Source organism: Streptomyces sp. NPDC005496 (assembly GCF_042872045.1).
In the GTDB taxonomy this organism is placed as follows: domain Bacteria; phylum Actinomycetota; class Actinomycetes; order Streptomycetales; family Streptomycetaceae; genus Streptomyces.
Genome location: NZ_JBIAJQ010000004.1, coordinates 54,698 through 110,917, shown reverse-complemented (window position 1 = coordinate 110,917; position 56,220 = coordinate 54,698). Strand labels below are relative to the sequence as shown.

49 protein-coding genes and 2 pseudogenes (2 of these 51 only partly in view) are annotated in these 56,220 nt (G+C 72.7%); 24 read left to right on the top strand and 27 right to left on the bottom strand.

Annotation, left to right across the window (positions count from 1 at the left end):
• On the bottom strand, positions 1-728 hold the 5' portion of the coding sequence (locus tag ACFYQQ_RS12990) for a PP2C family protein-serine/threonine phosphatase (RefSeq protein ID WP_355790189.1). 454 nt of this gene lie to the left of the window's left edge; 728 of the gene's 1,182 nt are visible here — the first part of the coding sequence; the start codon lies at positions 726-728; its stop codon lies off the left edge, out of view.
• A gap of 229 nt (positions 729-957) precedes the next feature.
• Here ACFYQQ_RS12990 and ACFYQQ_RS12985 point away from each other — a divergent pair, with 229 nt between their 5' ends.
• The 4 genes from ACFYQQ_RS12985 (at position 958) to ACFYQQ_RS12970 (ending at position 5,268) form a co-directional block, all read left to right on the top strand.
• The gene (locus ACFYQQ_RS12985; protein WP_355790186.1) at positions 958-1,446 is read left to right on the top strand and encodes a DUF5709 domain-containing protein; all 489 of its coding nucleotides are present in this window, start codon (positions 958-960) and stop codon (positions 1,444-1,446) included.
• A 41-nt stretch (positions 1,447-1,487) separates the two neighbouring features.
• Positions 1,488-2,048: a 2Fe-2S iron-sulfur cluster-binding protein gene (locus ACFYQQ_RS12980; RefSeq protein ID WP_356164094.1), complete on the top strand. Its 561-nt coding sequence runs from the start codon at positions 1,488-1,490 to the stop codon at positions 2,046-2,048.
• Complete coding sequence (locus ACFYQQ_RS12975) at positions 2,045-3,037, top strand: xanthine dehydrogenase family protein subunit M (protein WP_355788701.1); 993 nt, start codon at positions 2,045-2,047, stop codon at positions 3,035-3,037. The genes ACFYQQ_RS12980 and ACFYQQ_RS12975 overlap by 4 nt, the downstream gene beginning before the upstream one ends.
• Before the next feature lie 104 nt (positions 3,038-3,141).
• Entirely contained in the window at positions 3,142-5,268 is a 2,127-nt protein-coding gene (locus ACFYQQ_RS12970) for a xanthine dehydrogenase family protein molybdopterin-binding subunit (protein ID WP_388904487.1), read from the top strand.
• A gap of 237 nt (positions 5,269-5,505) precedes the next feature.
• On the opposite strand, the gene ACFYQQ_RS12965 is transcribed toward ACFYQQ_RS12970, so the two are convergent.
• Together ACFYQQ_RS12965 and ACFYQQ_RS12960 are read right to left on the bottom strand one after the other, a co-directional pair.
• Positions 5,506-6,687, bottom strand: a complete 1,182-nt coding sequence (locus ACFYQQ_RS12965) for a hypothetical protein (protein ID WP_388904485.1) — start codon at positions 6,685-6,687, stop codon at positions 5,506-5,508.
• 171 nt (positions 6,688-6,858) lie between these two features.
• Positions 6,859-7,770, bottom strand: a complete 912-nt coding sequence (locus ACFYQQ_RS12960; protein ID WP_388904483.1) for a LysR family transcriptional regulator ArgP — start codon at positions 7,768-7,770, stop codon at positions 6,859-6,861.
• A gap of 66 nt (positions 7,771-7,836) precedes the next feature.
• Here ACFYQQ_RS12960 and ACFYQQ_RS12955 point away from each other — a divergent pair, with 66 nt between their 5' ends.
• Positions 7,837-8,448 (top strand): LysE family transporter, encoded by a 612-nt coding sequence (locus tag ACFYQQ_RS12955; protein ID WP_356243521.1) that lies wholly within the window; start codon positions 7,837-7,839, stop codon positions 8,446-8,448.
• Here the strand turns inward: ACFYQQ_RS12955 and ACFYQQ_RS12950 are convergent.
• A pseudogene (locus ACFYQQ_RS12950) lies at positions 8,398-9,342 on the bottom strand (DMT family transporter); the annotation flags it as partial. The gene ACFYQQ_RS12955 and the pseudogene ACFYQQ_RS12950 overlap by 51 nt on opposite strands.
• Before the next feature lie 102 nt (positions 9,343-9,444).
• On the opposite strand from ACFYQQ_RS12950, the gene ACFYQQ_RS12945 reads away from it, so the two are divergent.
• Together ACFYQQ_RS12945 and ACFYQQ_RS12940 are read left to right on the top strand one after the other, a co-directional pair.
• Positions 9,445-10,074, top strand: a complete 630-nt coding sequence (locus ACFYQQ_RS12945; protein WP_356164084.1) for a TetR/AcrR family transcriptional regulator — start codon at positions 9,445-9,447, stop codon at positions 10,072-10,074.
• Positions 10,075-10,148: 74 nt separating this feature from the next.
• Positions 10,149-11,489: an MFS transporter gene (locus ACFYQQ_RS12940; protein WP_388904480.1), complete on the top strand. Its 1,341-nt coding sequence runs from the start codon at positions 10,149-10,151 to the stop codon at positions 11,487-11,489.
• Positions 11,490-11,518: 29 nt separating this feature from the next.
• Here the strand turns inward: ACFYQQ_RS12940 and ACFYQQ_RS12935 are convergent, their stop codons facing one another.
• The gene (locus ACFYQQ_RS12935) at positions 11,519-12,487 is read right to left on the bottom strand and encodes an ATP-dependent DNA ligase (protein ID WP_355794511.1); all 969 of its coding nucleotides are present in this window, start codon (positions 12,485-12,487) and stop codon (positions 11,519-11,521) included.
• 72 nt (positions 12,488-12,559) lie between these two features.
• A pseudogene (locus tag ACFYQQ_RS12930) lies at positions 12,560-13,416 on the bottom strand (Gfo/Idh/MocA family protein).
• Between the two features lie 198 nt (positions 13,417-13,614).
• Here ACFYQQ_RS12930 and ACFYQQ_RS12925 point away from each other — a divergent pair.
• Complete coding sequence (locus ACFYQQ_RS12925) at positions 13,615-14,403, top strand: PIG-L deacetylase family protein (RefSeq protein WP_356164076.1); 789 nt, start codon at positions 13,615-13,617, stop codon at positions 14,401-14,403.
• 133 nt (positions 14,404-14,536) lie between these two features.
• A complete protein-coding gene (locus tag ACFYQQ_RS12920) occupies positions 14,537-15,958 on the top strand; it encodes a M1 family metallopeptidase (RefSeq protein ID WP_388904477.1) in 1,422 nt (473 codons plus the stop codon).
• A gap of 25 nt (positions 15,959-15,983) precedes the next feature.
• Here the strand turns inward: ACFYQQ_RS12920 and glgB are convergent, their stop codons facing one another.
• From glgB to ACFYQQ_RS12895, 5 genes are all read right to left on the bottom strand, one after another.
• Positions 15,984-18,281: a 1,4-alpha-glucan branching enzyme gene (gene glgB / locus ACFYQQ_RS12915; protein WP_388904475.1), complete on the bottom strand. Its 2,298-nt coding sequence runs from the start codon at positions 18,279-18,281 to the stop codon at positions 15,984-15,986.
• Positions 18,282-18,335: 54 nt separating this feature from the next.
• Positions 18,336-19,727, bottom strand: coding sequence for a phosphotransferase (locus ACFYQQ_RS12910; RefSeq protein ID WP_356243534.1), 1,392 nt, complete (start codon positions 19,725-19,727; stop codon positions 18,336-18,338).
• Positions 19,728-19,755: 28 nt separating this feature from the next.
• Positions 19,756-21,474, bottom strand: coding sequence for a maltose alpha-D-glucosyltransferase (gene treS, locus ACFYQQ_RS12905; RefSeq protein ID WP_388904473.1), 1,719 nt, complete (start codon positions 21,472-21,474; stop codon positions 19,756-19,758).
• Entirely contained in the window at positions 21,471-23,528 is a 2,058-nt protein-coding gene (locus ACFYQQ_RS12900) for an alpha-1,4-glucan--maltose-1-phosphate maltosyltransferase (protein ID WP_388904471.1), read from the bottom strand. The genes treS and ACFYQQ_RS12900 overlap by 4 nt, the downstream gene beginning before the upstream one ends.
• A 90-nt stretch (positions 23,529-23,618) precedes the next feature.
• Positions 23,619-23,909, bottom strand: a complete 291-nt coding sequence (locus ACFYQQ_RS12895; RefSeq protein WP_355793953.1) for a DUF5133 domain-containing protein — start codon at positions 23,907-23,909, stop codon at positions 23,619-23,621.
• A gap of 309 nt (positions 23,910-24,218) precedes the next feature.
• Between ACFYQQ_RS12895 and ACFYQQ_RS12890 the strand changes: the two genes are divergently transcribed.
• Both ACFYQQ_RS12890 and ACFYQQ_RS12885 read left to right on the top strand, forming a co-directional pair.
• Positions 24,219-24,794 (top strand): pep a2, encoded by a 576-nt coding sequence (locus ACFYQQ_RS12890; protein ID WP_355793954.1) that lies wholly within the window; start codon positions 24,219-24,221, stop codon positions 24,792-24,794.
• Between the two features lie 240 nt (positions 24,795-25,034).
• Positions 25,035-26,021, top strand: coding sequence for an aldo/keto reductase (locus tag ACFYQQ_RS12885; RefSeq protein WP_388904468.1), 987 nt, complete (start codon positions 25,035-25,037; stop codon positions 26,019-26,021).
• 61 nt (positions 26,022-26,082) lie between these two features.
• Here the strand turns inward: ACFYQQ_RS12885 and ACFYQQ_RS12880 are convergent, their stop codons facing one another.
• Entirely contained in the window at positions 26,083-28,632 is a 2,550-nt protein-coding gene (locus tag ACFYQQ_RS12880) for a SpoIIE family protein phosphatase (RefSeq protein WP_356175221.1), read from the bottom strand.
• A gap of 143 nt (positions 28,633-28,775) precedes the next feature.
• Complete coding sequence (locus ACFYQQ_RS12875) at positions 28,776-30,494, bottom strand: phospholipid carrier-dependent glycosyltransferase (RefSeq protein WP_388904465.1); 1,719 nt, start codon at positions 30,492-30,494, stop codon at positions 28,776-28,778.
• Positions 30,495-30,815: 321 nt separating this feature from the next.
• Between ACFYQQ_RS12875 and ACFYQQ_RS12870 the strand changes: the two genes are divergently transcribed.
• Together ACFYQQ_RS12870 and ACFYQQ_RS12865 are read left to right on the top strand one after the other, a co-directional pair.
• Positions 30,816-33,416: an ATP-binding protein gene (locus tag ACFYQQ_RS12870; RefSeq protein ID WP_388904463.1), complete on the top strand. Its 2,601-nt coding sequence runs from the start codon at positions 30,816-30,818 to the stop codon at positions 33,414-33,416.
• 146 nt (positions 33,417-33,562) lie between these two features.
• Complete coding sequence (locus ACFYQQ_RS12865) at positions 33,563-34,951, top strand: FAD-binding oxidoreductase (protein WP_388904461.1); 1,389 nt, start codon at positions 33,563-33,565, stop codon at positions 34,949-34,951.
• A 334-nt stretch (positions 34,952-35,285) separates the two neighbouring features.
• On the opposite strand, the gene ACFYQQ_RS12860 is transcribed toward ACFYQQ_RS12865, so the two are convergent.
• Positions 35,286-37,190, bottom strand: coding sequence for an AMP-dependent synthetase/ligase (locus tag ACFYQQ_RS12860; RefSeq protein ID WP_355786505.1), 1,905 nt, complete (start codon positions 37,188-37,190; stop codon positions 35,286-35,288).
• Positions 37,191-37,351: 161 nt separating this feature from the next.
• Positions 37,352-38,188, bottom strand: a complete 837-nt coding sequence (locus ACFYQQ_RS12855; RefSeq protein ID WP_355786508.1) for a hypothetical protein — start codon at positions 38,186-38,188, stop codon at positions 37,352-37,354.
• Positions 38,189-38,305: 117 nt separating this feature from the next.
• Here ACFYQQ_RS12855 and ACFYQQ_RS12850 point away from each other — a divergent pair, with 117 nt between their 5' ends.
• From ACFYQQ_RS12850 to ACFYQQ_RS12825, 6 genes are all read left to right on the top strand, one after another.
• Entirely contained in the window at positions 38,306-38,785 is a 480-nt protein-coding gene (locus tag ACFYQQ_RS12850; RefSeq protein ID WP_355786511.1) for a hypothetical protein, read from the top strand.
• A 530-nt stretch (positions 38,786-39,315) separates the two neighbouring features.
• Entirely contained in the window at positions 39,316-39,966 is a 651-nt protein-coding gene (locus tag ACFYQQ_RS12845; RefSeq protein WP_355786514.1) for a DUF4360 domain-containing protein, read from the top strand.
• A 195-nt stretch (positions 39,967-40,161) separates the two neighbouring features.
• Positions 40,162-40,335, top strand: a complete 174-nt coding sequence (locus tag ACFYQQ_RS12840; protein ID WP_355786516.1) for a CsbD family protein — start codon at positions 40,162-40,164, stop codon at positions 40,333-40,335.
• A gap of 210 nt (positions 40,336-40,545) precedes the next feature.
• Positions 40,546-40,995, top strand: a complete 450-nt coding sequence (locus ACFYQQ_RS12835; RefSeq protein WP_355786519.1) for an ATP-binding protein — start codon at positions 40,546-40,548, stop codon at positions 40,993-40,995.
• Between the two features lie 520 nt (positions 40,996-41,515).
• Positions 41,516-42,379: a SigB/SigF/SigG family RNA polymerase sigma factor gene (locus tag ACFYQQ_RS12830; RefSeq protein WP_356244016.1), complete on the top strand. Its 864-nt coding sequence runs from the start codon at positions 41,516-41,518 to the stop codon at positions 42,377-42,379.
• Positions 42,380-42,468: 89 nt separating this feature from the next.
• Positions 42,469-42,798, top strand: a complete 330-nt coding sequence (locus ACFYQQ_RS12825) for a DUF5133 domain-containing protein (RefSeq protein ID WP_356244019.1) — start codon at positions 42,469-42,471, stop codon at positions 42,796-42,798.
• A gap of 110 nt (positions 42,799-42,908) precedes the next feature.
• Here the strand turns inward: ACFYQQ_RS12825 and ACFYQQ_RS12820 are convergent, their stop codons facing one another.
• Positions 42,909-43,400: a hemerythrin domain-containing protein gene (locus ACFYQQ_RS12820; protein WP_356175242.1), complete on the bottom strand. Its 492-nt coding sequence runs from the start codon at positions 43,398-43,400 to the stop codon at positions 42,909-42,911.
• A 158-nt stretch (positions 43,401-43,558) separates the two neighbouring features.
• Between ACFYQQ_RS12820 and ACFYQQ_RS12815 the strand changes: the two genes are divergently transcribed.
• Together ACFYQQ_RS12815 and ACFYQQ_RS12810 are read left to right on the top strand one after the other, a co-directional pair.
• The gene (locus ACFYQQ_RS12815; protein ID WP_355795744.1) at positions 43,559-44,068 is read left to right on the top strand and encodes a DUF6328 family protein; all 510 of its coding nucleotides are present in this window, start codon (positions 43,559-43,561) and stop codon (positions 44,066-44,068) included.
• A 146-nt stretch (positions 44,069-44,214) separates the two neighbouring features.
• The gene (locus tag ACFYQQ_RS12810; protein WP_356175246.1) at positions 44,215-44,562 is read left to right on the top strand and encodes a PRC-barrel domain containing protein; all 348 of its coding nucleotides are present in this window, start codon (positions 44,215-44,217) and stop codon (positions 44,560-44,562) included.
• A gap of 48 nt (positions 44,563-44,610) precedes the next feature.
• Here the strand turns inward: ACFYQQ_RS12810 and ACFYQQ_RS12805 are convergent, their stop codons facing one another.
• The 3 genes from ACFYQQ_RS12805 to ACFYQQ_RS12795 all read right to left on the bottom strand — a co-directional run bounded on the left by ACFYQQ_RS12805 (position 44,611) and on the right by ACFYQQ_RS12795 (position 46,070).
• Positions 44,611-45,006, bottom strand: coding sequence for a hypothetical protein (locus tag ACFYQQ_RS12805; RefSeq protein WP_356175247.1), 396 nt, complete (start codon positions 45,004-45,006; stop codon positions 44,611-44,613).
• A 204-nt stretch (positions 45,007-45,210) separates the two neighbouring features.
• On the bottom strand, positions 45,211-45,645 hold the full coding sequence (locus tag ACFYQQ_RS12800) for an ATP-binding protein (RefSeq protein WP_355783116.1): 435 nt from the start codon (positions 45,643-45,645) through the stop codon (positions 45,211-45,213).
• Between the two features lie 164 nt (positions 45,646-45,809).
• Complete coding sequence (locus ACFYQQ_RS12795) at positions 45,810-46,070, bottom strand: WhiB family transcriptional regulator (protein WP_356244022.1); 261 nt, start codon at positions 46,068-46,070, stop codon at positions 45,810-45,812.
• A 258-nt stretch (positions 46,071-46,328) separates the two neighbouring features.
• On the opposite strand from ACFYQQ_RS12795, the gene ACFYQQ_RS12790 reads away from it, so the two are divergent.
• Both ACFYQQ_RS12790 and ACFYQQ_RS12785 read left to right on the top strand, forming a co-directional pair.
• Entirely contained in the window at positions 46,329-47,045 is a 717-nt protein-coding gene (locus ACFYQQ_RS12790; RefSeq protein ID WP_356244024.1) for a GAF and ANTAR domain-containing protein, read from the top strand.
• Positions 47,046-47,142: 97 nt separating this feature from the next.
• Entirely contained in the window at positions 47,143-47,430 is a 288-nt protein-coding gene (locus ACFYQQ_RS12785) for a DUF4190 domain-containing protein (RefSeq protein ID WP_355795144.1), read from the top strand.
• An 81-nt stretch (positions 47,431-47,511) separates the two neighbouring features.
• Here the strand turns inward: ACFYQQ_RS12785 and ACFYQQ_RS12780 are convergent, their stop codons facing one another.
• The 6 genes from ACFYQQ_RS12780 to ACFYQQ_RS12755 all read right to left on the bottom strand — a co-directional run bounded on the left by ACFYQQ_RS12780 (position 47,512) and on the right by ACFYQQ_RS12755 (position 53,361).
• Positions 47,512-49,233, bottom strand: a complete 1,722-nt coding sequence (locus tag ACFYQQ_RS12780; RefSeq protein WP_356244026.1) for a SpoIIE family protein phosphatase — start codon at positions 49,231-49,233, stop codon at positions 47,512-47,514.
• Positions 49,230-50,297: an ATP-binding SpoIIE family protein phosphatase gene (locus ACFYQQ_RS12775; protein ID WP_355789696.1), complete on the bottom strand. Its 1,068-nt coding sequence runs from the start codon at positions 50,295-50,297 to the stop codon at positions 49,230-49,232. The genes ACFYQQ_RS12780 and ACFYQQ_RS12775 overlap by 4 nt, the downstream gene beginning before the upstream one ends.
• A complete protein-coding gene (locus ACFYQQ_RS12770) occupies positions 50,294-50,689 on the bottom strand; it encodes an anti-sigma regulatory factor (RefSeq protein ID WP_355789707.1) in 396 nt (131 codons plus the stop codon). The genes ACFYQQ_RS12775 and ACFYQQ_RS12770 overlap by 4 nt, the downstream gene beginning before the upstream one ends.
• Positions 50,690-50,736: 47 nt before the next feature.
• Entirely contained in the window at positions 50,737-51,153 is a 417-nt protein-coding gene (locus tag ACFYQQ_RS12765) for an STAS domain-containing protein (protein WP_356244029.1), read from the bottom strand.
• Positions 51,150-52,046, bottom strand: coding sequence for an STAS domain-containing protein (locus tag ACFYQQ_RS12760; protein WP_356175267.1), 897 nt, complete (start codon positions 52,044-52,046; stop codon positions 51,150-51,152). Before ACFYQQ_RS12760 ends, ACFYQQ_RS12765 begins: the two co-directional genes overlap by 4 nt.
• A gap of 139 nt (positions 52,047-52,185) precedes the next feature.
• The gene (locus ACFYQQ_RS12755) at positions 52,186-53,361 is read right to left on the bottom strand and encodes a PP2C family protein-serine/threonine phosphatase (protein ID WP_355788687.1); all 1,176 of its coding nucleotides are present in this window, start codon (positions 53,359-53,361) and stop codon (positions 52,186-52,188) included.
• Between the two features lie 198 nt (positions 53,362-53,559).
• Between ACFYQQ_RS12755 and ACFYQQ_RS12750 the strand changes: the two genes are divergently transcribed.
• On the top strand, positions 53,560-53,991 hold the full coding sequence (locus ACFYQQ_RS12750) for a MarR family transcriptional regulator (RefSeq protein WP_356175272.1): 432 nt from the start codon (positions 53,560-53,562) through the stop codon (positions 53,989-53,991).
• Positions 53,992-54,220: 229 nt separating this feature from the next.
• Here ACFYQQ_RS12750 and ACFYQQ_RS12745 read toward each other — a convergent pair whose 3' ends face one another.
• Positions 54,221-54,598, bottom strand: a complete 378-nt coding sequence (locus ACFYQQ_RS12745; protein ID WP_356175275.1) for an STAS domain-containing protein — start codon at positions 54,596-54,598, stop codon at positions 54,221-54,223.
• A 200-nt stretch (positions 54,599-54,798) separates the two neighbouring features.
• Positions 54,799-56,220: the 3' portion of a SpoIIE family protein phosphatase gene (locus ACFYQQ_RS12740; RefSeq protein ID WP_388904451.1), read on the bottom strand. It continues 1,071 nt past the right edge of the window; 1,422 of the gene's 2,493 nt are visible here — the last part of the coding sequence; the start codon falls outside the window, past its right edge; its stop codon occupies positions 54,799-54,801.

Genomic DNA, 56,220 nt, shown 5'->3' with positions numbered 1-56,220 from the left:
AGCGCGGCGTCCACGGACTCGACGAGCTCCGGCAGATCCGCCCCCGTACGGCGGGCGTTGCGGCAGGCCGCCAGCGACACCGCCGTGGTCAGTCCCGAGGCCAGGTTGTGCCCCATGGCGTCGAGCACCGACACGTGCAGCGTCGTCTCCGTCAGCGAGTGGTCGAAGGCGTCCCCGCCGATCTCGTAGGCGGGCTCCAGGACGGCCGTCGACACGGCGTGCGTGTTGCCGATCGTGCGGGGCGGGAGGAAGGCGCGGAGCATCTCGGCGGGCAGCTGCATCGGTTCGGTGCGCGTGCGCCGTACGAAGGAGTCCTTGTACGCCCGCTTCGACGTGATCATCATGGCGAGCAGCGTCGCGAGGGTCCGGCCGCGCCGCAGCGACAGGGGGTCCAGGGACGGGCAGTGCACCGCGAGGACGCCGAGGCGTTCCGCCCCGTCCAGCAGCGGCAGCCACGCCGTCATCCCGCCCAGCTCGGACTCCTCGACGCGCAGCGACTGCGTGCGGTACGTCCAGCCCGCGAGGGAGTCGTCGATGTCGAGCGTCGAGGCCACGTCCGTCAGGGGCACGAGCCGGCGCTGCTGCAGATCGGCGAGGTACACCACGGAGTGCTGGAGCCCGAGGGCCTTGGAGCACCGCGCCACCGCCGTGGTCAGGTCCAGCGCCGCGTTGCCGGGATCGGCGAGGAACTCCGTCAGGAGCGCCTCCTCGCTCTCCGCCGTCGCCACCTGTTCTCCCCTCGTCGTGCGTCGCGGCCCGTCGCTCGGGTGTCCCGCCCAGCAGTCTCACACCGGCGCCCGCACCGCGCCCGGCGACACGGAGCCCCCGTCGCCCCCGGAGACCGTCACGCACCGTGTTCACCTGGAGTCCCTGGCGTGCCGGAACGTGTGGTCTGCCTCAGCCTGGATACGCGGGCTGCAAGGCAACGACAACCGTCCGTCCGGAGGACACAGACACATGGGCAGTCAGAACGGCGAAGAAGTGATGGGCGACGAGGTCTACCAGCCCGACGGGACCGAGGGCCGGGAGGACGACGGCATCCTCGACCCGGAGGACACCCTCTCCGACCGCGAGTCCGACCCGTACGAGGAGGGCTGGTCCCCGCCCGAGCGGCCGCTCGCCGTGGACCACGAAGGAACCACGGCACGGGAGCAGCGGGAGGGCGAGAGCCTGGACCAGCGGCTCGCGGAGGAGCGGCCGGACCCGGCGCTGGAGGAGCCCGACACCGGTGACGGCGTCGGCGACCTCCCCGACGGCGAGGGGGAACCCGTGGACGACGAGGTCGGGCAGGAGCGAGCCGGCCGCCTGGTCGCCCCCGACGAGGGCGCCCACGAGGACGCCGAGAAGGACATGCTCGCCGAGGACGTGGGCATCGACGGCGGCGCGGCCTCCGCCGAGGAGGCCGCCGTCCATCGCATCCCGGACGACGAGACCGGCCCCCTGTAACGGCCGGACACCCCCGCCCGCCCCTCACCTGGAGGACACCCGTGGACCGCGACTCCGCGCGCCCCGTCACCTCACCCGACCGCCACCACTCCGAGGTGACCCTCCGGGTGAACGGCAAGCCGTACCCCCTCACCGTCGACCACCGCTCCGTCCTCCTGGACGTGCTGCGCGAGGACCTCGGCCTCACCGGCGCCAAGAAGGGGTGCGACCACGGCCAGTGCGGCGCCTGCACGGTCCTGGTGGGCGGCCGCCGCGTCAACAGCTGTCTCCTGCCGGCGGTCGCCCACGACGGCGCCGACATCACGACCGTCGAGGGCCTCGCCGGCGGGGACGGCGAGGCGCTGCACCCACTCCAGCAGGCCTTCCTCGACCGCGACGCCTTCCAGTGCGGCTACTGCACACCGGGGCAGCTGTGCAGCGCCGTCGGCGCCGTGGCCGAGGCGGAGGCGGGCCATCCCTCGCACGTGACCGACCCTGCCACGCCCTCGGGACGGCCGGTACCGCTGGACGCGGACGAGATCCGCGAGCGGCTCAGCGGCAACCTGTGCCGCTGCGGCGCCTATCCGCACATCGTCGAGGCCGTCGAGGACGTGATCCGGTGAAACCCTTCGCCTACGTACGCGCGGAGAGCGTCGAGGAGGCCGCCGACGCCTACGCCGCCCACCCCGGTGCCCGCTACCTCGGCGGCGGCACCAACCTGGTGGACCTGATGAAGCTCGGCGTGGAGGAGCCCGCCACCCTCGTCGATGTAAGCCGCCTGCCCCTGGACACCGTCGAGGAGCTGCCCGACGGCTCGGTACGCGTCGGAGCGACGGTGCGCAACAGCGACCTCGCGGCCCACCCGGCCGTCCGGGACCGCTACCCGGTGCTCTCCCAGGCCCTCCTCGCCGGCGCCTCGGGACAGCTGCGCAACGTCGCCACCACCGGCGGCAACCTGCTCCAGCGCACCCGCTGCCCCTACTTCCAGGACGTCGACAAACCCTGCAACAAGCGCAGCCCCGGCTCCGGTTGCGGCGCGCGGGACGGCGTCCACCGCGACCACGCGGTGCTCGGCCACTCCGAGCAGTGCATCGCCACCCACCCCTCCGACATGGCCGTCGCGCTCGCCGCACTCGACGCGCGCGTGGAGCTGTACGGACGCGACGGCCGGCGCAGTGTCCCGGTGGCCGAGTTCCACCGGCTCCCCGGCGACCGTCCGGAGCAGGACACCGAGATCGGTCCCGGCGAGCTCGTCACCGGGGTGCTGCTCCCCGCTTCCACGTCCGGACTGCCCTCCGCCTACCGCAAGGCCCGTGACCGTGCCTCGTACGCCTTCGCGCTCGCGTCGGTCGCCGCCGTGCTGGACGTGGCCGACGGCGTCGTGCGGCACGCCGGGATCGCCTTCGGCGGACTGGCCCACCGGCCCTGGCGGGCCCGCCGCGCGGAGGAGGCGCTGCTGGGGGCGGCGCCCACCAGGGCCGCGTTCGAACACGCCGTGGACCTGGAACTTGAGGCCGCCCGACCGCTGCGCGACAACGCCTACAAGGTGCCCCTCGCCCGCGGCCTCGCCATCGACGTACTGGGCCGTCTCGCGCCCCCCGCCGTCACCTGAACCCGGCGTCCCGGACGTCCCCGACGGCCCGCACCGCCGTCACCCGAACCCCGCCCCGGACCGGCACCCGACCAGGCCGGATCCCGGCACGCACAGGAGGACCCATGGCCGACACCGGTACCGCGCTGGGCGCACCCGCCGAACGCCGGGAGGGCCGCGACAAGGTCACCGGCGCCGCCCGTTACGCCGCCGAGCACCCCCTGCCGCGCCGCGCCCACGCCTGGCCCGTGCCCGCCACCGTCGCCGCCGGTTCCGTCCGGGCGATCGACACCGCCGCCGCACTCGACGTGCCCGGGGTGCTGTCGGTGCTCACGCACGAGAACGCGCCCCGGCTGGCGGAGCCCGACGACGCCACGCTCGCCGTGCTGCAGAACGACCGGGTGCCGCACCGCGGCTGGTTCGTGGCCCTGGTCGTCGCCGAGACCATGGAGGCGGCCCGGGCGGGAGCCGCCGCCGTACGTGTCGACTACGCCGTCCGGGACCACGACGTGACCCTCACCGAGGGCCACCCGGCGGCGTACGTCCCCGAGGAGGCCAACGGCGGCTACCCGGCCCACCGCGAACAGGGCGACCCCGAGGGCGCCTTCTGCTCCGCGCCGGTCCGCGTCGACGCCGACTACCGCATCCCTCCGCTGCACAACCACCCGATGGAGCCGCACGCCGCCACCGCCCGCTGGGAGGGCGACCGGCTGGTCGTGCACGACTCCAGCCAGGGCGCCACGACCGTGCGCACCGTGCTGGCGCAGCTCTTCGGCATCCCCGAGGAGAGCGTCACGGTGCTCTCCGAGCACGTCGGCGGCGGCTTCGGGTCCAAGGGCACCCCGCGCCCGCACGTCGTGCTCGCGGCGATGGCCGCCCGGGTGACCGGCCGCCCCGTCACGCTCAACCTGCCCCGCCGCCGGCTGCCCGCCGTCGTCGGCCACCGCGCCCCCACGCTGCAGCGCGTCCGGCTGGGCGCCACCGCGGACGGCACCCTGACCTCCGTGCTCCACGAGGTGACCACGTACACCTCGCGCATCAAGGAGTTCGTGGAGCAGGCCGCCATGCCCACGCGGGTCATGTACGGCTCACCGCACAGCCTCACCACACACCGGGTGGTGCCGCTGGACGTCCCCAGCCCGTCCTGGATGCGCGCCCCGGGCGAGGCCCCGGGCATGTACGCCCTGGAGTCGGCCATGGACGAACTGGCCGTCGAGCTGGGCATGGACCCGATCGAGCTGCGGATCGCCAACGAGCCCGACACCGAGCCCGACAGCGGAAAGCCCTTCAGCAGCCGCCATCTGGTCGAATGCCTGCGCGAGGGGGCGCGGCGCTTCGACTGGTCCCGCCGGGACCCCCGCCCTCGCTCGCGGCAGGAGGGACCCCTGCTGATCGGGTCGGGCGTCGCGGCGGCCACGTACCCGGTGCTGGTCTCGCCCTCCACGGCGGCGGCACGCGCCCTGCCCGACGGCGACTTCGTGGTCCGCGTCAACGCCACGGACATCGGCACCGGCGCGCGCACCGTCCTCGCGCAGGTCGCCGCCGACGCCCTCGGCGTCCCGCTCGATCGCGTCCGCACCGAGGTGGGGAGCAGCGACCTGCCCCCGGCCCCGCTCGCCGGCGGCTCGTCCGGCACCGCCTCCTGGGGCTGGGCCGTGCACGAGGCCTGCTCCCGGCTCCGGGCGCGCCTGGGCGGCCACGAGGGACGGCTGCCGGACGGCGGCATCGAGGAGCGTGCGGACACGGCGGGCACCGCCGACGCCGAGAGCGACTACGCGCGGCACGCGTTCGGCGCCCACTTCGCCGAGGTCGCCGTCGACACCGTCACCGGAGAGGTACGGGTCCGCCGCCTCCTGGGTGTCTACGCCGCCGGACGCATCCTCAACCCCCGCACCGCGCGCTCCCAGTTCATCGGCGGCATGACGATGGGCCTCGGCATGGCGCTGACCGAGGGGAGCACGATGGACGCCCCGTTCGGCGACTTCACGGAGTCCGACCTCGCGTCGTACCACGTGCCCGTGCACGCCGACATCCCGCCGGCCGTCGAGGCGTACTGGGTCGACGAGGACGACCCGCACCTCAACCCCATGGGCAGCAAGGGGATCGGCGAGATCGGCATCGTCGGCACGGCGGCCGCCATCGGCAACGCCGTCCACCACGCCACGGGGATCCGCCTGCGCGAACTGCCCCTGACGCCGGACCGCGTACTCACCGCCCTGGCGGACCACGGAAGCGGGGGACGGCTCCCGTAGCGGAGGGCGGGGCCGCGTCCGCACGCCTTCGAGCGGGCCCGCCCGGCCGGTCCGAGGACCAGGGCGGCGCCGACGCAGACGGGCAGGCGCCGGACGCCAGCCCCCCCGGGACACCAGCCCTCAGCCCTCAGACCCCGTGCGACCGACGACCGACGACCGACAAAGCCGACGCGGGCCTGCGAAGCGCAGACCCGCGTCGGCTGACACGGTGGGGGTCGTCTCGCGACGGACACCCGGTCATTCCGGTGTCTGGTGCGCCCCGGTCAGCGGCCGGTACTCGGGACGCCTGCCCATCCGCTCGGAGGCGAGGAGCGCCAGCAGGGCCGTGACGGCCGCGAGCGCGGCGAGCACCGACACGAGGCCGGCCAGCCACGGCGGAGCCGCGGTGATCTCCAGGCCCTGCGAAAGGCCCGGCGACCTGAGCCGGCCCTCCAGCAACTGCATGACGGCAAGCGCCGTCGGCACGACCACGGCGGTCGCGAGCAGGGGCAGGGCGTTCTTGAGGACCAGCGCCAGGGCGAGCAGCAGACACAGTGCCGAGGCGCCGAGGGCGAAGCCGTACGCGTTCGCCGAAGCGCCGTCCCGGTGCAACGGGAAGTAGGCCAGCGCGCACATCAGGAGGGCCGCGGCGGCGACCCGGGCCGGCCAGGCGGGAGGCGCGCCGTCCCGGCGCGGCGGGCGGGGTCGGCGCGGACGCCGAGCGCGTCCGTGGTCCTCCGGTGCCTCGTGGGCGAGCGCCGGCAGGTCCGCGGAGCCCGGCTGGGCCGCGGAGCCCGGCTGGGACGACGGGAGCACGGAGTGCCCCGCCAGCAGACCGGTGCCGTGCGTGGGCACGTTCTGCTCCTGGGCCAGCTTTCCGATGAGCTGCACGAGCTCCTCGACGGGGCGGCTCGCGGCGGCCCGTACCGCCTCCTCGGCGCAGTGCTGCTCCACGGGCGGCCGGTGCAGCAGCGCCATCAGGCGGGTGACGTCCTCCACCGGGCGGGACTCCGCCGCGGCGCGGATCGCCTCGTCGGCGGAGTCGGGGTGGCGCGGCGGCCGGGTGAGCAGCGCCACGAGCCGGGTGACGTCCTCGACGGAACGGTCCACGCCGACCGCCCGCAGGGCGTCGACGGTGGCTCGCGCGTACTCGGGCGACTGCTCCAGAAGCGTGATGAGCTGCACCACTTCTTCCAGCGGACGGTCGGCGACGGCGGCGTGCACGAGTCCGTGCACGGGGTCGGCGTACTGCTCCTGAGGTGCTGGTCCGGCCCGCACGGGTCCCTCTTGTGCCGGGCGCGCGGGCGGGGCTTCTGCCGTGGGTTCCGCGCCGACGGGCGGCAGGGGCGGCATGGGCGGCGCCGGGGGACCGGCCGCGTCGTGCGCGGGTATCTCCGGCTGGTCCGGGCTGGGCGAGAAAGAGAAAGAGCGGGTGGTCATGGTCGGCTCCATGAAGAGGGTGCGGCTGCCGTCACTCCCCGATGTGCGACGGCAAGCGGATGCTGACCATTCCTATGGGGCCCTCCACCGCCCCGCCACCCGGATGCGGCACCCGTGTGAGTGGCGTCCCCCGCAGGGGTGGGTTCGGAGCTGTACGGGAGTCGGCCCTCGTCAGGCCGTGAGTGCCTCTCTCGCGGTGGCCGCCACCGCGTCGGCCACCGCGGTGAGCGCCGGCGAGTCGAGTTTCCACTGCTGCCAGTACAGCGGCACGTCGACACCGCGCTCCGGGTCGAGCGGGACGAGCCGTCCGTCGTCCAGCAGCGCTGCCGCCTGTACGACCGGCACCATGCCCCAGCCCATCCCGGCCACGACGGCGTCGACGAAGCCCTCCGAGGTGGGCACGAAGTGGCGCAGGGCGGCGGCGCGGTGCCCCGGGCCGCGGAGCGCGCGGACGAAGGCGTCCTGGAGGTCGTCGCGCCGGTCGAAGGCGACGACGGGCGCCTGCGCGAGCACTTCGTGCAGCGGGGTGTCCGGCTGTCCGCCGAGCCACCTCCCGGCCCAGGCGGGGCTCGCCACCGGGAGGTAGGGCATGCGTCCGAGCGGGCGCACGGAACAGCCGGTCACGGGATCGGGCGAGGAGGTCACGGCCGCCATCACCCGGCCCTCCCGGAGCAGGGCGGCGGTGTGGTCCTGGTCCTCGCGGCGCAGCTCGAAGGAGAGGCGCAGGTCTTGCGGTACGCGGGTGAGCGCCGGCAGGAACCAGGTGGCGAGGGAGTCGGAGTTCACGGCGATCGACAGCCGTGTGGGCTCGCCGGAGTCCGTCATGCCCAGCTCCGCGTGCGCGTCGCGCTCCAGCCGGGCCAGCTGACGGGCGAAGCGCACCACGACCTCGCCGGACTCGGTCGGCCGCACCGGTTTCGTCCGGGTCAGCAGGACGCGCCCGGTGCGCTGTTCGAGTGCCTTGACGCGCTGGCTGACCGCGGAGGGGGTCACGTGCAGGGCGCGGGCCGCGGCGTCGAAGGTGCCCTCGTCGACGACCGCGAGCAGGGTGCGGACCTGGTCGAGCGGCAACTCTGTCATCACGGGAGCTAATGATAGGTGAGAATCTTTAGCTGTACTTTCGGGCGAGCTCTTCCTAGCGTCGGTCGCATGACCAACGCCTTCAGCGCCGCGGCGGCCGGATTCGGCACCGGGCTCTCACTCATCGTCGCGATCGGCGCCCAGAACGCCTTCGTGCTGCGCCAGGGCGTCCGCCGCGACGCGGTCCTCGCGGTGGTGGGCATCTGTGCGGTGTCCGACGCCGTGCTGATCGCGCTCGGGGTCGGCGGGGTGGGCGCGGTGGTCGTGGCCTGGCCCGAGGTGCTGACCGCGGTGGGCGTGGTCGGCGGGGCCTTCCTGGTCGTCTACGGCGTGCTGGCCGCCCGTCGGGTGTTCCGGCCGGCCGCCCTGCGGGTGGAGGGGGAGGCGGCCGGGTCGCGGCGGCGGGCGGTGCTGACCTGTCTGGCGATGACCTGGCTCAACCCGCACGTCTACCTGGACACGGTCTTCCTCCTCGGGTCCGTGGCCGCCGACCGGGGCCCGCTGCGGTGGACCTTCGGGCTCGGTGCCGTCCTCGCGAGCCTGTGCTGGTTCACCGCGCTGGGCTTCGGCGCCCGTCTGCTGAGCCGCTTCCTGGCCCGGCCCTCGTCGTGGCGCGTGCTGGACGGTCTCGTCGCCGCGACGATGATCGGCCTGGGCGCCTCGCTCATCGCCGGAGCCTGATCCGCCCTGTCCGTGAGGCTGTGGCCGCCTGCGCTCGCCCCGGTGCACCACGGCGACGGCCGTCAGGCCCAGCGCCAGCCCCGCACCCGTCTGCACTCCGAACGGTTCGCCGAACATCAGCGCTCCCCACACGGCGGTCACCGGCGCCATCAGGAACATGAGGGTGTTGACCCGGGTCACTCCGCAGCGCCGCAGGAGGAGCCAGTACAGGCCGTAGCCGCCGAACGTGGGCAGTACGACGAGCCAGGCGACGGCGACCCAGAAGGGCGTGGCGGAGGGCGGGGCCGCCGTCCCGGTCGCGGCGGCGAACGCGCCGAAGACGACGGCGCTGGTCCCGACGTGGACCGTCATGGCCACGGACGGAGGGACCTGGGAGGGGGAGCGCCGGTCCAGGATCGTGGCCGCCACCAGGCAGAGCATGCCGAGGAACGGCACGAGGTACGCCCACCCGGGGACCCCCTCGGCGGCTCCCGCGTCGGCCGACGTGACCACGGCGACGCCGGTGACGCCCAGGGCCAGCCCGGCCCACTGCGTCCGGGTGACGCGGGTGCCGAGGAGAGGGCCCGCGAGCGCCCCGGTCACCAGGGGCTGCGTGCCGTCGATGAGGGCCGTCGTGCCGGTGGAGACGCCGAGCTGGATGGCGTAGTACACGGTCAGGAGGTAGCCGCTCTGCGACAGGGCCCCCACGAGGACCTGCCGGGCGAGCTCCCTGCGTGTCGCCCCGCGCCACGCGCGCCGCGTGACCGTCAGGGAGGCCATGCCCAGGACGGCGGCCAGGGGCAGGAACCGCCACAGCAGCAGCGTGACCGCGGGCGCGCTTCCCGCCCCGAGCCCGGCGCCGATGAAGCCGGAGCTCCAGGCGACGACGAATGCGATGGAGAGCAGCGGGTTCACTGCGGAGACACCTCCCGGGCCGAGGTCCGGACCGGCCGCGTGTCGAGTAGACCGATCTGTTTACTTCGCTGTCGAGTATACGGATCGGTTTACTGTGGTGGCATGACGAGTGCGACCGGATCCCCCCGCGAGGCCGGGGCCGCCCCCCGCCGGGTGACCCTCACCCCGGCGGCCCGCCGCGTCCTGGAGGCGGCGGGCAGGCTGTTCTACGAGCGCGGCATCCACGCGGTCGGCGTCGACCTGATCGCGGCCGAGGCGGGGGTCACCAAGAAGACCCTGTACGACCGCTTCGGCTCCAAGGAGCAGATCGTCGTCGAGTACCTGGCCGGCCGGGACGAGCGCTGGCGGGCCTTCCTCGCCCCCCGGCTCGAAGCCGCACGCACCCCCGAGGAGAAGGTCGCCGCCGTCTTCGACGCCTCACGGGACTGGACACGGGTGCACGGCCCCCGGGGGTGCGGCATGGTCAACGCGCACGCGGAGATCGACGACCCGGCCCACCCGGCGTCCGCGATCATCGACGGCCAGAAGCAGTGGATGCTCACCCTCTTCACCGACCTCGTACGACCGCTCGTCCCGGAGGCGGCCGAGTCCGCCGGGCGCACCCTGATGCTGCTGCACGAAGGCGCCCTCGTCGCCCACGGCATGAACGTCTTCCCCGGAGCGGTCGACCACGCCCGCACCGAGGCCTGCCGGGTGGTGGCACGGGCCGCCGCCCAAGGACGGGAGGGCTGACGCCTCGTCCTCCATGCGGGCCCCCGGTGCGAGTGGTTGCCGCGGTCGACGATAGTGAGGGCTGACACCGAAAGATGTATCGAGCATCCAGGACGGCCGTGGACACCAGCAGCAACACCACCGACAACGACGCGGAACCCCACGACGCGAAGCCGCGACCGGCCGAGCCCGCCGCCCGGCAGACCGGATGGCGCCGCTGGGCCATGGACACCCGGCCGCTGCGCCGTCCGGCCTACCGGCGGCTCTGGTCGTCGACCGTCGTCACCGCCGTGGGCAGCCAGCTCACCGCCGTCGCCGTCCCCAAGCAGATCTACGACATCACCGGCTCCTCCGCCTGGGTCGGCTACGCGAGCCTCGCCGGCCTCCTGCCGCTGGTCGTCTTCGCGCTGTGGGGCGGCGCGGTCGCCGACAGCATGGACCGCCGCAAACTGCTCCTCGTCACCAACACCGGCGTCGCCGTCACCTCGCTGCTGTTCTGGATACAGGCGGCCACCGGACTCGGCTCGGTGCTCGTCCTGATGGTGCTGCTCGCCCTCCAGCAGGCGTTCTTCGGCCTCAACGCCCCCGCCCGTACCGCCTCCATCGCCCGCCTGGTCCCGCCGGAGGAACTGCCCGCGGCGAACGCGCTCGGCTCGACCGTCATGCAGGTCGGCCTGGTGGCGGGCCCGCTGCTCGCCGGCGCCCTGATCCCCGTGATCGGCCTGGCCGAGCTGTACCTCATCGACGCCCTCGCCCTGTGCGTCACCGTGTGGGCCGTGCACCGGCTCCCCGCGCTGCCGCCACTCGCCGCCTCGGCGGCCCGCCGCGCCGGACTGCGCGAGGTCGTCGCGGGCTTCCGCTACATCTCGCTGCACAAGGTGCTGCTGCTGTCCTTCCTCGCCGACATCGTCGCCATGGTCTTCGGCATGCCCCGGGCCCTCTTCCCGCAGCTCGCCTCCGAGACGTACGCGCCCTACGGCGAAGGACTCGCCCTCGGCCTGCTGTTCGCGGCGATCCCCGTCGGCGCCATGGCCGGCGGACTCCTGTCCGGCACGTTCTCGCGGGCCCGCCGGCACGGCTTCATGGTCATCGCCGCCGTGGTGGCCTGGGGCGTGGCGATCACCGGCTTCGGACTGAGCACCAGCCTCTGGGTGGCCGTCGCGTTCCTCGCCGCGGCCGGCGTCGCCGACATGGTCTCCATGGTCTTCCGCGGCGCCATCCTCCTGTCGGCGGCGACGGACGAGATGCGCGGGCGGATGCAGGGCGTCTTCACCGTCGTGGTCGCGGGCGGACCCCGCCTCGCCGACGTCCTGCACGGGACGGCCGGTTCACTGCTCGGGGCACGCACGGCCGTCGTCGCCGGCGGACTGCTGGTCGTGGCCACCACGCTGCTCCTGGCCTTCGTGACACCGGCGCTGCGCCGCTACGAGATGTGAGCCCGGCGGAGCGGGGCGCCCCGGCCGCCTCACGGGAGGTCGGCGGCCGAGTCCTCGGGAGCGAGGTCCGGACGGAGCCGGTGCCACGACGGCTGCCGCAGCAGCCCGGCGCGCGTACGGGTGCTGTAGCGCACCTCGCCGACCAGCAGCGGCAGCACCCAGCGCGCTCCCGGCGCGTGCGGCACCGGGTCGAAGGGGCAGGTGTCGCTCGCCGCCGCATGCAGGAGCCGGGCGAGCGCCGCCCGCTCGTCCTCGCTCCAGCCGGTGCCCACGCTGCCGACGTAGCGCAGCCGCCCGCCCTCGCGCTGTCCCACCAGAACGGCACCGGGCAGTCCGGTCAGCCTGCCGCGGCCCGGCGACCAGCCGCCGATGATCACGTCCGCGGTCAGCAGGTTCCGGATCTTGATCCAGGCCCGGGAGCGGACCCCGGGCTCGTAGACCGAGTCCAGCCGCTTGCAGACCAGCCCCTCCAGGCCGTTGTCGCGGGTGAGCTGCAGTGCCGCCTCCCCGTGGCCCACGATCGCGGACGGCGTGGACCAGGCGGGCCCGTCGAGGTCGAGCGACTCCAGCTCCCCGCGCCGGCGGGCGTAGGTGAGGTGCGTCAGGTCGTCGCCGCGCAGGTGCATCACGTCGAACAGCATCAGGTGGGCGGGCGCCTCCGCGGCCCGACGTGCCGCCATGGCCGGGGCGTGCGCGAGACCCATCCGCGACTGGAGCCGCTGGAAGTCACCACGCCCCCGCTCGTCCAGCACCAGGATCTCCCCGTCCAGGACCGCCGGCGTACTCCCGAGAGCCCCGCCCAGCGCCCCCAGTTCCGGGTAAGCGGCGGTGATGTCGTCCCCGGACCGGGCGCGCAGCAGCACGCTCCCGTCCCCGGGCAGGTAGACCACCACGCGCTGCCCGTCCTGCTTCGTCTCGTAGGCCCAGCGCGGGTCCTGTGCGGTGGGGGGCAGCACACCTGGAGTGGCGAGCATGGGGGCGATGCGCGGGAGTCTCACCCTTCAGTTGTCGACCGCCCGAGCGCGGTTCCACGCCCTTCACGCCGGTCTTTCCCCTGAACGGGGCCGCCGTCAGCCCTTGACGGCCCGTGCCATCAGCGTCTGCGGCCGAAGGCCGCGCCGGACGTCCAGCTCGCCCGGCACCCCGGTGCGTACGGCGGTGGCGAACTCCCGGCGCAGCACCGGCCGGCCCTCCTCGCTGTCGAGACCTGTGCTGTCGTACACGAGCGGCGGCTGCGCCCCGAACAGTTCGACGCGGGTGATGCCTTGCGAGACGTTCACCGCCCCGGAGAGCGAGGCCTGGCTGACCGCGCCGTTCTCGTGCTCGCAGGTGAGCTCGATCCAGTGGCGCGGGTCACCGGTGCCCCGGATGCCGGTGATCGGCCCGACCGCCGCGTCGAGCAGGTCCAGCAGATGCGGGCCGAGGTCAAGCAGCGCACCGTGTTCCAGCCGCCAGGAGGTCGCGAAGTCACCGCCGAGGAAGGCGCCGTGCACCAGGCAGGAGCGGGCCCCGCCACGTCCAGGCCGCGTGCGGCGCCGATGAACTCCCGGACGGCGGGGTGATAGCGGTTGGACAGCACGAGCTGGGAGACGACCCTGGCCTCCTCGACCGCGTCGGCGAGCCGCCGGGCCGAGGGCAGGTCGACGCCGAGGGGCTTCTCCAGCAGCAGCGCCCTGCCCGCCCGCGCGGCACGGAGGGCGAGGTCCGCCTGGACGGCCGGGGGCACGGCGAAGGCGACCGCCTCACAGCCGTCGAGCAGTTCCTCGAAGCTCGCCGCGACGGCGGCCCCGTACGGTGCGGCGGTCTCCCGGGCCGCCTCGGCGCGGCGCGCCCACACGCCGGTCAGCAGCGTCTCGGGCCCGGCGGCGAGCACGCGCGCGTGCACGGCCCGCGCCCAGGGGCCCGCGCCGACGAGCCCGACCCCCACCGGCGGGAAGGATCAGGCGGGCGGAGTGCCGTTCACGGGGAGTCCGTTCTGTCGTGGGGCGCGGGTGACGGAACTCCATCACGAGATGCCGCGTCCTGACCAGGGCCGGGAAGCCCGTCCGCCGCGGAGCCGCGCACGCCGGGGATCCGCACCTCGCGCCTCTGTCGCACAACAGGCGCACGGCGTCATCATTCGGTCATGGACCCCACTCACGACAAAGACGGCGTCGCGGACGCCCCCTCGCTCCCCGCACTGGCCGAGGACTGGCAGCGATGTCTCGCGGTCGCGGCGCACCCCGACGACCTGGAGTACGGCGCGGCGTGCGCGGTCGCCCGCTGGACGGCCCAGGGCAAGCAGGTCACCTACCTCCTCGCGACGCGCGGCGAGGCAGGAATCGACGCGCTGCACCCCGACCGGGCGAAGCCGCTGCGCGAGGCCGAGGAGCGGGCCGGCGCGCTCGAAGTCGGCGTCGGCACCGTCGAGTTCCTCGACCACCGCGACGGTGTCGTCGAGTACGGACTCGACCTGCGGCGCGACATCGTGCGGTCGCTGCGGCGCCACCGCCCCGAGGTCGTGGTCACCGGCGCGTTCTCCGTCCGGATGATCGGCGGCATGACCAACCAGGCGGACCACCGCGCCGTGGGCCTGGCCGCTCTCGACGCGGCACGGGACGCGGGCAACCGCTGGATCTTCCCGGAGCTGGAGGACGAGGGCCTCCAGCCGTGGAACGGCGTCCGCATGGTGTGCGTCGCGGGCGCCGAACGGCCCACCCACGGCGTGGACGTCACCGGTGAACCCCTGCGCCGGGGCATCGCCTCCCTGGAGGCCCACGCCGAGTACACCAAGGGACTGGGGGACCAGGCCTTCGAACCGGGCGCGTTCCTGACCTGGGTCGGCCGGACGGCCGGCCAGGCCCTCGGCGTCGAGTCGGCGGTCCTCTTCGACGTCCACCAGCTCATCCCCGACGGCCCGCCGCCCTGGGCGTGAACACGGGCCCCACGGCCGATCCGCCGGAGCACCAGCCCCCGCTCCGGCGGAACTTGACCTGATCGAGGGTTTCCCGCCGCCCCGAGACCCCTAGGCTGATCGGCGTTGATCACCGCCACCCCCAGGAGCGAACGTGACTCTGCCCCGTCAGCGGGCCTTCGGGCGCCCGGCCGTCCTCCGCCGGGAAGCCGTCGCCGCGGTCGTCCCCGTCGCCGTCGCGGCCCTGCTGGCCGCGGCCTCGCCCGCCGCTGCCGCCGGGGGAGCGCCCGGCGTGGGCGACCCCTACTTCACCCTCGCGGGCAACGGCGGCTACGACGTCCGCCACTACGCCCTGACCCTCGGCTACGACCCCGGCAGCCGCCACCTCGACGGCAAGGCGGTCGTCACCGCCCGCGCCACCCAGCGGCTCACCCGCTTCGACCTCGACCTCAAGGGACTGAAGGTCACCGGCGTGACGGTCGGCCACGACAAGGCCGCCTTCCGCCGGGACGGCCAGGAACTGGTGATCACCCCGAAGCACGCGCTGCGCGAGGGCCGGGAGTTCCGTGTCACCGTCACCTACGCCGGCACGCCCGGCCCGGTGACCGACCCCGACGGCTCACTGGACGGCTGGATCCCCACGGACGACGGGGCGTTCGTGGCGGGCGAACCGCAGGGGGCCATGACCTGGTTCCCGGGCAACAACCACCCCAAGGACAAGGCGTCCTACGACATCACCCTCACCGTGCCCGAGGGGCGCACCGCGGTCTCCAACGGCGTCCTGCTCGGCCGGCGGACCGCCCACGGCCGCACCACCTTCCGCTGGCGGCAGGCCGAGCCGATGGCCGCGTACCTGGCCACCGCGACGGTGGGCACGTTCGAGGTCGAGCGGTACAGGACCGCGGACGGGATCGAGGTCTACAACGCCGTCGACCCGCGCGAGGCGGCCGAGGCGGCACCCGTCCTCAAGAAGCTGCCGTCGGTACTGGCCTGGGAGAGCAAGCTGTTCGGCCCGTACCCCTTCCGCGCCGCCGGCGCCGTGGTCGACCACGCCCCGCGGGTCGGATACGCGCTGGAGACCCAGACCCGCCCCGTCTACGACCGCGCACCTGACCTCGGCACCCTCGTCCACGAGAGCGCGCACCAGTGGTTCGGCGACTCGGTCTCCCTGACCAGCTGGAAGGACATCTGGCTCAACGAGGGCTTCGCGACCTACGCCGAGTGGCTCTACGCCGAGCAGCACGGCGGCGAGAGCGCCCAGAAGGCCTTCGACGACCTGTACGCGCGCCCGGCGGCCGACGACCTGTGGGCGTTCGCCCCCGCCGACCCCGGCGACGGAGCCCACATCTTCGCGACCCCCGTCTACGCCCGCGGAGCCATGGCCCTGCACAAACTGCGCACCGCCGTCGGCGACCCGGTCTTCTTCCGCGTCCTGCGTACCTGGGCCGCCGACCACCGGGACGGCCACGGCACCACGGCGCAGTTCACGCGTCTCGCCGAGCGGCTGTCCGGCAAGGACCTCGACGCGCTGTTCCGCACCTGGATCGGCACGGCGGGCAAGCCGCAGCGGCCCTGAGGGACCGCCCGGCCGCGGCCCGCCGTCAGACGGGTCGCAGCCAGAGCGTCGCCAGCGGGGGCAGCGTCAGCCGCAGCGACGCCGGACGGCCGTGGCTCGGCTCCGGATCGGGCTTCAGCACACCGGAGTTGGTGACGTCGCTGCCGCCGTACCGGGCGAGGTCGGTGTTGAGGACCTCGTGCCAGGCGGGCACGTCGTCCGGCACCCCGAGCCGGAAGTCGTGCCGCACGACCGGGGAGAAGTTGCTGACGGCGAGCAGCGGGGAGCCGTCGGCGGCGTGGCGGAGGAAGGCGAACACGTTGTCCTCGGCCGCGTCGCCCACCACCCAGGAGAAGCCCGAGGGGTCGGTGTCGCGCTGCCACAGCGCCGGCTCGCCCTTGTAGCGGGCGTTGAGGTCGCGGACCAGGTCGCGGACCCCGCGGTGGTCGGGCTCGGCCTCGTACCCCGGGTCCAGCAGCCACCAGTCGGGCCCCTGGGCCTCCGACCACTCCCCGCCCTGAGCGAACTCCTGCCCCATGAACAGGAGTTGCTTGCCCGGGTGGGCCCACATGTAGCCCAGGTAGGCGCGTTCGTTGGCCCGCTGCTGCCACCAGTCGCCGGGCATCTTGGCCACGAGCGCCTGCTTGCCGTGCACGACCTCGTCGTGGGAGATGGGCAGCACGTAGTTCTCGCTGTACGCGTACACCATCGAGAAGGTCATCTCGTTGTGGTGGTACTTACGGTGCACCGGGTCCTTCGAGATGTAGACCAGCGAGTCGTGCATCCAGCCCATGTTCCACTTCAGCCCGAAGCCGAGGCCCCCGTCGGAGGTCGGCCGGGTGACACCGTTCCAGGCGGTCGACTCCTCGGCGATGGTGACCACGCCCGGGTTCCGCCGGTACACGGTGGCGTTCATCTCCTGGAGGAAGGAGACGGCGTGCGGGTCCTCGTTGCCGCCGTACATGTTCGGCGTCCACTGTCCGGGCTCGCGCGAGTAGTCGAGGTAGAGCATGGAGGCGACGGCGTCCACGCGCAGGCCGTCGATGTGGAACTCCTCGCACCAGTACACGGCGTTGGCGACGAGGAAGTTCCGCACCTCGCGGCGTCCGTAGTCGAATTCCAGCGTGCCCCAGTCGGGGTGCGCGGCCCGGTGGGGGTCGCCGTGCTCGTACAGCGGGGTGCCGTCGAACTGGGCCAGTGCCCAGTCGTCGCGCGGGAAGTGCGCGGGCACCCAGTCCATGAGCACGCCGATCCCGGCCCGGTGCAGGGCGTCGACCAGGTACTTGAAGTCGTCCGGGGTGCCGAGCCGGGAGGTCGGGGCGTAGAACCCGGTGATCTGGTAGCCCCAGGAACCGCCGAAGGGGTGCTCGGCGACCGGCATCAACTCGACGTGCGTGAACCCGAGTTCGGAGACGTACCGCGGAAGCTCCTCCGCCAGCTCGCGGTAGCTCAGGCCGGGCCGCCAGGAGGCCAGATGCACCTCGTACACCGAGAACGGGGCCTCGTGCACCGGGACGTCGCCGCGGTGCGCCATCCAGTCCTGGTCACCCCACTCGTACGCCGACTCCGTCACGATCGACGCGGTCGCCGGGGGCACCTCGGCACGCCGGGCCATCGGGTCGGCGCGCATCGTGTGCGTGCCGTCCGGGCGGGTGATGTCGAACTTGTACGCCGTTCCCGCCCCGATGCCGGGAAGGAACAGCTCCCACACTCCGGTGGAGCCGAGCGAGCGCATCGGGTACGCGGCGCCGTCCCAGTGGCAGAAGTCCCCGCACACCCTGACGCCCCGGGCGTTCGGCGCCCAGACCGTGAAGCGGGTGCCGACGACCCCCTCGTGGACCATCGGCTGCGCGCCCAGGGCCCGCCACAGCTCCTCGTGGCGCCCCTCGGCGATCAGGTGCAGGTCGAGTTCACCGAGGGCGGGCAGGAAGCGGTAGGGGTCCGCCACCTCGGACTCGTCGCCGTCGTAGGCCACGAGCAGCGTGTACGCGGGGACGGCGTCGAGAGGCAGGACGCCGGAGAACAGGCCGTCGCCCTCGTCGCGCAGCTCCGTGCGCTCCCCGTCGACCCGGACGGCCACCGTCCGGGCGTACGGGCGCAGGACGCGGAACCTGACGCCGCCCGGGACGGGGTGGGCGCCCAGCAGGGCGTGCGGGTCGTGGTGGGCACCCGACAGCAGCCGCGCGCGGTCCGTCGCGTCCATGGCCTCGGCCGGGCGGACGCCCGGGGTGCCGTGCCCGGGTCGCGGCGGTCCCGCCCGGGATGTCATGGCGGCGGGCTCCGGGGTCCCGGCCGACAGGACGGGAGCGGACGGATCGGGAACGACTGTGGTGTGGGGTGCCACGGCTCTTGGGCCTCCTTGAGCAGAGAGAAAGCGGGAACGAAAAAGGGGCGCGCGCTACTGCCGCCGGGGGTTGAGCGGCGTCTCGGCGAGCCGGGTGATCGCCGCCATCGGCACGGGCAGCCAGTCGGGCCGGTGCCGGGCCTCGTACAGCACCTCGTAGACCGCCCGGTCCGTCTCGTACGCCCGCAGCACCTCGGGTTCCTCCCGGGGGTCCCAGCGTGCCTCGGCGGCATAGCCCGCGCAGTACGCCTCGCGGCAGCGCTGGGCCCATTCCGGCCGCCACGGGCGCCGGGAGCGGGCCGCGTAGTCGAAGGAGCGCAGCATGCCCGCGACGTCGCGGGCGGGGGACTGGGCGCGCCGGCGCTCGGCGAGCGGACGGGCCGGTTCGCCCTCGAAGTCGATCACGAACCACCGCCGCCCGGTCCGCAGCACCTGGCCGAGGTGGAGGTCGCCGTGGATCCGCTGGGCGGGACGGGCGGTGTCGAGGCGCGCGAGCGCGTCGTACGCGCTCTGCAGCCCGGGCACGTACGGCAGCAGCGCGGGGACGGAACGGGCGGTGGCGTGCAGGCGTTCGGTCATCGCCTCCGCCAAGCGCCTGTTGTGGCGCCGGGTCGGGGTGTCGAGGGGGAAGGCCTTGGCGAGCGCCAGGTGCACCTCGGCCGTGGCCCGTCCGAGCGCGTACGCCTCCTGGGTGAAGTCCCGTTCCGAGCTGAGCGTCTCCAGCGCCAGTGCCCAGCCGTCGGTGGCGTCGCGCAGGTACGGCTGGAGGACACCCAGCGTCGCCTGCTCGGGGTGCGAGGTCTGGAACCAGGCGGCCGGCGCGGGCACCCGCGTGCAGCCCTGCCGGGCCAGCGACGCGGGCACCTCCAGGTCCGGGTTGACGCCCGGCTGGATGCGGCGGAACACCTTCAGGATGAAGGAGTCGCCGTACACCAGTGAGGTGTTGGACTGCTCGGCGTCCAGCAGGCGCGGGGCCAGCCCGTGGGGCAGCGGCACCCGGGTGTCCCGTTCGAAGCGCAGCGGGCCCGCCGTCCCCGGGTGGCGCAGCCGCTCCAGCAGCAGCCCCGCGGCCTCGGAGTCCTGGAGCGCGTCGTACACCATGAGGCCGGCCAGCGGACCCTCGTCGGCCCGCCCGATGACGGCGTGCGCCAGCTTGGGCGGCAGGAACTCCCGCACGCCCAGGAGCAGCTGGTAGCAGTCGTCGGGCGGGGGAGAGGTGCCGGGTCCGCGACCGGCCGGCGGGCCCTCGTGCTCGGCCCGTACCAGAAGATGCAGACAGCCCGGGTGCAACTCGGTCACCGACAGCAGGGTCAGGTCCGTGATGGTCCGGCCCTTCCCCGCGAACCAGCGCTGCCGCGGCAGCCATGCGTGCAGCAGCTCGGCGAGCGAGCTGAGCAGCGGGGCGCGATCGAGGCTGCTCGGTCTTTGCAGTGCAATCTTCGGCATGGCGACGCGTCCTTTCAGATGTACACGATCAAGAACGCCGGATGACGCGGGAGGAGAGGGCCCGGAGCCGGAACCAGTAGAAGCCGTGGCCCGCCAGCGTCAGCAGGTACGGCAGCTCGCCGATGGCCGGGAAGCGCACCCCGCCGATCAGCTCGACCGGGTGCCGCCCGTCGAACTCCCGCAGGTCCAGCTCGGTCGGCTGTGCGAAGCGGGAGAAGTTGTGCACGCACAGGACGAGGTCGTCCTTGTACTCGCGCAGGAACGCGATGACGGCCGGGTTGGTGGAGGGGAGTTCGGTGTAGGAACCGAGGCCGAACGCCTTGTTCTGCTTGCGGATCTCGATCATGCGCCGGGTCCAGTGGAGCAGGCTGGAGGGGCTGCTCATGGACGCTTCGACGTTGGTGACCTGGTAGCCGTAGACCGGGTCCATGATCGTCGGCAGGGAGAGGCGGCCGGGGTCACAGGTGGAGAAGCCCGCGTTGCGGTCCGGGGTCCACTGCATGGGGGTGCGGACGGCGTCGCGGTCGCCGAGCCAGATGTTGTCGCCCATGCCGATCTCGTCGCCGTAGTAGAGGATCGGCGAGCCGGGCAGGGACAGCAGCAGCGCGGTGAACAGTTCGATCTGGTTGCGGTCGTTGTCCAGCAGCGGGGCGAGGCGCCGCCGGATGCCGATGTTGGCGCGCATGCGCGGGTCCTTGGCGTACTCCGCGTACATGTAGTCGCGTTCCTCGTCGGTGACCATCTCCAGGGTCAGCTCGTCGTGGTTGCGCAGGAAGATGCCCCACTGGCAGTTCGAGGGGATGGCGGGGGTCTTGGCGAGGATTTCGGAGACGGGGTAGCGCGACTCGCGGCGGACGGCCATGAAGATGCGGGGCATCACCGGGAAGTGGAAGGCCATGTGGCACTCGTCGCCGCCGGCGGCGTAGTCGCCGAAGTAGTCGACGACGTCCTCCGGCCACTGGTTGGCCTCGGCCAGCAGCACGGTGTCCGGGTAGTGGGCGTCGATCTCGGTGCGGACCCGCTTGAGGAACTCGTGGGTCGCGGCCAGGTTCTCGCAGTTCGTGCCCTCCTCCGTGAAGAGGTAGGGGACCGCGTCCAGCCGGAACCCGTCGATGCCGAGGTCCAGCCAGAACCGCAGGGCCGCCAGGATCTCCTCCTGGACCCGTGGGTTCTCGTAGTTGAGGTCGGGCTGGTGGGAGAAGAAGCGGTGCCAGAAGTACTGCTTGCGGACGGGGTCGAAGGTCCAGTTGGATGCTTCGGTGTCGACGAAGATGATGCGGGCGTCCTGGTACTGCTTGTCGTCGTCGGCCCAGACGTAGTAGTCGCCGTAGGGGCCGTCGGGGTTGTTGCGGGACTCCTGGAACCACGGGTGCTGGTCGCTGGTGTGGTTCATGACGAAGTCGATGATGACGCGCATGCCGCGCTGGTGGGCGGCGTCGACGAACTCCACGAAGTCGGCGAGGTCGCCGAACTCGGGCAGTACGGCGGTGTAGTCGCTGACGTCGTAACCGCCGTCGCGCAGCGGTGACTTGAAGAAGGGCGGCAGCCAGAGGCAGTCGACGCCGAGCCACTGGAGGTAGTCGAGTTTGCTCGTGAGGCCCTTGAGGTCACCTACGCCGTCGCCGTTGCTGTCCTGGAAGGAGCGGACTAGGACCTCGTAGAAGACGGCTCGTTTGAACCATTCGGGGTCGCGGTCCTTGGCGGGGGTGTCCTCGAAGGTGTCCGGGACGGGTTCGTTGACGATCATGTGGTGACCGACCCTCCGATCTGCGATGAGGACGGGCGCAGGGCGGTGCCGTGCTCATCCGGGGAGTCGTGGTTCTCAGCCTCCCGGCCCACGGCGAGGACATGCGCACCGCCGGGGGCCAGCCGCACGTAGTTCGTGCTGCCCCAGTGGTAGGTCTCGCCGGTGAGCTCGTCGTGCACGGGCACCGTCTCGTGCCAGTCCAGGCCGAGTTGCGGCATGTCCAACGAGACCGTGGCCTCCTGGGTGTGGTGAGGGTCGAGGTTCGCCACCACGAGAACCGTGTCCGAGCCGTCGCGCTTGCTGTACGCGATCAGCGCGTCGTTGTCCGCCCGGTGGAAGCGCAGGTTGCGCAGCCGGCGCAGGGCGCCGTGCGAGCGCCTGATCCGGTTCAGCCGGGCGATCAGCGGGGCGATCGTCCGGCCGTCCCGCTCGGCGGACTCCCAGTCGCGGGGCCGGAGCTGGTACTTCTCGGAGTCCAGGTACTCCTCGCTGCCCGCGCGGACGGGGGTGTTCTCGCACAGCTCGTAGCCGGCGTAGACACCCCACGCGGGGGAGAGGGTCGCGGCGAGCACCGCCCGCACCTCGAAGGCGGGGCGCCCGCCGTGCTGGAGGTAGGCCGGGAGGATGTCGGGGGTGTTCACGAAGAGGTTGGGCCGCATGTACGCGGCCGACTCGCCCGACAGCTCGGTCAGGTACTCCGTGAGTTCCTGGCGGGTGTTGCGCCAGGTGAAGTAGGTGTACGACTGCTGGAAGCCCACCGCGGCCAGCCGGTTCATGACCGCGGGCCGGGTGAACGCCTCGGCCAGGAAGATCACGTCGGGGTCGGCGCGGTTGACGTCCGCGATGACCTGCTCCCAGAACACCACCGGCTTGGTGTGCGGGTTGTCCACCCGGAAGATCCGCACGCCGTGGTCCATCCAGTGCCGCAGGACGCGCACGGTCTCCTCGACCAGGCCCGGCATGTCCCGGTCGAAGGCGATCGGGTAGATGTCCTGGTACTTCTTCGGCGGGTTCTCCGCGTACGCGATGGTCCCGTCCGGACGGTGCTGGAACCACTCGGGGTGCTTCTCGACCCACGGGTGGTCGGGGGAGCACTGGAGCGCGAAGTCCAGGGCCACCTCCAGACCGAGGCCCGAGGCCCGCCGTACGAAGGCGTCGAAGTCCTCGATCGTGCCCAGGTCCGGGTGGACGGCGTCGTGGCCGCCCTCCGGCGAGCCGATCGCCCACGGCACGCCCACGTCCTGCCGGCTGGCCGAGAGGGTGTTGTTCGGGCCCTTGCGGAAGGTGGTGCCGATCGGGTGGATCGGCGGCAGGTAGACGACGTCGAAGCCCATCTCCGCGATCGCGGGCAGCCGCTCGGCGGCCGTGCGGAACGTCCCGCTGACCGGCGGCTCGCCCGGCCGGACCACGGCGCCCTCGGAGCGCGGGAAGAACTCGTACCAGGCGCCGTACAGGGCCCGTTCGCGCTCCACGAGCAGGGGCATGGGCTCCGTACGGGTGAGCCGGTCGCGCAGGGGGTGGGCGGCGAGGACGGCGTCCACCTCGGGGGTCAGCGCGTCCGACAGGCGTGCTTCCGCCGGCCTGGAGTCGTCGCGCAGCGTCCGCGCGGCGACCTTGAGCGTCCGGCGGGCGGCGCCCCGCGGGGCCCCGGCGGCGGCCCGCTCGAACAGCGCGGCACCTTCGTCCAGGATCAGCGGGATGTCGATGCCGGCGGGGACCTTTATCCCCGCGGCGTGCCGCCAGGCGGCGATGGGATCGCTCCACGCCTCCACGCGGTACGTCCACGCGCCGGCCGCCTCGGGGGTGACCTCGGCTCCCCATCGGTCGGAGCCCGGGGCGAGTTCGCGCATCGGGGTCCAGGGGCCCTCCCGGCCGTCCGGTCCGCTCAGCACGACGTTGGCCCCGACCGCGTCGTGGCCCTCACCGAAGAGGGTGGCGGTGACCTGGAAGGTCTCGTCCACGACGGCTTTCGCCGGCCGGGTGCCGCGGTCGACGACGGGCCGCACATCCACGATCGGGATGCGGCCGGTGGCCGGGTTGCCTTCCAGGTCCATGGGGTTCGCCTCCGCCGTCCTCAAGCACACGCCTGCGGTTGAGAGCTGCATCGGAAAGCCCGGCCGTGCAGCGGGGTTCTGTCGTTGTCGTCATCCACCGAGTGCCGGGCTGACGCCGCGGCTCTGCTTGCTCGCGCCACCGTGGGGCCGGCCGCTCATGTGGTGGAGGGCCTTGGCCGCCGTGTGGGGGCGCAGGTAGCGTTCGGCGGCGTCGGCGGCCTCACGGGCGCAACGCTCGCCCATCAGCACGCACAGGGTGTACGCCGTGTTCTCGAACTTCCCCCGCACCGTGTGGTCGGCGGGGGCCGCGAGCAGCAGGCGTTCCCACGCCCGGTATCGCTCAAGATGCAGGGCGACCTCGGCTTTTGCGGGTAGCAACATCTCGCTGGTCACCTTCCCACTTGTCGACTGCGCACGGCTCGTCCAGGGTTTGCCCGAAGGGTCGTGCACGGAGAGGAACCGGTTCGTCACAGCACCGGAGCCCTCCCCCATGGTGCACGGGACACCCGCGAGCGTCTTGTTGGCTCTTCAACGAAAAAACCGGGGCCGGTTCTCGAGTTGCACGAACGGGCTAGCGCTCCCACCCTGAGAGTGACTCAGGAGCGATCACTGCTCACGCTTCGTGTTCGGGGCTCGGCCCGTCAGGGCGGTGGGAGAAGCGAGAGCTTCGCCGGTGAGGAGCCAACGACGATGAACGCTGTAGTGCCCTGCTACTACCACCTCGACGTGGAGGTCAGCCCGGAAAAGGTCGGGCAGGTCAGGCGTATCCTGGCCGCCCATCTCCGGTACTGGAACCTGGAGATTCTCGTCGAGTCCGTCTGTCAGTGCGCGGAAGCTCTGCTGCACACGATCGACCGCCACGCGACGGACAAGAACACCTCCATCGAGATGTGGTGGAACGGTCAGCACCTGATCACCGCCATCTCGGACAACAACCAGGACATCCGCCCGCACTACGCGCCGCAGGGGTGCCTGGCCCGGATCGCCGCGCTGAGCGACGGCTGGGGCTGCTGCGCCACCGGTGTCGGCGGCAAGATCATCTGGTTCGCCCGGCGCGTGCAGGCGTCCGAACGCGCACCGCTGGTGCCCGCCGCGCCTTCGCCCGCCCTTCTGGAGGCGCTTCAGGCCCCCCGCGAGATGCCGGTGCCGGCCCTGGTCGGCCCGACGAGCGAGATCCCGCTCGAAGCGGAGACCGAGCGCGCCGACGGCCCGGCGCCGGACGAGGCCGAGCACCGGCCGGCGCACCGTCCGCGAGTTCCCGTGTGACGCGCGCACGTGTGCCGGATCTCCCCGTGACACACGTTCTCCCCGCGCCCTTTCGGTGCCCCACCGGGCCGCGGCCTGCTCCGGCAGCCGCGGCCGGGTGGCGTCCGGAACCGGCCCGGCTCCAAGGATCGGCGCACCCTGAAGTCTCCCCGGGCAGCGGGTACTTGACTTGAAGTGCGCTCCAGGATCCAGACTCCCCGTCAGGTCCGCGAACGCCGGGCCGGCAGGGAGGGCACACCCATGAGGTACCGCACGATCGGCACCGACCCGGCGACCCGCCGCGAGGTGAGCGTGCTGGCGCTCGGCGCGATGCTGTTCGGCTCGATGACGGACGAGAAGACCTCGTTCGCCGTCCTGGACCGCTACGTCGAGGCCGGCGGAAACTTCATCGACACCTCCGACAACTACGCCTACTGGGTGGACGGCGGCCAGGGCGGCCAGAGCGAGACCCTGCTCGGGCGGTGGCGGCGCAGCCGCGGAGTCGGGGACGAGATCGTCATCGCGACCAAACTCGGCGCCCGCCCGCTCGCCCCCGGCACCGGCTTCGTCGACAACCCGGAGGGACTGTCCGCGAAGGTGATCAGGGAAGCGGCCGAACGGAGCAGGGAACGGCTCGGCACGGACCGCCTCGACCTGCTGTACGCGCACATCGAGGACCGGACCGTCTCGCTGCGGGAGACCGTCGAGGGCTTCGCCGGGCTGGTGGCCGAGGGGACCGTCGGGCTGCTCGGGGTGAGCAACCACGCCGCCTGGCGGGTGGAGCGGGCGCGGGCGATCGCCGCCGCGGCGGGACTGCCCGGCTACGAGGTGCTGCAGTACCAGCACAGCCTGCTCCGGCCGCGCACCGACGTGCCCGACGGGCTCTTCCCCGAGGGAAGCCTCGGCGGTGCCACCCCGGACCTCCTCAGCTACCTGCGTGCCGAGCCCGGCCTGACCCTCGTGGCCTACTCACCCCTGCTGGGCGGTGCCTACACGCGGGACGACAAGCCCCTGCCGTCCGACTACGACCACCCCGGCACGCCCGCCCGCCTCGCGGTGCTGCGGGACGTCGCGAAGGAGACCGGGGCGACGGTCAACCAGGTCGTCCTCGCCTGGCAGATCGGCGGCACGCTGCCCGTGATCCCGCTCGCCGGTGCCTCCTCGGTGGCCCAGCTGGAGGAGAACCTGGCCGCCGTCGACCTGGAACTGACACCGGAGCAGCGCGCCCGGCTGGACGCGGCGCACTGACCGGCCGGGGCGCCGACGGGAGCGTGTCGGGGAGACGGCACGCACGCCCGGCGCGGCGCCCTCAGCGCTTCCTGGTCCGTCCGGTGCGGCACGTGGTGAGCAGCAGAGCGATGTCGTCCGGCCGCTCCGTGGCGTGCCGGGCCTCCTCGGTGAGCCGGTTGGCGGTGCCCGCGAGCGAGGGGGCGCCGGGCCGCGAGCGCGGGCCGCCCGCCTGGGAGAGGGCGGTCCGCAGGTTCGCGATGCCGTCGTCGATGTCGTGGCCCGGCCTCTCGACCAGTCCGTCGGTGTACAGCGCCAGCACGGCGTCCGGTTCCAGGAGCAGGTCCGTCACCGGGTAGACGGCACCGGGGTCCACCCCGAGCACCACCCCGCCGGGCAGGTCCAGCACCTCTGTACGGCCGTCGGGGTGACGCAGCAGGGGCTGCGGGTGACCCGCCCGGGCGGCCCGGGCACGCCCGGTGCCCGGATCCAGCCTCACGTAGCAGCAGCTCGCGAACTGTCCGGGGTCCAGGTCGATGAGCAGCCGGTTGGTGCCGCTCATCACCTCGTCCGGGGGCTGGTCGCCGAGCGCGAACGCCCGCACGGCGCTGCGCAGTTGGCCCATGGTGGCCGCTGCCTGCACTCCGTGTCCCTGCACGTCGCCGATGACCAGGGCGAGCCCGTCGCCCGCCTCCACGACGTCGTACCAGTCGCCGCCCACGTCCATCCCCTTGGTGCCCGGCAGATAGCGGCCCGCCGTCTCCACCAGGGGGTGCGCGGGCAGCCGGTGCGGCAGCAGCGCCTCCTGCAGCCCCCGGGCGAGGGCCGCCTCCGTGTCGTAGCGCCGGGCCCGCTCCAGGGCCTGGGCGATCAGTCCGGCCAGGGCGGTCAGTACCGCCCGTTCCTCGGTGCTGAAGGGGCGGGGGCGGTCGAAGCCCAGGATGCAGGAGCCGACCGGCCGGCCCGAGGCGATCAGCGGCAGGAACGCCCGGGCTCCCTCCGTGGCGTCCAGGGGGATGTCCGGGTACGCCTCCGCCAGCTGCGGCATGGACTCGAAGAACAGCGGACGTCCACTGGTGAGCGTGTCGACCCCCGGCAGGTGGGTGTCGAGACCGACACCGTCGAAGGGCGCGAGGAAGCCCTTCGGGAAGCCCGTCTCCCACGCGAGGTAGAGATGGCGCTCCTGCAGCAGGTAGATGGCCAGGCGCCGGCCGCCGAAGGCGGGCAGCAGCTCGCGCATCACGACCTCGGACACCTGGCGCGCGGTCACCGCCTCGGTCAGCGCGATGGCGAGGACGATCGGACGGTACAGCGGCGCGGTCGAGGTGATCCCCTCCGTGGTCCCGTCGCCGGTGATCTCGTCGGCGGTGAGCTGGCGGGCGTCCACCGGCGCGGACTGCGCGGCGGAGGCGCCCCCCACCGGCACCACCTTGCAGGCGAGGCTGTCCGGGCCCGGATGGACCGACAGGGTGAGCCACTCGCCCTCGTCCGGCGCCGCAGGACGCCGGCCGGGGTCCCCCGAGGGGCGTCTGACCTGGAAGTGCACCGCCCCCGGCGACAGCAGCGCGCCGCGCAGATGATCCTCGTACCGGGGGCGGTCGAGCCACGGAACGGCCTCCCACAGCGACCGCCCGAGCAGCTCCGTCCGCGGCCTGCCGAGCAGCTGGGCGGCGCGCGGATTGACGTACGTGATCATCCCGAGCCGGTCGAGCGCGAACACGCCCTCCGTGAGCAGGTCGGCGGCCTCGGCGGCGGCCGGGCCCGGCCCGGGGTCGATGACGAGCCCGTTCACGCGGTGCGCGCGCGACGCCTTGCCGGGGGTCCCGCCGGGCGTCCACAGCTCCAGCAGGCGCCGGCCCCCCGCCACCCCGCGCACCGTCAGCGGGAGCGCCGGGGGACGCCCGGTGGCCGTCTCGCGCAGGGCGGCCAGCAGCCGGCCCGCGTCGTCGGGCGTCAGCGCCCGCGCCAGCGCCTCCGGCGTTCCGGGGAAGTCCTCGGGGTCGACGCGCAGCAGGTCCCACAGCGCGTCGTCCCCGGTCACCATGGCGTTCGCCGGATCCCAGGTGAACCGGCCGAAGCGGGCCGGGGACGCGCCGAGGGCGGGCGGCCGCACGCACAGCGGCTCGCTGTCCCAGGTCAGCCCGGGATGCTCGTCCTCCAGCGACAGCAGCGCGGTCCCCAGCCCTTCCGCCACCGCGGTCATCCGGTCGAGGTCCAGCACCGCCTCGGGCGGGTCCGGGACGGAAGGGTGCAGCACGGTCAGTACCCCGAAGCACGTCGACGCGCCCACCACGGGCACGTACGCCGAGCCGAACTGGAACGGCAGGCCCGCGGCGAGCTGCGGGTAGCGCCGCATGGTCTCCGTGGCGTCCGCGAGCAGGACGTCGGTGCCGAGCCGGTGGGCATCGGCCGCCGGGAAGGGCCGGTCCACGTGGATGCGCCACCAGGGGCGGAACAGCGATCCCGGCAGTCCGGCGAGCACGGCCAGCTTGAGCAGCCCGGGGGTGCGCGAGCGCAGGTACACGCCGCCCGCGTAGCCGCCGACCGCCTGGATCGAATCGGCCACGGCGCGGTGGAGCAGCGCGGCCAGCCGTTCCTGCGCCCGCTCCGTACGGTCGGCGCTCCCAGTCATCGGTCTGTCCTCGTCCGCGCAGCACGCACCTGGTCGGTAACACAGCCAGAATGCGCTCCCCGGACCCGCCCCCGCACCTCGGCGCCGCCGGGGGCACGCCGTCCGGACCACCGCGGGTCGGCGACGCGCGGCGAGGGCAGGCCTCAGGGGCGGCGGTACAGGGTGATGGAGTGGCCGACCTCCTCCACGGGCCTGCTGGTGGCGATCAGCTCGGCGAGCCGGCCCTTCGCCTTCGCCGCCGCGGAGTCGGAGACCACGAGCAGACCGTGCACGGAGGCCGTGGGCACCTTGCGCGGGTCGGACGCCCGGATCCCGTAGTGGGAGGGTACTCCGCTGCCCTTGTAGACCAGCCAGACCCGCTCGCCCGCGTGCCGGTCGCGGAGCCGGTCGGCGAGCCGTCCCAGGTCCTGGCCCCAGTCGACGTTCGAGTCGTGCAGCCGCAGATGGGTCGCGGAGGGCCCGCCGAACGCCTCGTTGGAGTACGGCAGGTAGTACGGGTACGTCAGCAGCGAGCTCACGGCGGCGAACGCCACGAGGGCCCCCGTCACCAGGCGCGCCCGTCGCCCGCGCCAGAGGGTCACGGAGGCGGCCGCGACCGCGAGGAACACCGGCACGAAGATCGCGTACCGGACGCCCAGGTCACGGGAGCCGAGCATGGCCGCCGCGAGCAGGACCGCCGGACAGGCGAGCACGTACGGGGCCGCGGCCCGCATCCGCGGTACGGCCAGGAGGGCGACGGCACCGGCCGACCAGAGGGCGAGCGCGCCCAGCGGCGTCTTGATCAGCAGTGCCACCGGCAGGTAGTACCAGAGGGACCCACGGTAGTGCCGGCCGAGCAGGAAGCCCTCCCAGGCCGCGTACTCGAAGCCGAACTGGACGCGCAGGCCGTCCCGGTACGGCCGCGGGAACGGCAGCAGGTCCGTGACCAGCCCCCGGGTCCCGCGGATGTCCGGTACACCGGCCGGCGCCGACCACCGCAGCCGCGGATCGACGGCGAGGTAGGCGGCCCACACCACGGCCACGACGACCAGCACCACACCGGCCGCCGCCACGACCCCCCGCCCCAGCAGCCGGGCCCGCGGCCTTACGCCGGACCTGCGGTCCCGGTACGCGACGCACACCGACCAGCCCACCAGGCACAGCACCACCGGCACGGCCGCGAGCATGCTCATCCTCGTGGCCACGGCCGCGCCCAGTGCCGCGCCGGCGAACGGCAGGTACAGCGCCGGACGCCGCCGCGCCCGCCACACCAGCCAGACCGAGGTCAGCAGGAAACCGGCGGCCGGCACGTCCAGGGTGGCCAGCGATCCGTGAGCGATGAGGTCGGGCGAGAACGCGTACAGCGTCAGTGCCGCAGATCCGCCCCAGGGACCGGTGAGATCACGGGCGAAGGCGAACACCACCAGCCCGAACAGCAGCGTCAGGACGATCACCGGCAGCCGCGCCCACAGCAGCAGCCGCCCGGGATCGTTGCCCGACTCGTACAGCAGATGCCGGCCCAGTGCCGTCTGGTCACCGGTGAAACCGGGGTCGAGGTGCGGACGGGCGAACACCAGCCCCGAGGCGATGATCAGCTTGCCCAGCGGCGGGTGCTCCGGGTTGTAGCGCAGGCTGTGCTGCTGCGCGTAGACCACGGCGGTGCCCGCGTACACCGGCTCGTCGATGGTCGGCGTCTGCCGTACGGCCGTCGAGACCATCGCGAACGCCATCTGGGCCAGCAGGGCGACCACCACCAGCGGCAGCAGCCATCGCCGCTGCCGTCGCGGCCCGACCCGTCCGGCCGAGGGGGAGTCCCGCACCCCGGCCGGGCCGGTCCGCCCGGCGCCGGGGCCGAGCACCGGCGCCGCGTCCTGTGCCGTCACGCGGGCACCCCGGCGAGCGTTCCGGCCATGCCGCCACTTCCTCTGTCCGCCACGCACGACGACCTCACGGCCCCACCCTTCCGCCCTCCCTTGGTACGCGGCCCCGCCCGGAACGGTTCAACGGCGCGGCCCGCGCCGGGAGATGCCGTCCGACACGCTAGAGCACGGAGGCCACCGGGGTGCGCGCGTCCCGCCGGACGCGGCATGCCGACACCGGCCGGTCCGCCCGCCGCGCCCGCGCAGCCGCCTCATCCGTGCGCCCCCGTCCCGACCGGCCGCGGTCGCCCACCGGCCGACGCGTCGCGTGCCAGAATCGCAACCGTGGATGGGGGGATCCTCGAACGCGAGAAGGAACTCGGCCAACTGGCCGCGGCCGTACGGGAAGCAGCCGACGGCGCGGGTTCGGTGGCGCTCGTCCTCGGCGAGGCCGGAATCGGCAAGTCGAGCCTCGTGCGGGCGCTGCCCGAGGTGCTTCCCGCCCAGGCACGCGTGCTGCTGGGGGAGTGCGACGACCTGGCGACCCGACGTCCCCTCGGCCCCTTCCGCGATCTCCTCGGCAGCGTCGGCGCCCCACTGGCCGACGCGCTCAACGGAGGCGGCGACCGGCACCGCGTCCACGACGCCCTGCGCACGGAACTGACCGGGCCGCCCCGCCCGACCGTGCTCGTCGTCGAGGACGTGCACTGGGCCGACGAGGCGTCGCTCGACGCCCTGCGGTTCCTCGTCCGCCGGGTCGAACGGCTCCCGGCGGTCCTCGTGATGACCTACCGGGACGACGAGCTGGACCGGGAGCACCCGCTGCGCCCCCTGCTCGGCCAGGTGTCCCGGGCGGAGCGGGTGCTGCGGCTGCCGTTGTCCCCGCTGTCCCTGGACGCCGTACGACGGCTGAGCGCGGGTGGCGGTCTCGATCCCGCGCAGGTGTACGAGGTGACGTCCGGCAACCCGTTCTTCGTCGCCGAGGTGATGGCCGCCGGCGCCCTCGGCGAGGTGCCCCCGACGGTGGTGGACGCCGTACTGGCCCGGCTGCGGGCTCTGGACGGGTCCACCCGGGACGCCCTGGAGCAGCTGGCCGTGGTGCCCTCCGCCGTGGAGCACAGGCTCGCGGAGGTCCTGCTGTCCGACGGCGTCTCCGCGCTGGCCGCGGCCGAGCGGCGCGGACTGCTCGTCGTGACCCCCGAACGGGTCGGCTTCCGGCACGAGTTGATCCGCTGCGCCGTCGCGGACTCGCTGCCCGCGACACGCCGCATCGCGCTCAACCGCGACGTGCTGAGCGCTCTCACCGCCCTGCCGGGCACCGACTCCTCACGGATCGTCCACCACGCGGCGCAGGCCGGAGACCTGGAGGCGATCGCCCGCTACGGGCCCGGCGCCGCCCGCGACGCCGCGCTGGCCGGCGCGCACCGGGAGGCGGCGGCCCTGCTGAGGCTCGTCCTGCGGCACGGCGAGCGGTTCGCCCCGGCCGAACGCGCCGAACTGCTGGAGCGGTACGCCGTCGAGAGCTACACCGTCGCGGACTCCCGCTCCGCCGTCCGCGCTCAGCGGGAGGCGGTCGAGCTGCGGCGGTCGCTGGGGGACGCCCGCGCGCTCGGCGCGGCACTGCGGTGGCTCTCGCGGATCCGCTGGTGGGCGGGGCACGCCGAGGAGGCGCGGGAGGCCGCGCAGGAGGCTATCGCCGTACTGGAGGGCGCGGGAGACGAGCGGCTGCTCGCCCTCGCCCTCAGCAACATCTCCCAGCTCCTCATGCTCTCCGACCGCAACGCCCAGGCCGTCGCCTTCGGCGAGCGGGCCGTCGGACTGGCGCGCGGGACCGGGGACAGGGAGATCCTCACGCACGCTCTCAACAACGTGGGTTCCGCGCGCTGGCGGGGCGGAGACCCGCTGGGACGGGCGCAGTTGGAGGAGAGTCTGAAGGTGGCTCTGGCGGCGGGCGAGGTCGAGCACGCCTGCCGGGCCTACGCCAACATCATCTGGACCCTGCTCGAAAACCTCGAACACCGCGAGGCGGACCGCTTCCTGGCACCCGCCATGGAGCTGGCCGACCGGGCGGAGCACCTGGGCTTCCTGAGCTACCTCCAAGTGGAGATGGCCATGCGGCGGTTCGCCGCCGGGGACTGGGAGGACGCCGAACGGTACGCCGAACTCGGTGTGCGGGAGTTCGTCCCCGCCCGCAGTCCCGCCCTGACCGTGCTGGGCCGCGTACGGGTCCGCAGCGGCCGCGCCGGTGCGCGCGAACTACTCGGCCGGGCCTGGGAGATCGCGGTGCGCAGCAGCGAGCTCCAGCGCACCGGACCGGTCGCCGCCGCCCTCGCCGAGGCGGCCTGGCTCGACGGCGACCACGGCGCGGTGGCGGCGGTGGCGGGCCCGGTGTTCGCGCAGGCCCGCCGCCTGGACGCGGTGTCCCACCGCGCCGAACTCGGCTACTGGCTCACCCGGGCGGGGTGCCCGGTCCCCGCGGACGGCTCGGAGCACCCGTACGCGCTCCAGGCAGCCGGCCAGTGGCAGGCCGCGGCCACGGCCTGGCAGGAGGCCGGCTGCCCGTACGAGCGGGCGGCGGCGCTCGCCGAGAGCCCCGAACCCGACGACAAGCTCACCGCGCTCGCCGCCCTGGACGCGCTGGGCGGCCGGCCGTTGGCCCGCTTGATCCGTGCACAGCTGCGGGACCTCGGCATCCGGCGCATCCCGCGAGGGCCGCTCACCACGACCCGGGGGAACCCGGCCGGTCTCACCGAGCGCCAGCTCCAGGTGATGCGACTGCTCGCCCGCGGGCTGACCAACCCGGAGATCGCCGATCGGTTGGTGCTGTCCGTGCGGACCGTCGACAACCACGTCGCCGCGGTGCTCGACAAACTCGGTGTGCACACCCGGCGCCAGGCGGCGGAACGCGCGCGGGAACTGGGCGTGCTGCCCGCGCGCGAAACGTAGGTAGCCGCCGCGTCGAGCTGAGTGACCGGCACGCATGTCCACGGGACGGACACGGGACTAGAAAGTTGAACCGTAAGCGAGAGCGGGTCGCGAGGAACCCGGACACGGGAGGGTCCTCGAACACGGCCCCAGACACGGGGGATCTCATGGACAGGACGCCCGCACAGACGGCGCGCGCACAACTGACAGCCTTCCAAGGGCAGTTGATCGGACCGGAGGACTCCGGCTACGAGGACGCCCGGACCGTCTACAACGCCATGATCGACAAGCGCCCCGCCCTGGTGGCGCGCTGCACAGGCCCCGAGGACGTGGCCCTGGCCATCGGCTTCGCCCGCGAACGACGGCTGCCGCTCGCGGTCCGCGGCGGCGGACACCACGGGGCCGGACTGGGCACCTGCGACGGCGGCCTGGTCGTCGACCTCTCCCCGCTCAAGGACATCCACGTGGACCCCGAAGCCCGCACCGTGCGCGTCGGCGGCGGCTGCCTGTGGGGCGAGGTCGACCGCGCCACCCACGAGCACGGCCTCGCCACGCCCAGCGGCATCATCTCCACGACCGGCGTCGGCGGACTCACCCTGGGCGGAGGGCTCGGCCACCTCACCCGCAAGTGCGGGCTGACCGTGGACAACCTGCTCGCGGCCGACCTGGTGCTGGCGAGCGGGGAGCGGGTGCGCGCCAGTGCCGAGGAGAATTCCGACCTGTACTGGGCGATCCGCGGAGGTGGCGGCAACTTCGGCGTCGTCACCTCGTTCCTCTTCCGGCTGCACGAGGTGAGCACGGTCGTCGCGGGACCCACGTTCTGGCCGGTCGAGCTCGGCGCCGAAGTCCTCGCCGCCTACCGCGACTTCATCCCGCACGCGCCCCGCGACCTGAACGGCTTCTTCCTCTACGGCTCGGTCCCGCCGGGGCCGCCGTTCCCCGAGGAGATCCACCTGCGCAAGGTCTGCGGCGTGGTGTGGTGCTTCGCCGGGGACGACACGGACGCGGCCGCAGGGGCGATGGCACCCCTCCTGGACGCGCTCCCCGAGCCCTTGGTCCACGGCGTCGCGCCCATGCCCCATCCCGCGATCCAGTCCGCCTTCGACGGGATCTACCCGCCCGGGGACCAGTGGTACTGGCGGGCCGACTTCGTCGACGACATCCCCGCCGAGGCGATCGACCTGCACGCCAAGTTCGGTGCCGAACTGCCCAGCTGGAAATCGACGATGCACCTGTACCCGGTCGACGGCGCCGTCCACGACCACGCCCCGACCGACACCGCCTGGAGCTATCGCGACGTGCGCTGGGCCTCCGTCTACGCGGGCGTCGACCCCGACCCCGCCAACGCCGGCCCCATCCGGCAGTGGACGGTGGACTACTTCGAGGCGCTGCACCCGTTCTCCGCCGGCGGGGCGTACGTCAACATGATGATGGACGAGGGCCAGGACCGGGTCCGCGCCGGCTACCGGGACAACTACGCCCGGCTGGCGCGCATCAAGGCCGACCGTGACCCGTACAACCTGTTCCGCGTCAACCAGAACATCCGTCCCGCCTAGAGGGGCCGTCCGGGGCACCCCGGGTCCGCGGTGCCCCGGACGACACCCCTGACCGACCGGGCCCTGCCCATCGTCCGCCGGCTCGTCGCCGCCCACGGCGGACGACGGCTGACGGGCCGGGGTCTATTCCCGGCGACAGGGGTGGCGTTCACACCAGGACCGGCGGTCCTGCTTCCCGCCGGGACCTGGCTGCCGGGCCCGCACGGGCGCAGTGTGGCTTCATGAACACCACCACCACACCCGCACCGGTCAGGAGCCGCGTGACACCCCTGCGGACACTGCTGGGAGGCACCTACGTCCCCCGCGCCGACCGCGCGCGCCGCCGACGCCCGGCTCACCGGAACACGTTGTCCGACTCCTCCCAGATCGAGGGATCGCCCCGCATGTACTCCCGCGGGGTCCTCGACGACGTCTGATACATCGCGTCGATCTCCGCGGCGAAGCGGTTGACGATCGCGTCTCGGCGCAGCTTCATCGACGGCGTGAGCAGGCCGTTGGCCAGGTCGAAGGGCTCCGGCAGGACCCGGAAGACGCGGATGGACTCCGAGCGGGACACCGTGCTGTTGGCCGCGGCGACGGCACGTCTGACCTCCTCCCGCAGCTCGTTCTCCTCGCGCACCTCCCGGCCCGGCGTCTCCCCCTGAAGGGAGCGGGCCGTGCGCCAGTGCGCGAGGAAGGCGGGGTCGAGGGTGATCAGGGCGCCCACGCAGGGGCGGTTGTCGCCCACGACCACGGCCTGGTGGATCAACGGGTGGACGCGCAGCCGCTCTTCGAGGAGCGCGGGCGCCACGCTCTTGCCGCCGCTCGTGATGACGATGTCCTTCTTGCGGCCCGTGATGGTCAGATATCCCTCGGAGTCGAGTCTGCCGATGTCCCCGGTCGCGAGCCAGTCGTCCAGGAAGGAGGCGGCCGTGGCCTGCGGGTCGTTGACGTACCCCTGGAACACCGAGGGCCCCCGGACGAAGATCTCCCCGTCGTCGGCGACATGGATGTCCGTGCCCGGCAGCGGGCGCCCCACCGTGCCGGACTTCTCCCGGCCCACGGGCTGCGCCGTGATCCCGCCGCTGGTCTCGGTGAGGCCGTACCCGTCGTGGACGAAGATCCCGATTCCCGCGTAGAACAGGGCGAGTTCGCGGTTGAGGGGGGAACCGCCCGACACGGCGCCGCAGACCCGGCCGCCGAGCGCCGCGCGCAGTTTCCGGTACACGGCCTTCTCGTAGAAGGCGTGTTGCAGGCGCAGATCGAAGCCGGGCGCGGGACCTGTCCCCAGCCGGTGCCGCTCGGCGACCATGGCGAAGTCCTTCGCGGTGCGCACCGCCCGCTCGAACAGGGCTCCGTGGCCCGCCTGTTGAGCCGTCCGCAGGAAGTTCTTGTAGATCTTCTCGAAGACGAACGGCACGGCGTACAGGTAGGTGGGCTGGAAGGACCGCAGCGCGGCGGAGAGCGCGTCCTCGCTCAGGTCGGGTTCGTGACCCAGCAGCAGTCCGCCGCGTATGCACAGCCCCTGGATCATCAGGCCGTACACGTGGGAGAAGGGCAGGAAGGCGAGCACGGCCGGCTGCTCTCCCGGCGGCGCCGCGGTGTGGCCCCAGCCCGCCAGCAGCGTGTCGCAGGGGCTCGCCAGGCCGCGGTGGGTCAGCGCGCACCCCTTGGGCTGCCCCGTCGTGCCGGAGGTGTAGGCGACGACCGCGGTCGAGTCGGGCGGCACGATCCGCCGCAAGGCGTCCACGGCCATCGGCGGTATGGAACGTCCCCGCTCGGTGAGATCGGCCAGCGCCCCGGCGTCCAACTGCCATACGTGGCGCAGCCGGGGGAGTGAGGCGCACGCCGAGCCGACCGTCATCACGCCCTCCTCGTCCTCGACGACCACCGCGACGCACTGCGCGTCCCCGAGGATCCACGAGACCTGGTCGTGCGACGACGTGGGGTAGATCGGCACGATCTCGGCGCCCAGGCACCACAGGGCGTGGCTGAGCACGGTCCACTCGTAGCGGGTGCGCGCCATGATGGCCACGCGGTCGCCGGGGGAGATGCCGGAGGCGATGAGTCCCCGGGCCACGCCGACGACCTCGTCCCGCAGTTGAGCGGCGGTGACCGGTGTCCAGGACGCCGAGGAGGAGTTCGTGCGGCGTGCGGCCTGCCGGAGCCCGGGATCACGGAGCGCCGTGTCGAAGAGGCTGTCGGCCAGTCCTCCCTGCATGGGTGCCGTGACCGCAGGGGGGTGTTCGAACTCGTGCATGCGCCGCTCCGCAATTCTCCGCGACGTGACCTCACCGAGAGGCGCTGGGTCGAGGATCTCGAATGTAGCCCACAGCGACGACCACTGTGCTGGGAATGACGGACCGGTGCCGCACTGATCGCCGGACGACGCCGTGACGGTCGGCCCGTCCCGGCCGCGGGTCAGCCCGTCTTGGTTGCGAGGACGCGGTGCAGGGCGGTCTTCAGGTCGGCCACGAACGCGTCGCGGGTCCGGTCGTCGAGGAGGCCGAGGGACAGGTACGGGTTGAGGTCCTCCAGCTCGACCAGGAGGAGCTCCCCGTCCGGGGCACGGCAGGCGTCGACGCGCTGGATGCCGTGGTCGAGGGTGTTCCACTCGACGAAGAGGCGGGCGAACTCCAGGTCGGCGGGGGTGGGTTCGTACCTCTCGAGTTCCCAGCGCCGGTCGGGCCGGGGCGCGTACAGGGCGTACTGGAACGAGCCGTCGACGAAGTAGAACGACACCTCGTACCGGAACGGGACGCGGGGCTGGACGAGGACACCGTCGTAGGAGAGGTCCGCCAGCCGGTCGCGGGGCACGAACCGCAGGCCGATGGAGTCCGCGCCGGCCTTCGGCTTGACGACGTACTCGTCGACCTCGGGCAGCCGGCCGAGGTCCCGCAGCCGGTCGACGGTGGGGATGACGGGAAGGCCCTGCGCGGTGAGGTCCAGGAGGTACTGCTTGCCGGCCACGTCGGCCCGGCCCGTCAGCTGGTTGTAGACGAGCGTCCCGCGCTCGGCGGCCGCGGCACGGAAGGCGTCGTAGGCCTCCTGGTGGTGCAGCACGGGCCCGCTGTTGCGGACCACGACCAGGTCGAAGGCGTCCATCAGCGTGACCGTGTCGAGAGGGTGGCACAGGGCGACGTCGAAGTCCTCGCGCAACCGGGAGGTGAGGAAGATGTCCTCGTCGCAGTACCGCCGCCCGCCGGCCTGGTAGGCGAGGTCGGTGACGAACAGGACGCGGTGCTGGGCGGTCGGCATGTCTCTCCCGGAGTGCGAGGGCGCTCCCGCACGCTATCCCGGCCCCGCGCCGCCGCCGGACGGGGGTTGTCAGTGCCGTCCGCTGCCTTTCGGCGCATGGGGAACTGGGGAGGGTCCGTGGCGGCCCGTACGGATGGTGACCTGCGCGATCTCATGGAGGCGGCGGGTTTCGACGAGGTGGAGGACGCGGAGGTCCTGGAGGACGGCTGGCAGGTGGCCGACTTCGCCGACGCTCCGGAGCGGGCGCTGGCCGCCCTCGTCGGCAGGACCGGGACACCGGTGCTGATGGTGTCCTTCATGGACAGTGACGTAGGTCTGGTGAAGGGGGTCACCCCGGAGGGGCACGGCTGGGAGGGCCTGCTGGACCGCGAGACGGCGGAGAGCTACGAGATACCGCTGGAGGAGTTCCCCGTCGAGCGGGCGGTGGAGGGCGCGCTGGCCTGGTCGGCCGCGGCCGGACTGACGGCCGACGCGGCCGTCGTCGAACAGGCGCTGACGGAGCCGGCCCTGTTCGCCGAGGAGCTCGCCTCGCTCCTGTACGCGGGCCTGGGCATCCCGGGAGCGGAGTCGCCCGCCTCCGACGAGGACGACGCGTAGCAGCCGACCGATCCGGAGCCCGCGTGAGGGGGCGGGCCGGTCCCGTCCGGGTGGTGTGCCACGTCGAGCTGTTCGGCGTGAACGCCCCAGGGAAGTCGCTCAGTTGTCCACCGGTGGCGCCGATCTCCTCGGCGAAGAGACCGAGATGGTTGGCACAGCTGAACATCTTGTCGAAGGCGTACCGGGCCGGTCCGACGCAGTGGGGCCCGGGAGACGCCTGACGTTAGGCGGGCGACCAGCCCGGCGCCGGCACGGCCGAAAAGCAGGGCCCGTGTGATTGGCCGGAGATCGCTCTGGCTGCCCGGGGCGGGCGTCCATACGATACGGACGCCCCGCCTTCACAGCTCCTTCACAAGGGCGGAGTGATGCACAGGCACGTCTTTGGCATGTGCATGACGCACGTGTCGTTCCACCCGATCCCGCACCTGGTCCCGCGACGGCCTCCGCGCAGGCGGAGCGCCGCACCCCCCTGATTCGCGGCGGCACACATCCCGTGCCGCCGGAGAACCGACGCAACGGATTGGACCGATATGGCTGGTGGGCTGTTCCTGAGCGGCGCGATCGCCGCTCTCTTCGCCACCGCGATCCCCGTCACCGACCCGTCCTCCGGGTTCACCGACCCGCCCCCGGACAAGATCGTCATCAAGGTCGCCACGGTGAACGGCTCCGGCTGTCCGCAGGGCACCGCGGCCGTCGCCGTCTCCCCGGACAACACCGCCTTCACCGTGACCTACAGCGACTACCTCGCCCAGGTCGGGGGCAGCTCCGACCCCACCGCGTTCCGCAAGAACTGCCAGCTCAACCTGATCGTCCACGTGCCGCAGGGCTTCACCTACGCCGTCGCCAGCGCGGACTACCGCGGCTTCGCCGCACTCCAGTCGGGTGCCACCAGCACCGAGAAGGCGTCCTACTACTTCCAGGGGTCGTCCAACACGGCAGCGATCACCCATCCCTTCCGCGGCCCCTACAACGACAACTGGCAGGCCACCGACACCACGGACTGGGCCCAACTGGTCTGGGCACCCTGCGGAGTGCAGCGGAACTTCAACATCAACACTGAACTCCGCGTCAACGCGGGCACGTCCGCGCCCGGCAGCACCAGCTTCATGACCATGGACTCCACCGACGGCGACATCAGCACCGTCTACCACCTGGCCTGGAAGGAGTGTCCCGGCAGGTGACCCCCGCCGTCCACCGGCTCCCGCGCACCGGAGCCGGTGGACGCGCGGCCCCGGACCGGCCGAATACCGCTCCCCGGGATTCCTCTCTTGGAGGGAACGGATCCGGATTCCGAGTCCGTCCGGGTTTGGAGCCGCATTCCGTGGTGAGCCGTAGTGGTAGATCGCATTGTCGAAGCAGTAAGGATGTGAACTGCGGTGTCCGAGAACCAGAAGGCCGAAGCCAAGACCGAGCAGGCCAAGGGCAAGGCCAAGGAGGCCGTCGGGCGCGTGACGGGCAACGAGCGGATGGTCGCCGAGGGCAAGGCGGACCAGACCAAGGGCGATGCCCGGCAGGCCAAGGAAAAGGCCAAGGACGCATTCCGGCACTGAGGATCACTGCATCCTTCGGGCCCGCCGCACGTTCTTGTGGCGGGCCCGCCTTTTTCCGGGGGAAATGCGCAGGCCGGCGGTCGACTCGACGCCCGGCCGCACCGTACTCGAAGGAATTCCCGCCCTCGCGCGCCGGCCGACCGAACGGGGCCGTTTCCAGCGGGCAGGGCCAGAAACAGAGTTCAGACCACGAGGCTTGAGGAGCGAAGGATGTGCGGGGAACACGGGACGCACTCCACCGACACGGCGGCCGTTGCCGGCCGACCGCGCTCGTGCGGACCGAGCAGTCCGGCCGAGGCACGCCAGGCCGTCAGGGACGCCCTCGAAGGACGTTTCCAGGGCCAAGACCCCCGAGGTGACGACGACGCCGTCGGTGACGCGCTGCTCGTGGCCTCGGAACTCACCAGCAACGCCATCCTGCACGGCGGCGGCGTCACCGACTTCGAAGTGACGCTGGTCGACCACGCCGTACAGGTGTCCGTGAGCGACGGCAGCGACCAGGTGCCCGAGACGAAGCAACGCGTGGACGAACAGGGCCGGATGCGCGTCGGGGGCCATGGATGGCCGATCATCTGCCGGCTCGCCCGCGACATCGTCGTCTCCAGTCTGCGCCCGAGCGGCAAACGCATCACCGCGATCGTGCCGCTCGCCTTCGCCTGAGCGCGGGACCCCGCCCCGTCCGGAAATCGCCGGACGGGGCCGATCGCCGGATGCGGTGAAATCCGCGGTCCGCGGAGCGCCGTTCCCGACTCGACCTGCCTGGACCGTCATTCGGTGGCGGTCCTCGGCGTATGCGCGGATGAACCCGGGGGAATGCGGAGCCCCTCGCCCGAGCCGACGGGTACGGGAATAGTCCGGGCCTCAAGCAGTTCGCTCCGGAGTGTTCTGCGCCCAACTCGCCTGCCCGGCGGAGCGCCTCACACACCCGTTTCCGTGAATTCGCGGAAGTGACTCTGCGTATACGCGCATTTTCGGCCGAGGCCGGGTGCCCCGGGATCACGGGGCACTGAAGGTGCGAACACGCCTGTTTGATCGCAGGATGGCAGGGCAACCGAATTTCGTGCTTCGGACCGGAGGCGCGCCAGCGGGAGTGGTATGCCGCCTCGGCCGTCCCTCGGGGACCGGCGGCGCCGTACTCCCGCGGTCATCACCAGACAGCACCGTGGAGGAGCGATACCGCATGCTCACCGATGTATCCACCTGCCGTTCCGCCGACCCCGCCCGCAGCGGCTCTGCCGCCAGGCGGTCGCATGACGATGCCCCGGACACGGCGTCGGCTTTCGCCCGGCTGGCCGAGCTGAGTGAGGGGCACGAGCGCGACATCATCCGGGACGAACTCGTCGAGGCCTGGCTGCCGATGGCGCATCGCATCGCCGGCCGCTTCCGCGACCGGGGGGAGTCGATCGAGGACCTGCGGCAGGTCGCGGCCCTCGGCCTGGTCAAGGCCATCGACCGCTTCGACCCCTCGCGCGGCGCCTTCGAGAGCTACGCCGTGCCGACCATCACCGGTGAGATCAAGCGTCACTTCCGCGACCGCATGTGGGCGTTGAGGGTTCCGCGCCGCGTGCAGGAACTGCGGAACAAGGTGCGGGTCGCACGACGCGAACTCACCCAGAACCCGGGCTCCCCCGAGCCCTCGATCGCCGACATCGCCGCCCACTGCGGTCTGACCGAGGAAGAGACCGCTGACGGCATGGAGGCGCTGGAGAGCTACAGCACGCTCTCCCTCGACGCCGAGATGCCCTCCGGGGACGACGGGTACAGCCTCGCCGACACCCTCGGCGCCGCCGACTCCTCCTTCGACACCGTGGTGGACCGCGAGGCCGCGAAGAAGGGTCTGAGCCGTCTGCCCGAACGCGAACGCGCCATCCTCTACATGCGGTTCTTCGAGGACATGACCCAGAACCGCATCGCGGACCGGCTCGGCATCTCGCAGATGCACGTCTCCCGGCTCATCAGCAGCAGTTGTGCCCGCGTCCGGGCCGAGGCGCTCGCGGACGAGACGCAGCGCCCCCGCCCCGCGGGACCGTCCGCTACCGCGTGACCGCTCCACCACCCTCTCCGCACGTGCGCTCCCGCCCAGCCCGGCCGCGACAGGCCGGACCCGCCGCCCTGTGACCAAGGAGTACGACCATGCTGATGCCCCACCCTGAGACGCTGCGCAAGCTCGTGGAGGAGTACGAGGCGCTCGCCGACCAGGAAGCCGCGGACGCCGTGGGAAGGCCCGGCCAGCGCGCCCAGGACCTGGCCTACACCCTGTGCGTGTCCACCGGTACCCGTGACGTGCGGCGGGCCCTCGCCGCGGCCCGGCAGCAGCTCGCGGCGACCGCCACCCCGGTGTCGCCCGCCCCGCAGGGCACCCTCGGCCGTACGACGGTCGGCCGCCGCGTCATCACGAACGGCAGGCCGCTCGGCCTCGGCGTCGGTGTCCCGGACGCCGAGACACCGGTCATGAGCGACTGACACCGGGCGAGGAGCGCACAACGGCTGACCGGCCGCACCCCGAGGGGTGCGGCCGGTCAGTGGCGTGTGGGACCCGGCGGCGCGGACACCGGGGTGCCCGCGCCGGCCCGTCAGCTCTCGACGATGCCCCGGACGTGCTCCAGGGACCCGCAGTCCGCCTCGAGTTGACGCTCCCGCTCCTTGAGGAAGGCCGCGCCCAGTTCCTCCCGGCGCTCCATGGCGACGTTCTCGCGGGCGCCGTTGAGGATGGTCCGCTCCTCCTCGTCGGCGTGGTGCGTGACGGCCTCGACGAGCTTCTCCAGCTTCTCGTCCCACTCGTCGGAGCCGACCTCGTCGACCTCCAGGAGCGCGAGCAGCGCCTCGTTGCCCTCCTCGTGCTCCGACTCGCCGTGCTCGACCTCTTCGTCGTCGATGTTCTTGTAGCGCTTGAGGGCCGGATAGACCTCGCGCTCCTCCGCGACGGCGTGCGCGATCAGCAGCCCGGAGAATTCCTTGAGCGCGCTCGCCCTGTCGGCCTCGACACTGCGCATGGCACGGAAGAGATCCTCCATCCTCCGGTGATCCTCGAGAATGAGTTCGACGACATCCTGCGTTGCAGACACGGCGGTACACGCCTTTCCTTGAAAGAGATCGGTCCACTCAGGCGCATACCCCGGTACGCCCCGACCACCACGGTGATTTTGCGGCGCCGGAGTGAAAAAAGCGTTTCCGCGAGGACAGCCGCGCACCAGGAGGAACGTTGCCGGGCCTAGGAAAAGACGTGGGCGCCGCGGGGAGCGGGCGCGACGAGACGGAGGAGGAGAGGGCCGACCGGAAATGGGGCGAGCTCATCCAGGAGATCCGGGTCGCCCAGACCGGCGTGCAGATCCTCTTCGGCTTTCTGCTCACCGTCGTCTTCACTCCGCGCTACGCACAGCTGCGTGACACCGACCAGACGATCTACATCGTCACCGTCGTGCTGGGCGCCGCCGCCACCGGCGCGCTGATCGGCCCGGTGTCCCTGCACCGGCTCGTCTCCGGGAGCCGGGTGAAGCCGCAGATGGTCCAGTGGGCCTCCCGGCTGACCTTCGCCGGGCTGATCCTGCTGCTCGCGACCATGACGTCCTCGCTCCTGCTGATCCTGCGGGTGGCCACGCACGACAGCTACGTGCCCTGGCTGGTCGCCGGGATCGTCGCCTGGTACCTGTTCTGCTGGTTCGTCCTGCCGGTGTGGGCACGTCACCACCACACGGCCGCCCTCCCGGCAAACCGGGACACGCCGGCCCGGTAGGTTCCCGCCCTCGGGCCGGACCGATCCGGCCGTATCGCGCGTTCAACGCCGCCGACGGGGCACTGGACCACGAGCGCCCGCCGATCCCAGGCGCGGCGACTGGTCCGATCCGGTCGGCCGACCGGACCTTTCGAGAGGAGTACAGGGTGGACGACTCCCTGTGGAACTACACGCCCACCAGCGGCCACACGCCCGACGACGACCTGACGGGGTACGCGGTCGAGGCCGAGGACGGCCACATCGGCAAGGTCGACAAGCACTCCAACGACGTCGTCGCCCAGTACATCGTGGTCGACACCGGCGTGTGGATCTTCGGCAAGCAGGTGATGCTGCCCGCCGGCACGATCAAGGACATCGACCACAAGGCCCGGAAGATCCTCGTGTCCCGCACCAAGGACGAGATCAAGGCGTCTCCCGAGTTCGACAAGGAGAAGCACCTGGGCGACCCCGCCTACCGCGACCAGCTGGGCGGGCACTACGGCTCCGGTCACTGACGGCCGTCCGCGCGGCCGACGCCCTCACCGCCTGCCCGTACGCCGGGGTCAGGCGGTGAGGGCGTGCTGCGGGGCACTCGTCACGGACGGTGTGCTCCGCTCCGCGGCTCTGACGGGATACGTCGTCTTCGAGGGGTCCACCACCGGGTCGCCGAGCACCAGCCGGCCGGCGGCGTGCAGCGCGTCGCACTCGTCCGTCGGGAGCGCGACGTAGCAGCCGCCGCGCCGGGCGGCCGAGGAGACGGGCTGCCAGTAGCCGTAGCGGCGGCGGCCGTTGGCGTGCACGGTGAGGCAGACGGAGAGCCGCTGCTCCGTGATCAGACGCAACACCTCGGCACCGCCCGCACTGAGCGGGGTGTGAGGGCGGGGGACGGCCCGGAGCGGCGTCACCCGGCCCTGGTCACGGCCCACGGACCCGGGAGAACGGTGGAGGGCGAGCGTCATGTGGAGGCAGCCTTTCGACGGACGTGGTTCGATCGCGTACCGCCGGAGCGGTGACGTTCTCGCTGCCCGGCATTGTTGCGGAGACCACTGACAACGCGGGCAGGGCAGGGCTGCGGAACTCTGCCTGTCAGCCGGATGCTCACTTTCCCGGGTTCCACACCTACCCCGGCCGCCTCGCGCACGACGGCACCCGGGCCCGTCCGCTCACCAGGGCAGGAAGGCGTGCACGTCCTTGCCGTCGGGGCGCACCACCACGCTGACCTGGTCCGAGAGCGCGTGGACGAGGTGCCAGCCGATGCCGCCGCCGCCCTCGCGAGGGTGGAAGGGGCGCGGGGCCGGCTTCGTCGTGCTGGTGTCGCGCAGGGTGACGTGGACGCCGTCGAACGTCCGGCGCATCCGCAGCTCGAAGGGGCCCGGAGCGTACTGGATCGAGTTCGCCGCGAGCTCCGTCACCACGAGGAGGATGTCGTCCCAGTGCTCAGGAGTGCTGGGCGGTGCCGTGCGGGCGAGCGCGGTCAGGAAGCCCTCCGCCGTCAGGCGCGCGTCGGTGACGTTGCGCAACTGTCCGGCGAAGGAGCTGCTGAGGATGTCGATGTGCTCGCGTGACAGGTTCTCGTCCCCACTCGGTCTTCTTGCCATGTCGCCTTCCCGGAAATCGGCACCGGGACTCCTGCTTCTTCCGGCGGGTCGGAGCGCGGGGTCGTCCGCGCCGGCGGGCGACGGTCCCGGGCTCTCGGGCTGCGTCACGTGCCCTCCACTCCTCGCCGGACCGCTCCGCGCACGGACGTGCCCGGCGTGGCTGATCAGGCCGCGGCCGCCCTGGCCCGGCGGGTCGCAGTACGCCTGCGCAGCGCGCGCCGCTCGTCCTCGCTCGTGCCGCCCCACACGCCCTGGGTCTGCTCGGAGTCCAGCGCCCACTCCAGGCACGCGTCCTGGACCGGGCAGCCCCGGCAGACGGCCTTGGCCTCCTGGATCTGCAGCAGGGCAGGGCCGGTGTTGCCAATGGGGAAAAACAGATCGGGGTCGGCGGTGCGGCATGCCGCGGACTCGCGCCAGTCGTCCATGAGGGCCTCCTGCCATCGTGGTCGTCGGTCGGATCGGTGCTTGGGTCGCCGTCCGGGTCACCCCTGATCGCCCATGTGAAACGGACGGAGCCCCGCGGGTTCGGTTCCGCGGACGCGCGACGTGCCCGGCGGACGGCGTACTGTCGCCGCTGCCGGCACGCAGACCGGGGGGTTCCGACCCGGCGCGAGGGCGCCCCGATGGTGGCAAGATGGAAACGCCAGGTGTGCGCCAGTTCCCCATCGGTGAGGCAGGTGGACATGTCGCAGGAACCCGGCGAGGTCTGGGAGCAGTTCGCCGTCGGCTTGGCGGACATGGCCCGTGACCTGTTGGCGCAGGAGTCGGTCCAGGACACGCTGGACCGGGTGGTCGAGCATGCGACCGTGCTGATCAGGGGATGCGACGAGGCGGGCATCCTCACCGTGCGGCGGGGAGAGGTCCTCGCCCTGGCGGCGACGGACGACGTGGTGCGCCTCGCGGACCGGATCCAGCAGGACCTGCGGGAGGGGCCCTGCTTCGACGCGGTGGCCGACCGCCAGCCGGTCTACGCCATCGAGGACCTGCGTCAGCCGCACGAGCGCTGGTCCCGCTTCGCCCCCCAGCTGAGGAAGCTGGGCATGGGCAGCATGATGGGCTTCCTCCTGTTCACCGAGGACGACTCCCTCGGCGCTCTCAACCTCTACTCGCGGCGGTCCTACACCTTCGACGAGACGGCGCAGCGCGCGGGCTGGATCCTCGCCTCGCACGCGGCGGTGGCGTTCTCGGCGGCCCGGACGCACGCGCAGCTCAGTCACGCTCTGGAGACGCGGCACGAGATCGGCGAGGCCATGGGCATCCTGATGGGGCGCTACGGTCTGAGCGAGGAGACCGCGTTCAAGGTCCTGAAGAAAGCCTCCCAGGACCACAACATCAAACTCCGTGAGGTCGCCCGGCAGATCTGCGAGACCGGCGACAAACCTGACAGCCCGTTGGAATAGGCGGAGTTCTGCCGGGCACTCGAACGGTCGGTAAACGAAGGAGCGCCTGAATTTCCTCGGGTGCTGTCGCCAACTGCACCGACAGCGGGAGAATCTGATGACGAGTTATGGCAGTTCCTCTGCCGCGTCCTCCGGATCGCGCACGAATGGTCTGGCCATCGCGAGCCTTGTCTGCGGAATCGTGGGACTCTTCTTCCTGAACATCGTTCTCGGTCCCCTTGCCATTGTGTTCGGTGTGATCGGAATGCGTCAGGCCGGGGTCAAGGGCGGCGGCGGAATGGCGAAGGCCGGTGTGGTTCTCGGAATCGTGGACCTGGTCATCTTCGCGGTTCTTCTTGCGGTGGCCGCCTCGAACGGCGGCTTCACCTGGTACGTGGGCGGCTGACCGGCCGACGACGGACGTCACGGAGGGGCCCCACCGGAATCGATCCGGTGGGGCCCCTCCTCGTCGCGTCCGATGGGGTCCTCAGGTGGTGAGGTGGCAGAGCAGGAGACAGACGTCGTCGTCCCGCTCGGAGTCGTACAGCATCGGGTCCAGGATCCGGTCGGCCGTGCCTTCCAGATCCCGGTCGAGGTCCCGGACGCGCTGGGTGGCGAGGGCCCGCGCCAGCCGCTCGATCCCGGGGTCGATGCCCTGGGCCCGCCGTTCGACCAGCCCGTCGGTGTAGAGCGCGAGTGTCGATCCGGGAGCGAGCCGTGTCGTGTGGTCGCGGATGTCCTGGTCGAGCGGGATGCCGAGCATGGCGCCGGGCCTGGCGTCCAGTATCCGCACCTCGCCCTCGGGGGTGCGCAGGACGGGGGGCGGGTGGCCGGCGGCGGCCCAGGTGACGGTGGGCTCGTCCGGCCGGAAGCGGGCGATGACCGCGGTCGCGTACAGGTCGGGCTGGAGGTGGTGCAGGAACATGTGCAGCCGGGTCAGGAGCCGGCCGGGGGAGCCGCCGTCGACGGCGTAGGCCCGCAGCGCGGTGCGCAGTTGGCTCATCATGACGGCGGCGTGCAGACCGTGCCCGGTGACGTCGCCGACGACGGTGACCAGGCTGCCGTCTGGCTGGCGGAAGGCGTCGTACCAGTCGCCGCCGATGTTCAGGCCGTGGGTGGCCGGCAGGTAGCGCGCGGCCAGGCTCAGGCCCGGTGTGCTCGGCAGCTCGGTGAGCAGGGCGCGCTGGAGGGTCTCGGCGATGTCGCGGTTGTGCTCGAAGCGCTGGGCGTTGTCGATCGCGATGCTCGCCCGGCGGGCCAGTTCGACGAGCATGACGGTGTCGTCGGCGTCCCACCGCGCTTCGGGAGGCGTGAGCGTGACCACGCCGAGCGGGGAGTGGCGCGTGGGCAGCGGGATGCACAGCAGCGGCTGCGTGGGGTGCAGGGCCGACGGCGGGTGGTCGTCGACGCCGGACAGGCCCCCCGGGTGGTCGGCGGCGTACTGAGGGCGTCCCGTGCGGGCGGCGGCCACGGCGGCCGCCGGGCGGGGGCTCGGTCTGCCGGCTTCGTCCTGGTCGCTGAAGAGCCAGACGTCGACGCTGCGGGCGTAGGCGGGCACCAGCAGCTGGGGCAGACGCCGCAGGATCTCCTCGTGGTTGAGGGACGCGGTGAGGGCGGCGCTCGCGTCGGCGAGGAATGTCAGCCTGCGGCGTGCGTGCTCGGCCTCCCTGCGGGCCTCGCGCTCGGCGGTGAACAGCTCGCGCTGGGTGCGTCCGGCCGCGTCGAGTTCGGCGTGCAGGGCGAGGACGCCCTGGTTCGTCTGGTGCAGCTCCTCCCGGTGGAAGGCGACCAGCTCCTCCTGCTCGGCTAGGTTCTCCAGGACGATCGAGGTGTCCTCGTCGGCGCTGAGCAGCGCGTCGGCGAGGCTGGTCCCCTCGAACGGTGTCTGGTCCGCGGACGGTTGGGGCCCGCCGGGCAGTTCCGCGCTCGCCTGCCAGGCCGGCTGCCGCGGGACGAGGCCGGCGCTCTCGTGGGAGCGGACGCTCGCAGTGATCCGGCCGTGCCGGCCGTCGTGCCCGGGCGCGCCGGTGCGTACGTCGAGCCGCCAGGTCCCGCCCTTGGTGAGGCACTGGCGCAGCTGCGCGCTGAGGGCGGTGACCAGCCGGGTGCGTTCCAGGGCGGAGACGCCGTGGGCGGCCACGATGCGGGCGGTGTCGATGCGCGCCCGGGCGGCGTCGGCGACCGTGGTGATCTGCCAGGTATGGGTCATGGTTCGCGATCCGGCGGGACGGGCGTCAGTACCGCCACGGCCGTGTCGTCCCGCACGGGCCTCGCGGCACTGCTGGAGTCACGCACGATGACGGCGGCCGTGACGGCGGGGTCGAGGGAGTCGAGGGGGACGGCGGGCGGGGGAGTCCAGCGGCTGGGCAGGCCGTCGCTGTGCAGGATGAGCAGACCGTCGGCCGTCCAGGGCAGCCGCTGGCCGGGCAGCCGGGCCGGGTGGTGGGCGCCGACTATGCCGGGGTGGGACAGCAGCGGCTGCCAGCCGCCGCCGGAGCGCAGCCGTGCCCCGACGTTGCCGACCCCGGCGAAGTCCAGGGTGCGCGCGTCGAGGTCGAGCCGGGCCACGGCGACGGCGGCTCCCCGGGTGCGGCGGAGCGCGGTGTGCAGCCGGCCGAGCAGTTCCACCGGGGGCAGGTGCGGCCGGTGGCGCAGTTCCTCCAGGGCGGCGCCGGACGCCTCGGCCGCGGCCTCGCCGTGTCCCAGGCCGTCGGCCAGCAGGAGCGTGACGTGGTCACCGTCGCTGACGCAGGCCCACGCGTCACCGGAGTGCTCGGCGGCGGCCAGGGGGATGTTGACGCCGCCCGCCCGCACCCGCTCGTCCGCGCCCTGGGCGTCCCGCCCGCTCCGGTCCCCGCGGACGGCGCGGATCCGGGCCAGGGCGACGGTGCCGCGGCCGGGCGTGCTCTGGAGGTCGAAGTCGTCGGCGACGCGCCGGCAGGTGCCCAGTCCGGCCCCGAGCGAAGAGGCCGTGGAGTAACCGTCGCTCAGGGCGGAGGGGAGGTCCGTGATGCCCGGGCCGTGGTCGATCGCCAGGATCTGCACGGCCCGGCCCCCGCCGTCGGGCGTGAGTCCGGCGTCCACGGTGTCGATCAGGACCTGTCCGCCCCCGGCGTGCTTGAGCAGGTTGGTGGCGAGTTCGGTCGCGACGAGCGCGGCCGCGGCCGTACGGTCCTTGTCGAGCCCCGCGTGGTCCGCGGCTCTCTCGGCGGCCACCCGGGCGTCCCGTACCCGCGTGGAGTCGTGGACCGGCACATCCCAGACGCGCGTCATGGACTCTCCTCACGCTGATGCGGCGGGACGGCCGACCAGCTGATCACGGTGACGGCGGTGCCCGCGCCCGGGCGGCTGTCGATGGTGAACTCGTGCACCAGCCGCCGTGCGCCGCCGAGTCCGAGGCCCAGCCCGCCGCCGGAGGTGTAGCCGTCTCTCAGCGCGCGCTCGACGTCGGCGATGCCGGGCCCCTCGTCGCGGAAGGCGAGGCGCAGGCCGCGCGCGAGACCGTTCTCCAGGACGGTGGACTCGACCTCGCCGCCCCCGCCGTGCACCAGGGTGTTGCGGGCGAGCTCGCTCGCCGCCGTGACCAGCTTCGTCTGCTCCACCAGTCCGAAACCGAGCTCGGCCGCCGACTGGCGCACGTGCTGGCGCACCCACGCGAGGTCCATGTCCGAGCGGATCGGCAGACGGGCGGTGACGCAGCCGGAGGTTTCCGTCACGGGGTCTCCTGGCGTCCGGGGCTGTGCGGGGGAGGGGGCGGCGAGGTCAGCATCCGCATGGCCTCCTCGGCGTCCAGCGCGGTGCGCAGGCCGGGCAGGGTCAGGCCGAGTTCGACCAGCGTGATCGCGACGGCGGGCCGCATCCCGGCCACCACCGTCCGCGCGGCCAGCAGCCTGGCGGTGGCCGCGATCTCCGCGAGCACCCGGCCGAGGAAGGAGTCGACCATCTCGACGCCGGAGATGTCGATCACGACGCCGCTGACGGAGCTGCTGACGACGGCCTCGCCGATGTCGTGCTTCAGCTGCTCGGCGGCCGAGTCCTGCAGGTCGCCCTGGAGCGTGACGAGCAGGACGTCACCGAGCTTCAGGACCGGCACGGCGGCGCTGGAGAGGCCGATGGGTCCGCCCCTCACCGGGCGCTCGCAACGGTGCGTTCCTGGTCGACGACGACGATGCCCTGCTGGTGCAGGGCGTACTCCAGGGCGTCGGCGAGGCTCGCGCGGGTGACCACCGACCCCAGGTCGATGCCGAGGTGGACGATGGTCTGGGCGATGGCGGGCCGGATGCCGGAGACGACGCATTCCGCTCCCATCAGGCGTGCGGCCGCCACGGTCTTCATCAGGTGCTGGGCCACCAGCGAGTCGACGGTCGGCACGCCGGTGATGTCCAGGATCGCGAAGCGGGCCTGCTGGGTGACGACGGCTTCGAGCAGGCTCTCCATCACCACCTGGCTGCGGGCGCTGTCGAGGGTGCCGATCAGAGGGACGGCGACGACGCCGTTCCAGAGCTTGATGACGGGGGTGGCGACCTCGAGGAGCTGGAGCCGCTGACGGTCGATCAGCTCCTGGCCGGCGGTGAGCGTGGTCTCCAGGACGACCAGCCGCAGGGTTCCGAGCAGCGCGGTGAGGGTGACCGCGCACTCCTCGGCGTGCCCCTCGCCGGCACCGACGGGCTCCGCTCTGAGCAGTTCGGTCACGGAGGGCCGCAGGGCGGCGACCTCCTGGGCGATCTGGGCGGACGTGGCACCCGAACGCGCGCGGGAGGCGGCCATGCGCCTCAGCTGTTCGCGCACCGTGCTGAAACCGGCGGCCGCCAAGTCCTCGACCTGGTCCGCGAGGGCGACCGCCGCCAAGGCCTCGACCACGGCCCTGCCCGCTTCCACCGCCTCGTCCCGGGAGACCGTGAACACGGTGCGGAACAGGGACTCGTCGGCCCAGCGCTGCGCGATCTGCTCGCGACGGCGATGCAGGAAGTCCCCGACGTCCTGCGCCGGTGCACCTCGGTGTGCCGCCTCGTGGTCCGCCACGTGCTCGTCTCCTTCGTCGTACGGTGACCGGCCCGGGGAGCATGCCGGAGGGCGCGGTCTGTTGTCGTGCGACAACTGTAGTCACGCCGCGCGCGGGCCCGTCACCGCGTCGGCGGAAGATCGCCCCGCCGGGTGGCGCCTAGGGTTCGTGGGCGGGCCGGCCGTGCCAGTCCAGGCACACCACGAGGGCGTCGTCCTGCGGCTTCGGTCCGCCGCGGTGACCGGTCAGTTCCCGCAGGACCGCGCGGGGCACCTCCGCCGCGGGCAGCAGCCGCGTGGACGTGATGGCCCGCTCCAGTGCCTTCTCGCCGTACGTCTCGCCGCCCGGCGCGGCCACGGCGTGCACGCCGTCGCTGACGAACACCAGCCGGTCGCCCGGTTCGCACTGGAACTCCTGTACGACGTAGTCGGTCTCGTCGAACATGCCGAGGGGCAGCTGCGCCTCGAACTCGACGCACTCCACCTGCTTGTCCCGCAGCCGGAGCATCTGGGGCGAACCGGCGTCCACCACCCGCATCAGGCCGGTGGACAGCTCGAAGTCCACCATGAGCACCGAAAGGTGCGAGGACCCGCGGTACTGCGCGTAGATCGCCTGGTCGGCGAGGGCCGCCTGGTCCTCGATGGGGATCCCCGCCCGGCGGGCGTTGCGCAGCGCGTTGATGCCCAGGTGGGTGAGCAGCGCGGCCTCGATGCCCTCGCCCATGCCGTTGGTTATGTAGAGCACCAGGCGGTCCGCGCTGGCCGACCAGTCGAAGTTGTCGCCGAAGATCGCGTAGGCGGGCTCCAACTGGGCGCCGAGGTCGTACTCCGGGCGGGAGCAGGAGCGGCCGGGCAGCAGCTGCCACTGCATCTCGGCCGCCAGCGTCAGCCGGTCCTTGCGGCGTGCCTGGAGGTACAGGTCGGTGTCGCGTTCGGCCACGAGCACCTCGTGGCCGAGCACCTCGGCAATGTCGGCGAGCTCCGTCAGCGTGTCCTCGGTGAGGTGGTCGGCGGGCAGCGTCACGCTCAGCACGCCGAGCCGGTCGCCGCGCACCGCCACGGGGAGGTGCACGCGCCGCCTTTCCCCGCCGAGGTCCTCGGTGAAGGGCTCCTGGGAGCCGAAGGCCCGGCCCACGGTGCTGTTGTGCACCGGCACCGGTTCCGTGGTGTGCGGAAGGTCGGAGACCGGCTGGAGCACGGTGAGTCCGTAGTCGGCCATGAAGAGGTCGACTGACTCGGCCGCGTAGTTCCTGCCCAGGACGTCGCGGACGGCGTCCAGCAGTTGGTGGGGAGCCGCGGTGCGCAGAGCGCGCTCCGCAGCCACGAATCTGTTCACGATGTCGGGTACGCCATTCTTCGACTAGTACGATTCCGGGTCCACGCTGGGAAGAGGTCGCCCGTCCGCCCACGGCCACCGGTGTCTATTCTTTTGTGTCTGACGTCGTTCCGGCGAGCTGACAGTGCCCGAGAAGACTGGGAGAGTGAGACGGTGACTTCCTCCGGCCCGCGTCCGCAGCCCGGTGAGGTGGCTCGCGTGACCTCAGAGGCGGCCGAGCTGCTGGAGATCCTCTGGGGACGGGCCTCCACGGCGCCGGTCTCCGCCTCCCAGCTTCGGGTGCTCTTCATCCTCGAGCACAACGAGGGGATCAACCTGCGCACACTCGCCGACGGGCTCGGCTCGACGCCGCCCTCCACCAGCAGGCTCTGCGACCGGCTCCAGGCCGTCGGGTACGTCGAGCGGGTGCCCAGCGCCACCAGCCGCCGCGAGCTGTGCCTGTTCCTGAGCCACCAGGGCCGGTCGTTCCTGCGGGAGCTGAGGGTGCGCCGCGAGAGCGCCCTGGAGTCGGTGCTGGCCCAGATGCCCGCCGCGAAGCGCACGGCGCTGCTGCAGGGGCTGGAGGCCTTCTGCGCCGTCGCGGCGGCCGAGATGCAGGTCGACGCCGACCTGGACGTGCGCACGGCCTGACCGGCGCACCGGTCCGCCGCCGGTGCCGCGGCGCGTGTGCTCGCGGGCGGGATCCGGCCCGCGCCGGCCGCCGGCCTCACCCAGCGCGACATCCTTGGTCCTCTCCGTGCGTCCGACGCGTCATCACATTGTTGCCCGGCGGCCATAGTTGTCAAATGACAACTGTTGTTCGGATTTTTCCGTTCGTCCGGCCGGTCGGGCCGTCGGCGGTCTTCTGCCCCGACAGGCCCTACTGCCGACCGGTGACTTCGCTCACCTGGGCAAGAGCGGCGTCCACGCTCTCCGACGACGGCACCGCCATGTTCACCCCGGTGAGATCCAGGATGCGCCGGACGGTCGGAGTGGGGGAGATGAGCCGGACGCTGCCGCCGACCGACCGGGTCTGTTCGCGGGCCTGCAGAAGCGCGTTTATCCCGGACGAGTCCATGAAGGAGACCGCGGCCAGGTCCAGCAGCAGGTGGTGGCGGCCGCGGCTCACCTGGTCGGACAGGTGACGGCGCAGCTCAGGCACCGTGTCGACGTCCAGGAAGCCCTCGACGGTGAGCAGGGCGACACCGTCCCGAGGGAGTGTCACGTCGACGGACACCGGAACTCGCTCGGTCGACACAGTTACCTCCACTAGACACCGCAGTCGGGCTTCCCCACTGCTGAGCAGGGCTCGATGCGCCGGAGACGGTCTGCCGGGCCGGCAGGTCCGCCGGGCGATCCGTCCGGTGCCGGACGCGGGGAGCACGTCCACGCCTACCCCTCCAGGCGGTACGCACACATGGAGGCGTGCGGCGTACCGCCCGTAGGCCGTGCCCGGGCCTACGCCACCCGGATCCCGACGATGCAGGTGTCGTCGTCCGTGTCCGACCTGCTGTACGTCAGCAGCCGGTCCAGCTGGTGGTCCAGCGAGGGAGCGGTCGCCCGTGCGGTGGTCAGCAGCTGCTTCAGCGACTCCTCCACCGACCGGTCACGCCGTTCGATCAGACCGTCCGTGTACATCAGCAGCGTGTCGTCCACCGCGAGCTGCACCTCGGACTCCTCGAAGGCGGCCTCCGGCACGGCGCCGAGCAGTATGCCCTTGAGAAGGGGGAGCGGAGTCGCCTCCGTGTCCCGGATGAGCACCGGTGGCAGATGACCGGCCCGCGCCCACCGCAGCACCCGGGTGTCCGGGTCGTAGAGGCCGCAGACCGCCGTCGCCGTGACGGCACCCGTCAGGTGGTGGGCCACGATGTTGAGCCACGACAGGAGCTGACCGGGACCCGCGCCCGTCACGGCGAGCCCGCGCAGCGCGTTGCGCAGCACCACCATGCTGGTCGCGGCCTCTATGCCGTGGCCCGCCACGTCGCCCACGCACAACAGGACCAGCCCCGAGGGCAGCACCACGGCGTCGTACCAGTCGCCGCCGACCAGCTGTTCGGTCTCCGCGGGGCGGTAGCGCACGGCCGCCTGGATACCGGGCGCCTTCAGGGGGGCCTGGGTCGGGGGCATGATCGCGTGCTGGAGCTGGAGGGTCAGCCGGGCCCGCTCGTGGGCCTGCTGCTCGCTGTGCGCCAGCTGGTCGCGGGTGGCCGCCAGCGCCACCTCCGTCCAGTGCTGGGCCGAGATGTCCTGGTACGCGCCGCGTACGACGAGGGGGCGGTCGTCGACGTCGAGCACCGGTTCGGCCACCACCCGGATGTGCCGGGTCACCCCGCCGGGACGCTGGAGCCGGAACGCCGCCGTGGCCGGCCGCCGGTGGTGCAGCAGCGTACGCAGGAAGCGGCCGATGGTGACGGCGTCGTCGGGGTGCGCGTGGGCGGCCAGCTCCTCCAGCGGCACGGGGGAGCTGGACGTGGACCGCCCGTAGAGGTCGAAGAGCGTGCCGTTCCAGGTGATCTCGCCGGTGAGGAGGTTCTCCTCGAAGCCGCCGATCCGGCCGAGCCGCTGCGCGTGCTGGAGCAGACTGGCGAGCCGCGCGGTCTCGTCCTCGATCCGCCAGATGAGCAGCACGCTGTCGCCGTGCCGGCTCACGCTGATGTCGGCGACGGCCGCCAGCGGCACCTGGTCGACCAGGGCCGTGAGGTCCATCCGCCGGGCACGGAACGGCTCGCCCGTGGCGTAGACCCGCTCGACGCGCTGGAAGAGCTCGCTCTCGCCGGCCGCCATCGGATACGCCTCCAGCAGCAGCGCGCCGTTGACGACGCCGCGCGGCCGGCCCGCGGGATCGAGGAAGCGGCTGTTCACGTGCCGGATGCGGAAGTC

Bases quoted from the DNA above. Each gene is read 5' to 3' on its own strand.
- ACFYQQ_RS12985 (WP_355790186.1), top strand. From the start codon at position 958: ATGGGCAGTCAGAACGGCGAAGAAGTGATGGGCGACGAGGTCTACCAG.
- ACFYQQ_RS12970 (WP_388904487.1), top strand. From the start codon at position 3,142: ATGGCCGACACCGGTACCGCGCTGGGCGCACCCGCCGAACGCCGGGAG.
- ACFYQQ_RS12965 (WP_388904485.1), bottom strand. From the start codon at position 6,687: ATGACCACCCGCTCTTTCTCTTTCTCGCCCAGCCCGGACCAGCCGGAG.
- ACFYQQ_RS12955 (WP_356243521.1), top strand. From the start codon at position 7,837: ATGACCAACGCCTTCAGCGCCGCGGCGGCCGGATTCGGCACCGGGCTC.
- ACFYQQ_RS12945 (WP_356164084.1), top strand. From the start codon at position 9,445: ATGACGAGTGCGACCGGATCCCCCCGCGAGGCCGGGGCCGCCCCCCGC.
- ACFYQQ_RS12940 (WP_388904480.1), top strand. From the start codon at position 10,149: ATGTATCGAGCATCCAGGACGGCCGTGGACACCAGCAGCAACACCACC.
- ACFYQQ_RS12925 (WP_356164076.1), top strand. From the start codon at position 13,615: ATGGACCCCACTCACGACAAAGACGGCGTCGCGGACGCCCCCTCGCTC.
- ACFYQQ_RS12910 (WP_356243534.1), bottom strand. From the start codon at position 19,727: ATGCCGAAGATTGCACTGCAAAGACCGAGCAGCCTCGATCGCGCCCCG.
- treS (WP_388904473.1), bottom strand. From the start codon at position 21,474: ATGATCGTCAACGAACCCGTCCCGGACACCTTCGAGGACACCCCCGCC.
- ACFYQQ_RS12900 (WP_388904471.1), bottom strand. From the start codon at position 23,528: ATGGACCTGGAAGGCAACCCGGCCACCGGCCGCATCCCGATCGTGGAT.
- ACFYQQ_RS12895 (WP_355793953.1), bottom strand. From the start codon at position 23,909: ATGTTGCTACCCGCAAAAGCCGAGGTCGCCCTGCATCTTGAGCGATAC.
- ACFYQQ_RS12890 (WP_355793954.1), top strand. From the start codon at position 24,219: ATGAACGCTGTAGTGCCCTGCTACTACCACCTCGACGTGGAGGTCAGC.
- ACFYQQ_RS12885 (WP_388904468.1), top strand. From the start codon at position 25,035: ATGAGGTACCGCACGATCGGCACCGACCCGGCGACCCGCCGCGAGGTG.
- ACFYQQ_RS12880 (WP_356175221.1), bottom strand. From the start codon at position 28,632: ATGACTGGGAGCGCCGACCGTACGGAGCGGGCGCAGGAACGGCTGGCC.
- ACFYQQ_RS12865 (WP_388904461.1), top strand. From the start codon at position 33,563: ATGGACAGGACGCCCGCACAGACGGCGCGCGCACAACTGACAGCCTTC.
- ACFYQQ_RS12860 (WP_355786505.1), bottom strand. From the start codon at position 37,190: ATGCACGAGTTCGAACACCCCCCTGCGGTCACGGCACCCATGCAGGGA.
- ACFYQQ_RS12855 (WP_355786508.1), bottom strand. From the start codon at position 38,188: ATGCCGACCGCCCAGCACCGCGTCCTGTTCGTCACCGACCTCGCCTAC.
- ACFYQQ_RS12845 (WP_355786514.1), top strand. From the start codon at position 39,316: ATGGCTGGTGGGCTGTTCCTGAGCGGCGCGATCGCCGCTCTCTTCGCC.
- ACFYQQ_RS12835 (WP_355786519.1), top strand. From the start codon at position 40,546: ATGTGCGGGGAACACGGGACGCACTCCACCGACACGGCGGCCGTTGCC.
- ACFYQQ_RS12830 (WP_356244016.1), top strand. From the start codon at position 41,516: ATGCTCACCGATGTATCCACCTGCCGTTCCGCCGACCCCGCCCGCAGC.
- ACFYQQ_RS12825 (WP_356244019.1), top strand. From the start codon at position 42,469: ATGCTGATGCCCCACCCTGAGACGCTGCGCAAGCTCGTGGAGGAGTAC.
- ACFYQQ_RS12805 (WP_356175247.1), bottom strand. From the start codon at position 45,006: ATGACGCTCGCCCTCCACCGTTCTCCCGGGTCCGTGGGCCGTGACCAG.
- ACFYQQ_RS12800 (WP_355783116.1), bottom strand. From the start codon at position 45,645: ATGGCAAGAAGACCGAGTGGGGACGAGAACCTGTCACGCGAGCACATC.
- ACFYQQ_RS12795 (WP_356244022.1), bottom strand. From the start codon at position 46,070: ATGGACGACTGGCGCGAGTCCGCGGCATGCCGCACCGCCGACCCCGAT.
- ACFYQQ_RS12790 (WP_356244024.1), top strand. From the start codon at position 46,329: ATGTCGCAGGAACCCGGCGAGGTCTGGGAGCAGTTCGCCGTCGGCTTG.
- ACFYQQ_RS12785 (WP_355795144.1), top strand. From the start codon at position 47,143: ATGACGAGTTATGGCAGTTCCTCTGCCGCGTCCTCCGGATCGCGCACG.
- ACFYQQ_RS12780 (WP_356244026.1), bottom strand. From the start codon at position 49,233: ATGACCCATACCTGGCAGATCACCACGGTCGCCGACGCCGCCCGGGCG.
- ACFYQQ_RS12775 (WP_355789696.1), bottom strand. From the start codon at position 50,297: ATGACGCGCGTCTGGGATGTGCCGGTCCACGACTCCACGCGGGTACGG.
- ACFYQQ_RS12770 (WP_355789707.1), bottom strand. From the start codon at position 50,689: ATGGACCTCGCGTGGGTGCGCCAGCACGTGCGCCAGTCGGCGGCCGAG.